Annotated in this window: 64 protein-coding genes and 1 riboswitch; of the genes, 52 read left to right on the top strand and 12 right to left on the bottom strand. The window is 43.2% G+C overall.

The annotated features are described in order from the left end of the window. Positions 1-398 precede the first annotated feature (398 nt). Together yidC and ABVF09_RS04130 are read right to left on the bottom strand one after the other, a co-directional pair. Positions 399-1208 (bottom strand): membrane protein insertase YidC, encoded by an 810-nt coding sequence (gene yidC / locus ABVF09_RS04135; RefSeq protein ID WP_371068680.1) that lies wholly within the window; start codon positions 1206-1208, stop codon positions 399-401. Beyond that, on the bottom strand, positions 1154-1531 hold the full coding sequence (locus tag ABVF09_RS04130; protein ID WP_026771212.1) for a hypothetical protein: 378 nt from the start codon (positions 1529-1531) through the stop codon (positions 1154-1156). The genes yidC and ABVF09_RS04130 overlap by 55 nt, the downstream gene beginning before the upstream one ends. Before the next feature lie 286 nt (positions 1532-1817). Between ABVF09_RS04130 and ABVF09_RS04125 the strand changes: the two genes are divergently transcribed. Further along, positions 1818-3086, top strand: coding sequence for a DNA polymerase IV (locus tag ABVF09_RS04125; RefSeq protein ID WP_026771213.1), 1269 nt, complete (start codon positions 1818-1820; stop codon positions 3084-3086). Positions 3087-3548: 462 nt separating this feature from the next. Here ABVF09_RS04125 and rnz read toward each other — a convergent pair whose 3' ends face one another. The 3 genes from rnz to ABVF09_RS04110 are packed head-to-tail and all read right to left on the bottom strand — an operon-like array spanning position 3549 to position 6278. Then, positions 3549-4472, bottom strand: coding sequence for a ribonuclease Z (gene rnz / locus ABVF09_RS04120; RefSeq protein ID WP_371068679.1), 924 nt, complete (start codon positions 4470-4472; stop codon positions 3549-3551). A 15-nt stretch (positions 4473-4487) separates the two neighbouring features. After that, positions 4488-5507: an NADPH dehydrogenase NamA gene (gene namA / locus ABVF09_RS04115; RefSeq protein WP_371068678.1), complete on the bottom strand. Its 1020-nt coding sequence runs from the start codon at positions 5505-5507 to the stop codon at positions 4488-4490. Between the two features lie 21 nt (positions 5508-5528). Then, positions 5529-6278, bottom strand: coding sequence for a glycerophosphodiester phosphodiesterase (locus ABVF09_RS04110; protein ID WP_371068677.1), 750 nt, complete (start codon positions 6276-6278; stop codon positions 5529-5531). 83 nt (positions 6279-6361) lie between these two features. On the opposite strand from ABVF09_RS04110, the gene ABVF09_RS04105 reads away from it, so the two are divergent. From ABVF09_RS04105 to ABVF09_RS04085, 5 genes are all read left to right on the top strand, one after another. Further along, the gene (locus ABVF09_RS04105; RefSeq protein ID WP_026771216.1) at positions 6362-7990 is read left to right on the top strand and encodes a M20/M25/M40 family metallo-hydrolase; all 1629 of its coding nucleotides are present in this window, start codon (positions 6362-6364) and stop codon (positions 7988-7990) included. 455 nt (positions 7991-8445) lie between these two features. Then, on the top strand, positions 8446-9408 hold the full coding sequence (locus ABVF09_RS04100; protein WP_371068676.1) for an MBL fold metallo-hydrolase: 963 nt from the start codon (positions 8446-8448) through the stop codon (positions 9406-9408). 5 nt (positions 9409-9413) lie between these two features. After that, complete coding sequence (locus ABVF09_RS04095) at positions 9414-10208, top strand: SDR family NAD(P)-dependent oxidoreductase (RefSeq protein WP_371068675.1); 795 nt, start codon at positions 9414-9416, stop codon at positions 10206-10208. A gap of 70 nt (positions 10209-10278) precedes the next feature. Further along, positions 10279-10611, top strand: a complete 333-nt coding sequence (locus ABVF09_RS04090) for an iron-sulfur cluster biosynthesis family protein (protein ID WP_026570051.1) — start codon at positions 10279-10281, stop codon at positions 10609-10611. Beyond that, positions 10611-10838 (top strand): YqkE family protein, encoded by a 228-nt coding sequence (locus tag ABVF09_RS04085; protein ID WP_026570052.1) that lies wholly within the window; start codon positions 10611-10613, stop codon positions 10836-10838. Before ABVF09_RS04090 ends, ABVF09_RS04085 begins: the two co-directional genes overlap by 1 nt. Positions 10839-10993: 155 nt before the next feature. Here ABVF09_RS04085 and ABVF09_RS04080 read toward each other — a convergent pair whose 3' ends face one another. Next, the gene (locus ABVF09_RS04080; protein WP_026570053.1) at positions 10994-11914 is read right to left on the bottom strand and encodes an aldo/keto reductase; all 921 of its coding nucleotides are present in this window, start codon (positions 11912-11914) and stop codon (positions 10994-10996) included. Positions 11915-12205: 291 nt separating this feature from the next. Here ABVF09_RS04080 and ABVF09_RS04075 point away from each other — a divergent pair, with 291 nt between their 5' ends. The 21 genes from ABVF09_RS04075 to ABVF09_RS03975 all read left to right on the top strand — a co-directional run bounded on the left by ABVF09_RS04075 (position 12206) and on the right by ABVF09_RS03975 (position 30636). After that, a complete protein-coding gene (locus ABVF09_RS04075) occupies positions 12206-12751 on the top strand; it encodes an NUDIX domain-containing protein (RefSeq protein WP_026771220.1) in 546 nt (181 codons plus the stop codon). 1 nt (position 12752) lies between these two features. Continuing rightward, positions 12753-13919 (top strand): endonuclease Q family protein, encoded by a 1167-nt coding sequence (locus tag ABVF09_RS04070; RefSeq protein WP_371068674.1) that lies wholly within the window; start codon positions 12753-12755, stop codon positions 13917-13919. 87 nt (positions 13920-14006) lie between these two features. Next, positions 14007-14645 (top strand): stage II sporulation protein M, encoded by a 639-nt coding sequence (gene spoIIM, locus ABVF09_RS04065; RefSeq protein WP_026570056.1) that lies wholly within the window; start codon positions 14007-14009, stop codon positions 14643-14645. 109 nt (positions 14646-14754) lie between these two features. Then, on the top strand, positions 14755-15219 hold the full coding sequence (gene fur / locus ABVF09_RS04060; RefSeq protein WP_026570057.1) for a ferric iron uptake transcriptional regulator: 465 nt from the start codon (positions 14755-14757) through the stop codon (positions 15217-15219). Between the two features lie 126 nt (positions 15220-15345). Further along, complete coding sequence (locus tag ABVF09_RS04055; protein ID WP_026570058.1) at positions 15346-15564, top strand: YqzK family protein; 219 nt, start codon at positions 15346-15348, stop codon at positions 15562-15564. Between the two features lie 8 nt (positions 15565-15572). Then, positions 15573-16460 carry a site-specific tyrosine recombinase XerD gene (xerD, locus tag ABVF09_RS04050; protein ID WP_026570059.1) on the top strand — a complete coding sequence of 296 codons (888 nt, stop codon included), beginning with the start codon at positions 15573-15575 and terminating at the stop codon, positions 16458-16460. A 175-nt stretch (positions 16461-16635) separates the two neighbouring features. Next, a complete protein-coding gene (deoB, locus tag ABVF09_RS04045) occupies positions 16636-17817 on the top strand; it encodes a phosphopentomutase (RefSeq protein ID WP_026570060.1) in 1182 nt (393 codons plus the stop codon). A gap of 12 nt (positions 17818-17829) precedes the next feature. Further along, the gene (locus tag ABVF09_RS04040) at positions 17830-18648 is read left to right on the top strand and encodes a purine-nucleoside phosphorylase (RefSeq protein WP_026771222.1); all 819 of its coding nucleotides are present in this window, start codon (positions 17830-17832) and stop codon (positions 18646-18648) included. A 23-nt stretch (positions 18649-18671) separates the two neighbouring features. Continuing rightward, a complete protein-coding gene (locus ABVF09_RS04035) occupies positions 18672-19973 on the top strand; it encodes a pyrimidine-nucleoside phosphorylase (RefSeq protein WP_026771223.1) in 1302 nt (433 codons plus the stop codon). Positions 19974-20338: 365 nt separating this feature from the next. Beyond that, positions 20339-21538, top strand: coding sequence for a D-alanyl-D-alanine carboxypeptidase family protein (locus tag ABVF09_RS04030; protein ID WP_371068673.1), 1200 nt, complete (start codon positions 20339-20341; stop codon positions 21536-21538). A gap of 105 nt (positions 21539-21643) precedes the next feature. Beyond that, positions 21644-21997 carry an anti-sigma F factor antagonist gene (gene spoIIAA / locus ABVF09_RS04025; protein ID WP_026570064.1) on the top strand — a complete coding sequence of 118 codons (354 nt, stop codon included), beginning with the start codon at positions 21644-21646 and terminating at the stop codon, positions 21995-21997. Continuing rightward, positions 21994-22434: an anti-sigma F factor gene (gene spoIIAB / locus ABVF09_RS04020; protein WP_026570065.1), complete on the top strand. Its 441-nt coding sequence runs from the start codon at positions 21994-21996 to the stop codon at positions 22432-22434. The genes spoIIAA and spoIIAB overlap by 4 nt, the downstream gene beginning before the upstream one ends. 10 nt (positions 22435-22444) lie before the next feature. Further along, positions 22445-23200, top strand: coding sequence for an RNA polymerase sporulation sigma factor SigF (gene sigF, locus ABVF09_RS04015; RefSeq protein ID WP_026570066.1), 756 nt, complete (start codon positions 22445-22447; stop codon positions 23198-23200). Between the two features lie 906 nt (positions 23201-24106). Beyond that, positions 24107-24733 carry a stage V sporulation protein AA gene (locus ABVF09_RS04010; protein WP_026771226.1) on the top strand — a complete coding sequence of 209 codons (627 nt, stop codon included), beginning with the start codon at positions 24107-24109 and terminating at the stop codon, positions 24731-24733. After that, entirely contained in the window at positions 24711-25130 is a 420-nt protein-coding gene (locus tag ABVF09_RS04005; protein ID WP_026570068.1) for a stage V sporulation protein AB, read from the top strand. Before ABVF09_RS04010 ends, ABVF09_RS04005 begins: the two co-directional genes overlap by 23 nt. A 28-nt stretch (positions 25131-25158) precedes the next feature. Then, positions 25159-25725: a stage V sporulation protein SpoVABEA gene (gene spoVAEA / locus ABVF09_RS04000; protein ID WP_026570069.1), complete on the top strand. Its 567-nt coding sequence runs from the start codon at positions 25159-25161 to the stop codon at positions 25723-25725. After that, positions 25722-27227, top strand: coding sequence for a spore germination protein (locus tag ABVF09_RS03995; protein WP_035426700.1), 1506 nt, complete (start codon positions 25722-25724; stop codon positions 27225-27227). Before spoVAEA ends, ABVF09_RS03995 begins: the two co-directional genes overlap by 4 nt. Positions 27228-27376: 149 nt before the next feature. Further along, positions 27377-28690 (top strand): diaminopimelate decarboxylase, encoded by a 1314-nt coding sequence (lysA, locus tag ABVF09_RS03990; protein WP_371068672.1) that lies wholly within the window; start codon positions 27377-27379, stop codon positions 28688-28690. A gap of 2 nt (positions 28691-28692) precedes the next feature. Next, positions 28693-29127 (top strand): peptidylprolyl isomerase, encoded by a 435-nt coding sequence (locus ABVF09_RS03985; RefSeq protein ID WP_026570072.1) that lies wholly within the window; start codon positions 28693-28695, stop codon positions 29125-29127. Positions 29128-29520: 393 nt separating this feature from the next. After that, on the top strand, positions 29521-29973 hold the full coding sequence (locus tag ABVF09_RS03980) for a site-2 protease family protein (protein WP_371068671.1): 453 nt from the start codon (positions 29521-29523) through the stop codon (positions 29971-29973). 309 nt (positions 29974-30282) lie between these two features. Then, complete coding sequence (locus ABVF09_RS03975) at positions 30283-30636, top strand: GNAT family N-acetyltransferase (RefSeq protein WP_026570073.1); 354 nt, start codon at positions 30283-30285, stop codon at positions 30634-30636. 184 nt (positions 30637-30820) lie between these two features. On the opposite strand, the gene ABVF09_RS03970 is transcribed toward ABVF09_RS03975, so the two are convergent. Further along, complete coding sequence (locus tag ABVF09_RS03970) at positions 30821-30904, bottom strand: YjcZ family sporulation protein (RefSeq protein WP_035426703.1); 84 nt, start codon at positions 30902-30904, stop codon at positions 30821-30823. Positions 30905-31059: 155 nt separating this feature from the next. Here ABVF09_RS03970 and ABVF09_RS03965 point away from each other — a divergent pair, with 155 nt between their 5' ends. From ABVF09_RS03965 to ABVF09_RS03885, 17 genes are all read left to right on the top strand, one after another. Further along, positions 31060-31791, top strand: a complete 732-nt coding sequence (locus ABVF09_RS03965; protein WP_026570074.1) for a segregation/condensation protein A — start codon at positions 31060-31062, stop codon at positions 31789-31791. A gap of 5 nt (positions 31792-31796) precedes the next feature. Then, positions 31797-32384, top strand: a complete 588-nt coding sequence (gene scpB, locus ABVF09_RS03960) for an SMC-Scp complex subunit ScpB (RefSeq protein WP_026570075.1) — start codon at positions 31797-31799, stop codon at positions 32382-32384. 64 nt (positions 32385-32448) lie between these two features. Beyond that, the gene (locus ABVF09_RS03955) at positions 32449-32931 is read left to right on the top strand and encodes a DUF3907 family protein (RefSeq protein WP_371068670.1); all 483 of its coding nucleotides are present in this window, start codon (positions 32449-32451) and stop codon (positions 32929-32931) included. A gap of 713 nt (positions 32932-33644) precedes the next feature. After that, entirely contained in the window at positions 33645-34529 is an 885-nt protein-coding gene (locus ABVF09_RS03950) for a superoxide dismutase (RefSeq protein ID WP_026771228.1), read from the top strand. Between the two features lie 208 nt (positions 34530-34737). Then, positions 34738-35796, top strand: coding sequence for a D-alanyl-D-alanine carboxypeptidase family protein (locus ABVF09_RS03945; RefSeq protein ID WP_153462834.1), 1059 nt, complete (start codon positions 34738-34740; stop codon positions 35794-35796). After that, positions 35797-36387 carry a nucleoside recognition domain-containing protein gene (locus ABVF09_RS03940; protein ID WP_026570079.1) on the top strand — a complete coding sequence of 197 codons (591 nt, stop codon included), beginning with the start codon at positions 35797-35799 and terminating at the stop codon, positions 36385-36387. After that, complete coding sequence (locus tag ABVF09_RS03935; RefSeq protein WP_026570080.1) at positions 36384-36917, top strand: spore maturation protein; 534 nt, start codon at positions 36384-36386, stop codon at positions 36915-36917. Before ABVF09_RS03940 ends, ABVF09_RS03935 begins: the two co-directional genes overlap by 4 nt. A gap of 86 nt (positions 36918-37003) precedes the next feature. After that, positions 37004-37744, top strand: a complete 741-nt coding sequence (locus ABVF09_RS03930) for a pseudouridine synthase (protein WP_026771229.1) — start codon at positions 37004-37006, stop codon at positions 37742-37744. Positions 37745-37795: 51 nt separating this feature from the next. Then, a complete protein-coding gene (resA, locus tag ABVF09_RS03925) occupies positions 37796-38368 on the top strand; it encodes a thiol-disulfide oxidoreductase ResA (RefSeq protein WP_035426704.1) in 573 nt (190 codons plus the stop codon). Between the two features lie 28 nt (positions 38369-38396). Continuing rightward, on the top strand, positions 38397-40031 hold the full coding sequence (gene resB / locus ABVF09_RS03920) for a cytochrome c biogenesis protein ResB (protein WP_026771230.1): 1635 nt from the start codon (positions 38397-38399) through the stop codon (positions 40029-40031). Positions 40032-40067: 36 nt separating this feature from the next. Next, positions 40068-41258 carry a c-type cytochrome biogenesis protein CcsB gene (ccsB, locus tag ABVF09_RS03915; RefSeq protein WP_371068668.1) on the top strand — a complete coding sequence of 397 codons (1191 nt, stop codon included), beginning with the start codon at positions 40068-40070 and terminating at the stop codon, positions 41256-41258. A gap of 44 nt (positions 41259-41302) precedes the next feature. After that, entirely contained in the window at positions 41303-42019 is a 717-nt protein-coding gene (locus tag ABVF09_RS03910; protein WP_026771232.1) for a response regulator transcription factor, read from the top strand. Then, positions 42019-43779, top strand: a complete 1761-nt coding sequence (locus ABVF09_RS03905; protein ID WP_081704503.1) for an ATP-binding protein — start codon at positions 42019-42021, stop codon at positions 43777-43779. The genes ABVF09_RS03910 and ABVF09_RS03905 overlap by 1 nt, the downstream gene beginning before the upstream one ends. An 85-nt stretch (positions 43780-43864) precedes the next feature. Next, a riboswitch (cobalamin riboswitch) is annotated at positions 43865-44066 on the top strand. A 160-nt stretch (positions 44067-44226) separates the two neighbouring features. Beyond that, positions 44227-44646: a DUF4430 domain-containing protein gene (locus ABVF09_RS03900; RefSeq protein WP_026771234.1), complete on the top strand. Its 420-nt coding sequence runs from the start codon at positions 44227-44229 to the stop codon at positions 44644-44646. 5 nt (positions 44647-44651) lie between these two features. Further along, on the top strand, positions 44652-45173 hold the full coding sequence (locus tag ABVF09_RS03895; protein WP_026570087.1) for an ECF transporter S component: 522 nt from the start codon (positions 44652-44654) through the stop codon (positions 45171-45173). A 133-nt stretch (positions 45174-45306) separates the two neighbouring features. After that, complete coding sequence (gene sigX / locus ABVF09_RS03890) at positions 45307-45843, top strand: RNA polymerase sigma factor SigX (RefSeq protein ID WP_026570088.1); 537 nt, start codon at positions 45307-45309, stop codon at positions 45841-45843. Continuing rightward, the gene (locus tag ABVF09_RS03885) at positions 45840-47036 is read left to right on the top strand and encodes a hypothetical protein (RefSeq protein ID WP_026771235.1); all 1197 of its coding nucleotides are present in this window, start codon (positions 45840-45842) and stop codon (positions 47034-47036) included. The genes sigX and ABVF09_RS03885 overlap by 4 nt, the downstream gene beginning before the upstream one ends. Positions 47037-47831: 795 nt before the next feature. Here ABVF09_RS03885 and ABVF09_RS03880 read toward each other — a convergent pair. Beyond that, a complete protein-coding gene (locus tag ABVF09_RS03880; RefSeq protein ID WP_026570090.1) occupies positions 47832-48326 on the bottom strand; it encodes an inorganic diphosphatase in 495 nt (164 codons plus the stop codon). A gap of 207 nt (positions 48327-48533) precedes the next feature. Here ABVF09_RS03880 and ABVF09_RS03875 point away from each other — a divergent pair, with 207 nt between their 5' ends. Next, a complete protein-coding gene (locus ABVF09_RS03875; protein WP_026570091.1) occupies positions 48534-48998 on the top strand; it encodes a helix-turn-helix transcriptional regulator in 465 nt (154 codons plus the stop codon). A 65-nt stretch (positions 48999-49063) separates the two neighbouring features. Here the strand turns inward: ABVF09_RS03875 and ABVF09_RS03870 are convergent, their stop codons facing one another. Further along, positions 49064-49312, bottom strand: coding sequence for a ferredoxin (locus ABVF09_RS03870; RefSeq protein ID WP_026570092.1), 249 nt, complete (start codon positions 49310-49312; stop codon positions 49064-49066). 119 nt (positions 49313-49431) lie between these two features. Between ABVF09_RS03870 and ABVF09_RS03865 the strand changes: the two genes are divergently transcribed. From ABVF09_RS03865 to ABVF09_RS03850, 4 genes are read left to right on the top strand one after another with little or no spacing between them, the layout of a single operon-like run. Beyond that, positions 49432-50493, top strand: coding sequence for a YpbB family protein (locus tag ABVF09_RS03865; protein WP_371068667.1), 1062 nt, complete (start codon positions 49432-49434; stop codon positions 50491-50493). Next, the gene (locus ABVF09_RS03860) at positions 50490-52040 is read left to right on the top strand and encodes a RecQ family ATP-dependent DNA helicase (protein ID WP_371068666.1); all 1551 of its coding nucleotides are present in this window, start codon (positions 50490-50492) and stop codon (positions 52038-52040) included. Before ABVF09_RS03865 ends, ABVF09_RS03860 begins: the two co-directional genes overlap by 4 nt. After that, positions 52018-52668 carry a CPBP family intramembrane glutamic endopeptidase gene (locus ABVF09_RS03855; RefSeq protein WP_153462758.1) on the top strand — a complete coding sequence of 217 codons (651 nt, stop codon included), beginning with the start codon at positions 52018-52020 and terminating at the stop codon, positions 52666-52668. The genes ABVF09_RS03860 and ABVF09_RS03855 overlap by 23 nt, the downstream gene beginning before the upstream one ends. After that, complete coding sequence (locus ABVF09_RS03850; RefSeq protein WP_152525509.1) at positions 52613-52963, top strand: hypothetical protein; 351 nt, start codon at positions 52613-52615, stop codon at positions 52961-52963. Before ABVF09_RS03855 ends, ABVF09_RS03850 begins: the two co-directional genes overlap by 56 nt. A gap of 65 nt (positions 52964-53028) precedes the next feature. On the opposite strand, the gene ABVF09_RS03845 is transcribed toward ABVF09_RS03850, so the two are convergent. The 3 genes from ABVF09_RS03845 to ABVF09_RS03835 all read right to left on the bottom strand — a co-directional run bounded on the left by ABVF09_RS03845 (position 53029) and on the right by ABVF09_RS03835 (position 54166). Then, entirely contained in the window at positions 53029-53598 is a 570-nt protein-coding gene (locus tag ABVF09_RS03845; protein WP_026570096.1) for a manganese catalase family protein, read from the bottom strand. Between the two features lie 84 nt (positions 53599-53682). Next, the gene (locus ABVF09_RS03840) at positions 53683-53946 is read right to left on the bottom strand and encodes a spore coat protein CotJB (protein ID WP_026570097.1); all 264 of its coding nucleotides are present in this window, start codon (positions 53944-53946) and stop codon (positions 53683-53685) included. Next, entirely contained in the window at positions 53939-54166 is a 228-nt protein-coding gene (locus ABVF09_RS03835; RefSeq protein WP_081704506.1) for a spore coat associated protein CotJA, read from the bottom strand. Before ABVF09_RS03835 ends, ABVF09_RS03840 begins: the two co-directional genes overlap by 8 nt. A gap of 164 nt (positions 54167-54330) precedes the next feature. Here ABVF09_RS03835 and ABVF09_RS03830 point away from each other — a divergent pair, with 164 nt between their 5' ends. The 3 genes from ABVF09_RS03830 (at position 54331) to ABVF09_RS03820 (ending at position 56476) form a co-directional block, all read left to right on the top strand. Next, on the top strand, positions 54331-54957 hold the full coding sequence (locus tag ABVF09_RS03830) for a CBS domain-containing protein (protein WP_235162465.1): 627 nt from the start codon (positions 54331-54333) through the stop codon (positions 54955-54957). A gap of 48 nt (positions 54958-55005) precedes the next feature. Next, on the top strand, positions 55006-55782 hold the full coding sequence (locus tag ABVF09_RS03825) for a metallophosphoesterase (RefSeq protein WP_371068665.1): 777 nt from the start codon (positions 55006-55008) through the stop codon (positions 55780-55782). A 103-nt stretch (positions 55783-55885) separates the two neighbouring features. Next, on the top strand, positions 55886-56476 hold the full coding sequence (locus ABVF09_RS03820) for a genetic competence negative regulator (protein ID WP_026570100.1): 591 nt from the start codon (positions 55886-55888) through the stop codon (positions 56474-56476). The last annotated feature ends 203 nt before the right edge of the window (positions 56477-56679 follow it).

Raw genomic sequence — 56679 nt, 5'->3', positions numbered from 1 at the left:
TATGCTATTCTCCAATTTCCAAAGAATAAAGGAACCCCATGCTGATTTTTCATCTTCGTCTCTGTTTAGATACCTATCAACCAATAGAAGGATACGGTCCATCTTGTCTTTATCATATCGACATCAGCCCACGAAAACGTAGCGAAGGCAAGATACGGAGACTCCTACGGGAACAGCACGAGCTGAAAATCCCGCAAGAAAGCGGTTGGTGCTTTCTGAGGAAGTTGAAGCCGTGCCCGTGGAACGCGTAGTATCTTGCCGTAGCGATTCGAAGCACGCATCAAACAACAGGATTAAAAGAGAATATACAACTAAAAACCGAGCGAATTTAATGGCAGTTAGAATTCGCTCGGTTTTTGCTTTGGCGGCCATGCTTTTGTCCTGGCCACTTTTCATGACTATTCCACTGTTTGCTCAGCGGTGGCAATCTTTTTTGGTTGTTTTGGTTGGTAAAGTCGTTTTGCCAAAAGCGTTTGGAAGATCAGGAACAAGCCGCCGACTGTCCAATACAACGGCAATGCTGCCGGCGCTGAAAAGGAGACGATTCCTATCATTATCGGTGATAATAACCCCATGATAGCCATTTGCTTTCGCTGCTGTGCGTCCATACCGATTTGCGTCACTTTGAATTGAACAAAGTATATCGCTGCAGCAATAAATGGCATGACTAAATCCGTATGCCCTAAGTTAAACCATAGAAAAGTATGTGAAGCTATTTCAGGTGTCGTTCTGATTGCATAATAAAAGCCTATCAAAATCGGAAACTGAATAATCAACGGTAAACAGCCGATGGCACCGAAAGGATTCATTCCGTGTTTTTGGTATAACTGCATCATTTCTTGTTGCTGTTTTGTTTTGGATTCTTGATCGCTCTTATTGTTATATTTTTCTTTTATCGCATCGAGTTCCGGCTTCATCACAGCCATTTTTTCGCGCATTTGATAGCTTCCCTTTTGTTGTTTCAGCATCAACGGCATTAATGCTAAACGGATAATCAAAGTGACGACGATAATCGAGGCCCCATAGTTATCGTTCAGTAACGAAGCTACATTCTTTAACAAATACGAAAAACTGTCGACAAAGTAATGGTGGAACCAGCTCGATGAACTTCCGTCCGAAGAACCTTGGCAGCCAGACAAAAGCAGCACAAGGGTTATAAGAATAAAACCGCTCTTTTTAAATTTGGTGAATACAGAATGTTTCTCCATTGTTGTCCTCCTCGTATGGTATATTTCTCTTTTAACAACGAGAAGGAATGGTTGTCTGTATCATCTTCAGGACCGTCTTTTCTTTTTATTTTTCTAGCTATCCAGGTAATTACTTCACCTGTCTCGGTTGACCTTCTTTCAACCGGGAGCAGTCTAAACCGGATTGCATGGTAATCTCTAGTGACCATTTCACTGCTTTTTGATAAAGTAGGAAAGGCCATCACCGAAAAACCGAATGCACAGTATATAGCCAGAATCATACTAACATAAAAATAAAACGGTGACGCCTCACTCAGCAGCTCATTCAACAACTCGATCAACACGTGTATTCACCTCCTTCTTGCAAACTACTTCTATTAAACTCCTCTGAAAGCGATTTGTCAAAGAACATTTCGTGACAAAATGGAGCCGGTAAGGAGAGCTCATAAATGATTCGCAATTTTTCTTTCCTCTATTATTTTGATTACTTCTGTTAACTTATACGAACCATCCTTTCAAAGGGTTTCAATAATTGACAATATTCCGCGGATGGGCTAGAGAAGTCTGCACCAGGCAAAATGTGCTATAATAAAAAGAGTAGAACAACCGTTCTGTTAGAGGGTGAAGGTTATGTCGAAATGGTATCCCAAAAAAGGACGTGTTATCTTTCACGTCGATATGAACAGTTTTTATGCGTCCGTTGAAATGGCTTATAATCCGGAATTGAAAGGAAAGGCCATTGCTATTGCCGGAAATCCGGAAGAACGGAAAGGGATCATCGTTACCAGCAGTTACGAAGCCAGAAAAAAAGGTGTTAAAACCACGATGCCCTTATGGGAAGCAAAAAAACTGTGTCCGGAGCTATTGGTGATGCGGCCGAATTTCGACCGTTACCGAACGGCTTCAAGGGAAATGTTTAATATTCTGTCAGACATCACTTCTTTTGTTCAACCTGTGTCGATAGATGAGGGCTATATGGATATTACCGACTGCCAGCATTTAGGTTCTCCTTTGGAAATCGCTGCATCAATTCAAAACCGAATAAAGAGTGAATTGGATTTGCCCTGCAGTATCGGAATAGCGCCGAATAAGTTCCTCGCCAAAATGGCTTCGGATATGAAAAAACCAATGGGAATAACAGTTTTGCGGAAAAGGGATTTAGCTGCAAAGCTATGGCCCATGGCTATAGAAGAAATGTATGGAATTGGAAGCAAAACGGCTGAAAAACTTTATAAAATGAATATTTTCACCATAAAGGATCTGGTAGAAGCTGATGCCTTGCAGCTAAAACGGATTTTGGGCATAAATGGAGAACGGTTGCAGAATCGTGCTAAAGGTATGGATACCAGTCCAGTTGATCCTGATGCGGTGCATGAGTTCAAGAGTATCGGGAGCTCAGAAACCCTGCCGGAGGACACAACGGATTATACAGAAATCAGGCAGTTGTTTTCCCGTTTGACGAGGAATGTAGTCAGAAGAATGCAGAGAAAGCAGGCTGTAGGGCGGGGGATTCAAATCATGGTCAAATACCACGATTACAAAACTATAACGAGAAGCCGAAAACTCCCGGATTATACAGATAATGAGAGTGAAATTTTGGCAGTAAGCATGGATTTATTTGAAAAACATTGGAATGAAGAGCCTGTTAGATTGTTGGGTATTACTGTGCAGGATGTGGCGGAGAAAAAAGATATTGCGCAACAGCTTGATTTATTTACGTATGAAAAAGAAGCGAGTAAAGAAAAACTTTACAAGACAATCGACGAGTTGACTGAAAAATACGGAAAAAACCCTTTCAAAAATCTGGGTGGAAAGGGACTGGATATTGAACCGCGGACCAGTTTCCAAAAAGATTTTTTGAATGATTATAGGGATAGGAACAGGACAAACGAAGAATAGGAAATGGTGGTCGAGGCCCTTTAAATAATATACCTTTAAAAACGGGGGAGAAACTTGTAGAAAAACCGATAGTCTCTCTACAAGTCGGGCTTGGCGATTTATTGATCAAGCGGTTTGATCGATGTTTTTCAAAATTTCCGGGTTTTTCAAGATTTCCTGAAAACATTCCTGGCAGGTAGTGCTGTACGACTGTTTTTCTTTCGATCCGGTTCGATGTATATGTTCTTTGAAGTGTTGACACATATTTCTTCTTCCTTTCTCAATAGTTGTTTATCCTTTTCGATAAATCGTTATTTCACTCCTTTATATACCCATATAAAGGTAGGCGAAACACTTTTTTATCAAGGGTAATGCTTTGTCAACTTGAAGGAAGGAGAGGGAATCAGGACGAAAACGCTCACATAATCAAAAAATAGGCACGTTAGGGAGGTTGATTATCATTCACGTTCCCTAACGTGCTTTTTATTTTTGTGGAATTTCTTCTTGATAAAAGTCTTGTGCCAGAGCAGTGTTTGGAAATATCTCTCTCGCTTCCTCTAGCAGTTGCTCCAGCATATCGGCTTGATAACGGGATGAAATATGGGTCATAACAAGTTTATCAACAGCAGCTGCTTTCGCAAGCCTGGCCGCCTGTCGGGTGGTGGAATGAAAATAGTCAAACGCTAAGGCTTCATCGTCCCCTTTGAAGGTCGCTTCATGGATTAACAAATCCGAACCTTGTGCAAAAGTTTTTAATTCTGGAAGGTACCTTGTGTCTCCGAGAATGGTGATGGTGCGTCCCGGTTTGTCGGGACCGATAAAATCATTTCGAAAGATTATTCTTCCATCCGCCAAGGTTATCTGTTCTTTTTCTTTGATTTGTCGATAGACGGGACCTGGCTCGATACCGGCAGCTTTTAGTTTTGCTGGCTGCAATTCCCCTGGACGTTTTTTTTCTGTAACACGGTATCCGAAACTGTCTATGCCATGGGCCAATTTTTTGGCTGTGACCTGAAACAATTCATTTTCAAATAGCAGCCCTTCGCTGACTTCTTCCACGACTAACGGATACGTAAGGGTCGTGCCGCTCACACGCAAGCTTGTTTCGATGAATTCCTTGAGCCCCTTCGGTCCGAAAATCGTCACGGGTGTTTCTCCGCTTTGAAAGGATCTGCTGCTTAACATGCCTGGCAGCCCATATATATGATCTCCATGTAAATGTGTAATAAATATTTTGTCTATCTTCCTGGGTTTGATCGGTGTATGCAGAATTTGATGCTGAGTTGCTTCCCCGCAGTCAAAAAGCCAGATGCTTTGCATCTCCTGCAACATGCGCAGAGCAATGGACGATACATTTCTTTCTTTCGAAGGCAGGCCTGCCCCTGTTCCTAAAAATATTACATCCATGATATTCCTCCCAACTTACCTCCAGCCGCGTTGATATTGTATTGGTGCTTCGATCGTATAGCCTAATTCATCGGCAGCAGCCTTAGGCCAGTATGGGTTTCTTAATAGTGCACGGGCAAGAAAAATCAAGTCTGCCCGATCGTTTTGCAAAATTTCTTCAGCCTGGATTCCCGTTGTAATCAATCCTACAGCACCTGTGGGAATATCCGCCTGATGCTTGATCGTGTCAGCGCCCGGAATTTGGTAGCCCGGATATGCAGTGATTTTGGCAGGTACGACTCCGCCTGAACTGCAGTCGATCAAATCGATTCCTTGCTTCTTCATCTGTTCTGCAAAATAAACAAAGTCTTCCATGGAGTTGCCGCCTTCTGCATATTCGTTAGCAGAAATTCGTACAAAAATCGGACCATCCCAGACCGTTTTTACCGCCTCAATGATTTCCTCCAAAATACGGTACCGATTTTCGCTATTTCCACCATATTGGTCGTTCCGGTTATTGGTCAAAGGGGATAAAAACTGATTGATCAAATAACCGTGTGCAGCGTGTAGTTCAATGATATCGAATCCGGCTTGTTTCGCTCTGCTTGCACCTTGTTTGAAGGCTTCCACTGTATCGGCGATATCTTGCATGCTCATTTCCACAGGGGTTTGATAGCTTTCATTGAAAGCAAGCGCACTGGCACTATAACTTTTTTCTTCGTCCTCAGCCTTTCTTCCGGCATGTGCCAGTTGAATGCTGCTTTTTCCGCCATGTGCATGGACCCTGTCGCTGATTTTTTTCAGCCCTTCGATATGGCCGTCCTCCCAGATACCCAAGTCTTTGGCGGAAATACGTCCAGCTTGTTGGACGGCAGTGGCTTCTACCATCACCAATCCCGCTTGTCCAGCGGCTCTGGATTCATAATGGGCAATATGGAAAGGCTGGACGGTTCCATCTTCTGGTTCACAAGAATACATGCACATCGGAGACATGACGATTCTGTTTTTTAAGGTGACTTCCTTGAATGTAATAGGGGTAAAAAGCTTGGTAGACATTATTTAAACCTCCCGATTGATTTAATTTTGTTGATTCATTTGCCCGAATAAGCGGCGCTGTTCGATTGCTTTATCGGGGAGATCTGTGAAAATAGCGTCAACTTTCAGTTGGTAACACTTTTTCATTGCTCCACTACGATTTATTGTATAAATACGGAGTTTCATATCATTCTCCCGGCACTGTTCGACCACCTTACTGTTCAGTAAACGGTATTTAATATGTAAGGCTTTCGCTCCAAGTCCTGCCGTATAATCGACCAGTCCATTTATTCTCTGAGATGTTAACAGAGCAGTTGCAATTTTACTATCGATTTGCTTGAACCGTTCGATGCTGACTGGATTGAAACTGGAAATCGTCGTTCGATTGACGAGTTTATATTTGCATAACAAGTCGTAGACTTTTTTTTCCATATGGTCATAGTCAATTACGTTGTTTTTCAATTCAATATTTAATTGAAGCTGCTTTGGCTGAGCCCAGATAAGGAATTCTTCCAACGAAATAATCGGGGTATTTTCGAATTTTTCTGATAACCACGAGCCAGCATCTAGCTTTTGCAGCTGTTCGAATGTATAATCTTGGACAAAGCCGACGGCGTTAGTCGTTCTCTTCACCGACTCATCATGAATCAGAACAGGGATGCCGTCCTTGGATAACTGGACATCTGTCTCGATGCCTTCCGCACCCATTTCATAGGCAAGCTGAAAAGCGGGCATGGTGTTCTCGGGAGCCAGTTTACTAGCGCCGCGATGGGCATACACTAGCGTTTTCACTCGTTTCACCTCATCCTGTAAGTATGGTTAAATTGTGTGTTATTTCTGTTGAAAAGTCAATGTAAAAGGAAGGAGCGGACTGTATGCAAGAATGGCAGACGAAGGAGCAATTGACAGAATTACTTTATTCATTAGTGCGGTATCCAAGTATCAGCGGCAGTGAAGATGAGCTGGCTTTGGCTGAGCATTTGTTTTATACACTGCGGCAGAAAGAGTACTTTAAAACCAATCCTGGTTTACTGAGCCTCCATCCATTGAAAGATGGACGGCAGTTACTGACCGCATTGGTCAAACAGAAGGAAGAAGCGGAAACGGTTATCTTGCTCAGTCATTTTGATGTTGTCGGAATCGAGGACTATGGATCCTTAAGGAATCTTGCCTTCCACCCACGGGAATTGACAGCAGAATTGACAAAACGTAAAGCAGACCTTCCAGAGCTTGTTCAAAAAGACTTGGATGAAGCCGGAGAATGGATTTTCGGCAGGGGAACCATGGATATGAAATCCGGTTTGGCGGTACATATGTCAATGGTCGAAAAAGCAATTGCGGGTGAATTTGATGGAAACATCCTTTTGCTTACGGTGCCGGATGAGGAAGTGAATTCTCTCGGAATGATAACAGCTCTGCCGGTGTTGAAAAGACTGCGGGATGAACACGGACTGCGCTATCGGGCATGTCTTAACGGAGAGCCGATGTTCAGTAAATATCCCGGCGACAAAAACCATTATATGTACACCGGTTCGATAGGCAAAGTGCTACCTGGGTTTTTATGTTTTGGAAAAGAAACCCATGTAGGTGAACCGTTTGCCGGACTGAACGCCAATTTGATGATTGGTTTCTTGTCTGAAGAGCTGGAATTGAATGAGGACTTTGTGGAAAAAGTGGGAGAGGAAGTTACGCCGCCTCCAGTCAGTTTAATGCAACGCGATTTAAAGAAAGAATATTCCGTCCAGACACCCGTTTCTGCTGTTTCGATGTATAACGTGCATTATCTAAAGCAATCCATTGAAACAATAAACGAAAAGTTGTTTCTTGCCGCCCGGAAGGCGGCTGCAGCTATCGAACGCCATTACGATGAAAAAGTTGAGAAATACGCCCGTATGACTGCAGACTTCGTCAAACCGGAGTTCAAGGTGAAGGTATTTCACTATGAGGAACTTTATAAACTTGCTGTTGAGCAGTTTGGCAAAGAAGAAGTGGAACGGAGACAAAATTTATTGATGAAAAAAAGGGATACCGGCGACAGAGACTTTTCAACGTTGTTGGTTCAGGAGCTGGCAGCGCTATGTAAAGATTACGCTCCGATGATCGTCTTGTTCTATAGTCCTCCGTTTTATCCAGCTGTTACCTCTCATCATGACGACTACATAGCCGCTACGGCGGGAACAGTGAGGGATTATGTCAGCCATCATTTTGGTATCCCGTTGAAAACAGTGGAATATTTTCCTGGCTTGTCTGACTTAAGTTATATCGGTCCGGTAGCTTCAGATAGCAGCTTGTCTCCGTTGACTGGAAACATGCCATTACAAAATAAAGGATTTGAACTACCCGAAGATGTAATGGAGCAAATTACGATGCCGATTATGAATGTCGGTCCGTTGGGTAAAGATCCGCATCAATGGACAGAGCGACTGGAATTGACCTACAGTTTCGGTTACCTTCCTGAAATCGTAAAGGTTGCAATCCAATCCCTGCTCCGGAGCAAAGGCTAAGTGACGGGAATCAAACATCAAACTGGTAATAGGAAATAGAGTATGAAAGAAGCCGAGAAACAACAAAAGAAGGTGAATTTTTTTCTTAGGTATATTTCTCATGCTTTTGTTGTCGGGGTGATTCACCGCATTCATCCAAAAGCGGGAACTGAAGATTTGCTTGGTGAAGCGGATGACTTTTTCCGGTCGAGCAGAATCCTGCGGCAAAGGAACACCTTCCAGAAGTATATAGGAGTGGCACTATGCAGCGAAAAATTTTCAAGATAGATGGAAATTTATTTTAAAATATACAACCGTAAGTCCGGACGGTGAATCATTCACCGTCCGGACTTTTGCTTTGACCGCCATCTTTCGGAATATGCCACTTATCATTTTGCAAAACGGATGACTTTCAAAGGAGAAAGGAGTAAAATGAACACTGAAATGAATGGCCATTCAGTTTGGGGGATTTTACTATGTCGAAAGCAATTATCCATCAAATCACCGTGCCGACTCCGTTTGCAGTCGGGGATGCTCACCTTTACCTGATCAAAGGGGATGCTTTGACGTTAATCGATGCCGGTACAAAGACAAAGCAAGCTTGGGAAGCTTTACTGGCTGGGTTGAAAAAGCATGGTTATTATCCAGACGATATTGAACAGCTCATTTTGACTCATCATCACCCAGATCATATCGGGTTTACAGATGAATTCCCCAGGTTAAAAGCCATATATGGACACCCTTTGAACGATGTCTGGCTTAAACGGGAGGAAGCATATTTCCAACGATATGAACAATTTTTTTATGACTTGTACAAAGAATCGGGAGTACCGGAATCCTACCAAGCATTTTTAAAAACGCTTCGTGCGCCTCTTCGCTTTGCGGGTAAAGGGGAACTGTCAGATTCCCTCCTCGAGGGAGACCGGCTTCCGGGCCATGAGGAGTACCGGGTAATCGAAACTCCTGGCCATGCCCAAAGTCATTTATCCTTTTACCAGGAAGAAACCGGGGCTTTTGTCGGAGGAGACCATTTACTTTCCCATATTTCCTCGAATCCTTTACTGGAACCGCCGGTTGAACAAGGTCGGGAGCGGCCGAAACCAATGCTGCAATATCGCAAAGCCCTGTTGCGCTGTAAAGAACTGGACATACATACCGTGTACCCTGGACATGGACCTATTTTTTCAGATGCCGCTGTTTTGATTGATAAACGGCTGGAGAAACAAGCATTACGGGCGGAACGGGTGAAAGACATTCTGCAAGAAGGGGCTAAAACGGCCTTCCAAGTATGTGAACAGCTATTCCCCAATCAAATCGAAAGGGAATTCGGGCTGACTATGTCAGAAACAATCGGCCAGCTTGACTATTTGGAAGATTGCCATAAAATCGAAAGAATAAAAGAAAACGACATCTTGAAGTTTCAAATAAAAAGTGAGTGATAGACGTGAATGATAGAATTGCTGAGAAAAAGTTACTCATTACCGGCGCGTCAAGTGGCTTAGGTGAACAAATTGCCTTTAAGATAGCTGAACAAGACGGCATTCCGATCCTGATTGCACGATCGGAAGCGAAATTAAGGAGGCTGTCTGAAGAATTGGGGGAAAAACATGGGATAACCATCCCTTTTTATCCGGCAGATTTGACGGAAATCGAGCAATTGGATGGATTGTTCGAAGACATAATGGTTCAGCACCAGCAGATTCATGGATTGGTCAATAATGCAGGGATTGGCGTTTTCGACTATTTGGCGGATGCCCGCTGGGAAGATATTGAAAACATGCTGCAGCTCAATGTGACAGCTTTGATTAAAACCGTCCACAAAATATTGCCGCACTTCCTGAATAATAATACCGGCCATATCGTAAATATTGCCTCGCAGGCTGGTAAACTTGCTACCCCGAAATCGTCGGTATACAGCGCGAGCAAGCACGCCGTTGTCGGTTTCTCCAACGCGTTGAGACTGGAAGTGGAAGGAAAGGGAATCTGGATTACAACTGTTAATCCTGGTCCGATCTCCACGCGTTTTTTCGATCATGCCGATCCTTCCGGACATTACCGGAAGTCGGTTGAAAGGTACATGTTGAACCCGGAAAGGGTAGCCGATCAGATTGTAAGCAACTTGTTTAAGAAAAAGAGAGAAATCAACCTGCCTCGGTGGATGGAATTCGGAAGCAGGCTCTACCATATTTCGCCGGGATGGATGGAGAAGCTGTTGAAGAAACAATTCAATAAAAAATAATTCGGTTGAAATGAATTGTTTTCAGGTGATTGTTATAATGGTTATGTATTATTAAAGGAGGTGTGCGCCCATGCATTTGACAATTACAGAGGCTGCACTGAACCGGTTGTATCAAGAGATGAATACTGATCGACAAACCTATCTGCAAATTTATTATGATACAGAGGGATGCTGTGGCGTGAATGGAGTGCCTACGATCCGCCTGCGTGAATCTAAACATGCGGACGACCTGAGCGTGACAAGTGAACAACTATCGGTCATCATCCACCCGCAGCAGGCGACTTTTTTTGAAAAAGAAATGACCTTGGATTTTAACCAGCAAACATTCCGTTTGACCAGCCCCCAAGGAATTTTGAACGGGTTCATTTCTCCAGGAGAACTTAAAAAGGATGTGGCAGTCTAATGGGCCGGAAGAGACTGAATGATGATGACCATTCACTAAAGGAACGATTGAATCCTGATTTAGTACACCAGTTATCGACTAAGAAACAACAATTGAAAAACGAGGAAAAGGCTAAGCAAGAACAGGAAAAACAGAGAAGGATCAAGGAGCGACAACGAAAAGAGGCGAATAAAAGCTTTGAAGAATTGTTGAATGACAGTGAACTTGACTGGCATCAATTTAAATAATTGGACAAAGTGACTTTCCAATAATCTCTGGTTCTCCACGTCCAACACGTACAGTAAGAATAGTACCGAAAACCAAAAAACCGAACGAGGATTCGATAGCCAAGCTTTCGAAATCGTTCGGTTTTCAGTGTTTTCATTTCTTTTGTCCGAGTCTTTTAGCGATGTTGCGCATATTGAACCGGTTTGCTGATGGATTTCAGGTTTTTAAGTTCTTCTCCAGTCAATGGTTCGGCATGCTGAATGGCCAAATTATCCCGAAGCTGCTGTGTACTGCTTGCGCCGAACACCGCTGATGCCACAGCGGGGTGTTGCAGGACATATTGGAGGGCGAGCGCCGTTTTTGTCCGGCCTGGTCCGGTGAAATCCTTTACGTTTTTTGTGATTTCTTGTAGTTCTTGAAGGCTATAATCCAAATATCCTTCTTTTCCTTTCGTTTCCACTTTGTCTTGCGCTTTGTCGCTGAGCATCCCTTTAGCAAGCGGCCCTCTCGCCAGCACGCTGATGTCGTGTGCGTGCAGAAAATCAAGTATTTGTTCTTCTGGCCGGCGGTCCAGCAAACTGTACTGCATCATTACACTGATGATCGAGGAGCGCTTTGCGTATTCCTTGATGACATTTGGGCGAATGGAAGAAATTCCATAATAACGGATCACTCCTTCCTGTTTTAGTTCCTCGAAAGCTTCGATGGTTTCATCGATTGGATCATCTATTGTCCCGCCATGCAGTTGATACAAATCGATATAGTCTGTCCCGAGTCTACGTAAACTTTCTTTTACACCTGTTTTGATGTAATCCTTGGAAGGATCCCAGAACCAGTCACCTTTTTGCTCATTGAAGTGGTTTCCGACTTTTGTAGCGAGGATAACTTGATCCCTTTTCCCTTTAATTGATTTTCCCACGATTTCTTCGTTCTTCCCCAAATCATATAAATCTGCCGTATCCAAGTAATTGATTCCTGAATCAAGGGCTTCGTCTATGATATATCTGGCTTTTTGTTCATCTGTGCCCAAGGACATACAGCCAAGGCCTATTTGGGAAACAAAGAGGTCTGAATTGCCGATTTGCCTTTTATCCATTACATCTCCTCCTGGTTCTGTTTAGTTTCTATTCTAAGAAAACGGACGGCTGAATGACAAATGAGAAGAATCGAGAGAGGAATCTATGTTAAACTATTTATGCTCTGAAATTTGATAGCACTGCTTTGTTGATTTTTCGTCTTTTCTTTACAACTGATATATCAAGGACCAATGCAGCCTTTCCTTTCCTTAGTTGGAAGAGTGCTGCCCATTCCGATAAAAAGTCTGCATACTGCTCCATACAGGGTTGAGTGGAATCCAGCATTGAAATAAGTTACTAGGAGGATAAGCATGGATAAATTTGAAGAACGAACAATAGCATCAGAGTCAATATTCAATGGAAAAGTGGTCAAGCTTCAAGTAGATGAAGTAGTTTTGCCCGACGGAAAAACATCTAAACGTGAAATAGTAAAACATCCAGGTGCGGTGGCAATTATCCCGGTGACAAAGGATAATAAAATCCTTTTTGTCGAGCAGTATCGGAAACCACTGGAAAAGACACTGGTAGAAATTCCTGCCGGCAAACTGGAACCAGGTGAAAAACCGGAAACCACTGCCAAAAGGGAACTGGAGGAGGAAACAGGTTTTACCACCAATGAATTGAGTTTTCTTACTTCTTTTTATACTTCTCCAGGTTTTGCTGATGAAATCATCCACTTATATGTTACCAATGACCTTATTCCGTTAGAAGAAAAGGTAGCAGGCGATGAAGATGAATTTGTCGAGATACTGGAACTGAGTCTTGAAGAAGCAGAGCAACTGGTCAAAGAGCAGCGGATCCATGATGTGAAAACGGCTTATGCCGTCCTGTATTTACGAAGCCTGGAGAGTAAATGAAATGGCGCTGTCTAGTTACTTTGCCGATTTGCACATCCATATCGGCCGTGACATGTTCAATAAACCGGTAAAGATAACGGGAGCGAAGTCGCTGACTTTGTCGAACATCTTGATAGAAGCGAGCAGGCATAAGGGTATGGATTTGGTTGGTGTCATAGACAGTCATGTCCCCGCTGTCCAATCGGAATTGAGAGAGTTGATTGCCGATCGCGGTGCACGACCCTTGGCAGATGGCGGTATTCAGTATGAGCGCACCACATTGATTCTTGGTTCGGAAGTGGAGGTTTATGATTCGCTTTGTCAAGGACCGATGCATGTTCTTTGTTTTTTCCCCGATTTGGAAAGCATGAAGGCATTCACTGAATGGTTGAAAGAGCGAGTGACCAATATCCATCTGAGTTCCCAACGATATTACGGAACTGCCAAGCAATTGCAGTACAAAGTGAAAGAACTAGCAGGCTTGTTCATACCCGCCCATGTCTTCACTCCGTTTAAAAGCTTATACGGAAAAGGAGTAAAACGGTCGCTGACAGAAGTGCTGGATCAGGATTTAATAGATGGGATTGAACTCGGGTTGAGTTCCGATACAAAAATGGCTGATCGAATTGAGGAACTGCATCCGTTTTCTTTTTTGACAAATTCGGACGCTCATTCGCTGGCTAAAATCGGCAGGGAATATCAAAAAATGCATCTGGAAAGTCCTTCTTTTCGAGAACTAAGCTGGGCGTTGCATCAAATCGGAGGAAGGAAAATAACTGCCAACTATGGGATGAACCCGCTACTCGGAAAATATCACGAATCAGTATGTTTGAATTGTACCGAGCCTGTTGAAGAGGGAACAATCTGCGAAAACTGTGGAAGCGACAAGTGGGTGAAAGGGGTAGCTGATCGAATCGGCGAACTGGCCGACGCTGATACCTATCCTTCCAGACCGCCGTACGTTCATCAAGTCCCATTGGAGTATTTGCCGAGTCTCGGCCCCAAAACGTTGGAGAAGTTACTTAGTGTTTTCGGAACAGAAATGAACATACTGCATCATGCTAGTAAACAAGCGTTAAAAGAAGTGGTGTCCGAAAAACTTGCAGAAGCCATCATTACCATGAGAGAAGGGAATCTGCAGGCTGAACCGGGCGGGGGAGGCAAGTACGGGAAAGTCAAGCTGCCATAATCGGTTCTATTTTTTGGTCTAATTGTCCATCGTCCCTCATAGAGTTGAAGTATAACCAAAACTATCAATTAGATGATGGGGGATATTATGTATAAAAACCGGAACCTGATCGCAAACCATATAAGAGAACATGCAGCCATTTATTTTTTCATGCTGATCCTGTTTTTGATCGGCATCATATTCGGCGCCGTTATCGTTAATAGTATGAATTTTGTACAAAGGGAGGATTTATTCTTTTATCTCGATCGGTTCTTTGGCCAAATGATCGATGGAACGGTAGCGGACAGTCAAGAAGTCCTTAAATCGAGTGTTTTTTACCACTTGAAATACTTGCTTCTGCTATTTATATTAGGTTTGTCAATCATTGGGCTTCCGGTGATTTGGATCATGTTGTTTGTGAAAGGGCTGGTAGTCGGATTTTCTGTTGGTTTTTTTGTCAATCAAATGGGATGGAAAGGACTTTTATTTGCCGCAGCTTCCATTGCACCGCAAAATTTGTTGATCATCCCTGTGTACTTGATAGCCGGGAGTCTTGCCATGATTTTTTCGTTGACATTGTTACGTAAGTTATTCACCCGGCGATCTCAGCAGCCGATTTTGCAACCTTTTGCGAAATACAGCATGTCTTTTGTAACGCTTCTTCTATTTATAGCCGTGGCTTCATTGGTGGAATCGTTTGTTTCAAAACCAGCCATGCAGTTGGTGATAGAATGGATTTATCAATAGTTAATATCAAATTATACTAATTACAAATAACAGATTATAATTATTATAATTTGACACTGGTTCCATGTCTGCTTATAATAAAGTTGGTATTATGAGGGAGGGATGGGACTTGGAACATCGAATCGACCGGATAAAAAAACAACTGCACGCACAGAGTTATAAATTGACCCCTCAACGGGAAGCCACCGTACGCGTTCTGTTGGAACGGGAGGAGGATCATCTCAGCGCAGAGGATGTCTACCTTCTTGTCAAAGAAAAAGCCCCTGAAATAGGCTTGGCTACTGTGTATCGCACATTAGAATTGTTATCAGAACTAAAAATAGTAGATAAAATAAATTTTGGAGACGGCGTTTCCAGATATGATTTAAGAAAAGAGGGCGCCGCCCATTTTCATCACCATCTTGTTTGCATGGAATGCGGCTCTGTGGAGGAAATCGAAGATGATTTATTGGAGGATGTTGAAAAAATCGTCCAAAACGACTGGGGTTTTCAGGTGAAAGATCATCGACTGACCTTCCATGGAGTGTGCAGGAATTGTCAGTTGGAAGCGGCTGAAAAAGCACAAACCTCTTAAATCCGCATGGAAATACTTTTGTCTGGGTGAAGAATCTGTTAATCTTAAATTGACGTATATTTTCCTGTTTTTTTGGCATATCTTTATTAATAGAAAACCTATTATTAAGATCAAGGGGATATGCCGATGAAACCCGCATTGCTGCTGATTAAAGATGCGTTGAAAATATTCATTATTTTTACAGCTTGCACACTCTTATTCTACTTCGGTTTAAGAGCGATGCATGCAGAGTATCAGGATTATCACCGTTATGATCCGCCGGAAGGAAGAGCGGTTAAAGTATTTAACCAGGATGACCAGGGGTGGGTGGAACGTTTGTCGATATTTTTTCGTTTAGGGGAGTAGAAGCAAAGATGAAAGATGAAATGAATGATTTCTTCCATTACCTTACAGTTGAAAGGGGTTTATCCGAAAATACCCTGCAATCTTATAAAAGAGATTTGAGGCAATATCAGTCATTCATCGCCGATAGCCAGAATGTGAAGGCATGGGAAACGGTTGATCGCCATCACATCATGCAATTCTTGTATTATCTGAAGGATAATGGCAAATCATCAGCGACGATAGCCCGTACTTTGTCCTCCATAAGGCTGTTCCATCAATTTATAGTCAGAGAGTATGGGATCAGCAAAGATGCAAGTTTACATATCGAAACACCGAAGAAAGAGCGAAAGCTTCCCAAAGTCCTGTCTTCCGAAGAGGTGGACAAGCTGTTGAATATACCGGAAAAAAACAATCTTGCCATCCGTAATAAAGCCATGCTGGAAATGCTGTATGCCACCGGTTTACGGGTTAGTGAGTTGATTTCATTGAAGGTTTCCGATCTTCATCTTACCATGGGTTTTGTCAGATGTTTTGGAAAGGGATCCAAGGAAAGAATTGTTCCTTTAGGCAATGTAGCAAGCGAGGCAGTGGAAAAATACATCGAATTTGCACGTGCTGAATTGTTGAATCGGAAAGCTACTGATGCTCTGTTTGTAAACCATCACGGCAACCAGTTGACTAGACAAGGTTTTTGGAAGGTATTGAAAGCGATTGCCAGAGAGGCCGGTATAAAAAAGGAAATCACTCCTCATACATTACGGCATTCTTTTGCAACCCATCTGCTGGAAAATGGAGCCGATTTACGATCAGTCCAGGAAATGTTGGGACATGCCGATATATCGACGACGCAAGTATATACGCATGTAACAAAAGCAAGATTGAAGGATATTTATCAGGCTTACCATCCGAGAGCCTGACATTTTGTTTTTTTGTGAAGAATCAGATGTAGTGTGCTGCAAGCTTGTCCGGAAAATATCTTCCCCTTAACGTTTTACTTAGTTGTCTGACATCCTACATCGTTTCGTTTGTGGCATAATTGGTGATATTTAAGGGAAAGTAATCTACATAATAATCTACATAGGAGGGATCGTTGTGAAGGAATTTAAGCGTGTTTTTTTAATTGTTATGGATTCTGTAGGGATCGGAGAAGCCCCTGATGCGGAAAAATTCAATGACGAAGGGGCAGATACGCTGGGGCATATCGCAGAGCATATGGATGGGCTCCACATGCCTCACATGGGTCAACTTGGTTTAAGCAATATCCGGGAAATAAAGGGTATATCCAAAGCAGCCCAACCAAAAGCGCACTATACAAAAATGCAGGAAGCTTCAAATGGAAAGGACACAATGACGGGACACTGGGAAATCATGGGGTTGAACATCCAACAGCCATTCCGTACCTTCCCAGAGGGTTTTCCTGATGAATTGCTTTCGGAGCTAGAAGAGAAAACTGGCCGGAAAATTATCGGCAACAAACCTGCTTCCGGTACCGAAATAATCAAAGAGCTCGGGAAAGAGCATATGGAAACGGGAGCGTTGATTGTTTATACTTCTGCAGACTCTGTCCTCCAGATTGCAGCCCATGAAGAAGTTGTCCCGATAGAGGAACAATATCGGATATGTGAAATTGCACGTGAATTGACACTAGATGAAAAATACATGGTGGGCCGGGTTATCGCCCGTCCGTTTGTAGGAGAGCCTGGAGCATTTGAACGAACTTCAAATCGACATGATTACGCGTTGAAACCTTTCGGAAGAACCGTGATGAATGAACTGGAAGATGGCGGACTGGACGTGATAGCATTAGGTAAAATCTCCGATATCTATGACGGGGAAGGCGTGACCGAAGCGGTTCGTACAGTTGACAATGACGACGGGATGACCAAGCTCCTGGACTCGATGGACAAAGATTTTCATGGACTCAGCTTTTTGAATTTGGTGGATTTTGATGCGAAATACGGTCACCGTAGAGATCCTCAAGGGTATGGAGAAGCGTTGGAAAGTTATGATGCCCGGTTGCCGGAAGTTTTTGAAAAACTGAAAAGCGACGATCTGCTGATCATCACTGCTGACCATGGAAATGACCCGGTTCATCACGGTACCGATCACACGAGAGAGTATGTCCCTTTACTTGTTTACCATACTGGAATTGAAAATGGAAGCGAACTCGAAATCAGAAAGACTTTTGCCGATATAGGAGCGACTGTTGCCGATAATTTTGGTATCAAACTTCCTCAGCACGGTCAAAGCTTCCTGAAGGAAATCAGTCAATAGGAGGGAGAAAAAATGAAGAGCAAAGAAATGAAGGAGTCAGCAGAATTTATCGAAGCGAGATTGCAAGAAAAACCGACGATCGGTCTGATTCTTGGATCTGGACTAGGAGTGCTTGCAGATGAAATAGAAAACCCTGTCGTTATTCCTTATAAGTCGGTGCCTCACTTTCCCGAATCAACCGTTTCAGGCCACAAGGGACAGCTGGTTGCTGGCCGTCTTGAGGGCAAACAAGTAATTGCTATGCAAGGACGTTTTCATTTTTATGAAGGATATCGGATGGATCAGGTGACGTTTCCTGTCCGTGTCATGAAGCTGTTGGGTGTGGAAAAATTGCTTGTCACCAATGCTGCCGGTGGAATTAATGAACAATTCGAGCCGGGCAATTTAATGCTGATCGAGGATCATATCAATAACATGGGAACAAACCCGTTGATAGGACCGAATGACGAAGAGATAGGACCCCGGTTTCCAGATATGTCCCAAGCTTATAATAGAGAATTGCTGGAACACGCCCGTAAATGTGCGGAAGATTTAAATTTGGCTATCCAGCAAGGAGTATATGTCGGCAATACAGGACCTACTTATGAAACAGGGGCAGAAGTGAGAATGCTGCGCACACTGGGAGGCGATGCTGTCGGAATGTCCACTGTGCCCGAAGTAATCGTAGCAGCACACATGGGAATCAAAGTGCTTGGTATTTCCTGTATATCCAATATGGCAGCCGGCATTCTGGATCAGCCATTGTCCCATCAGGAAGTGATCGAGACGACAGAACGCGTGCGTCAGGATTTCTTGAGTTTTGTTAAACAAATAGTCAACACGTTACCATGATAAATTAAAAAAGGTGATTACTAATGAGAATGGTCGATATAATACAGAAGAAACGGAATGGTCAGGAGTTAACGGATTCGGAAATACGTTTTTTTGTAGAAGAATATACCGCCGGCAGTATTCCGGACTATCAAGCAGCTGCTTTAATGATGGCAATTTATTTTAAAGGCATGAGTGCTGATGAAACAGCTGTTCTTACTGAAGCGATGGCAGCATCAGGAGACACTATCGATTTATCTGCGATTGAGGGACATATTGTGGACAAACATTCCACTGGAGGCGTCGGTGATAAAATAACCTTTATAACCGGACCGTTGGTTGCTTCTGTGGGAGTACCGGTGGCGAAAATGTCCGGAAGAGGACTGGGCCATACAGGTGGAACTTTGGATAAACTGGAATCGATTGCCGGTTTCCATATCGAGATGAGCAAAGAGGAATTCATCTCGAATGTCAACAAGCATAAGCTTTCTGTAGCAGGACAAACCGGCAATCTAGCCCCGGCAGACAAAAAGCTCTATGCATTGAGGGATGTAACAGGTACGGTGGACTCCATTCCTTTGATCGCTGGTTCGATCATGAGTAAAAAACTTGCCTCCGGAGCGGATAGTATCGTGTTGGATGTAAAAACAGGTTCCGGTGCTTTTATGAAAACATTGGACGAGTCAAAAGCTTTGGCACAAGAAATGGTGAACATCGGCAACAAACTTGGCCGGAATACGATTGCCGTCATAAGCGACATGAATCAGCCGCTTGGTTATGAAGTCGGTAATGCCAATGAAATCAAAGAAGCGGCAGAAGTGCTTCAAGGGAAAAAAGTGGAGGATTTACGAAATCTCGGTCTAGAATTGGCGGCACATATGACTGTTTTGGCGGGTGCTTTTTCATCTTATGAGGAAGCTTACCAGGCGCTTGAGCAGAAACTTGATAACGGAGAGGCTTTTCAAGCATTCCGTACATTCATCTCCGCCCAAGGTGGGGATTTATCGATGATCGATGATTTATCCCGCCTGCCGGCTGCCGAGCACCATGTCGAGGTTATATCGGACAAAGAAGGGTATGTTACGGAAATAGATGCCGAATCGATTGGTGTGGCTGCAATGTACTTAGGTGCAGGAAGGGCGACCAAAGACGATAAAATCAATCATGCAGTAGGAATAACCCTTAATAAAAAAATAGGTGATTCAATTGGAAAGGGAGAAACAATAGCCGTTCTGCATAGCGAGCATCCTGATCCGGAAGACTCTTTAACCAAAGTAAAAGAAGCGTACAAAATTTCGGAAGACCAGCCTGTTAAGCATCAGCTGATATATGAAGTAATCAAGTAAAAAGCAGCAAAAAAAAGCATAGAGCCATACAGAAAAATGCAAGCGACTGTTTCTAGGAGTAAGGCAAAAGTGCCCCCGTCCCTCTAACAACGCCTGCATGGCCACCATGGGGTGTTGGATCAGCTCAGGCAGGACTTGAAGTGGCGGTCTCTTGACACGCAGAAACCTTGCTTAAGACCTCTAGCAGGTAGATGCTGGAGCTGGACATCTCTGAATATATTTTCTTTCCTTCATAGTAAACCGAACGATTACCAATTCGTTCGGTTTTTTTCTATGGAGCCATGCTTTAGTTCCGGCGCATTTTTTTGTTATAAATTGTCCGACATATGGAAAAAATAACAATACTAACATTTGGAGGTATTGCTATGAAAAAAACAATCTTGTTACTAGCTTTTTTGTTGTTTTTCTCCGCCGTTTTGCCGGTCAATATGATGGCTGAGGAAAATAAAGCTAAACAAAATAAAGAACAGACAACAGAGGATCAGCTGAATCTCGCGGAGAATTCGCAATCAGCAATTTTGTTGGAGCGAGATACAGGAAAAATCTTATATGAAAAAGATGCTCATAAGCAATTGCCGCCGGCGAGCATGACGAAAATCATGACCATGATTCTTATAATGGAAGCTTTGGATGAAGGGAAAATCAAATTGGATGAAAAGGTGAGAGTGAGTGATTATGCAGCATCGATGGGCGGGTCGCAAATCTTTCTGGAAGCAGGAGAAGAAATGAAAGTACAGGATCTATTGATGGGAGTTGCCGTAGCTTCCGGCAATGATGCAAGTGTCGCACTTGCAGAAAGAATAGCCGGAAGCGAACAAGCGTTCGTCAAAATGATGAATGATAAAGCAAGACAGCTGGGGTTGGAAAATACACGCTTTCAAAATCCCACCGGACTTCCTGCTGATGGGCATTTCAGCACTGCTTATGATATGGGGGTCATGGCAAAGGAACTGTTGAAACATGAAGAGATAACAGAGTACACAAGCATTTATGATGGTTATCTTCGTGAAGGAACGGAAGATGAATTCTGGCTCGTCAATACAAATAAACTGGTCAAATTCTATCCGGGAGTTGATGGGTTGAAAACCGGTTATACATCTGAAGCGAAATATTGTTTGACTGCTACAGCTAAGAAGAATGATATGCGAGTCGTTGCAGTTGTTTTGGGTGCGGACACGACGAAAAACCGAAATAGCGATGTCACGCAAATGCTTGATTACGCTTTTAATCATTTTGATACGAAACAGCTGTTCAAGAGCAACCAACCGGTTTCAAAACTGAAATTATTAAAAGCGGCGAATGAGTCGATCGATGTTGTGACAGAAGAACCGATTTCGTTGATTTATAAAAAAGGAAAACCTTTGGAAAATATAGAGACAAAAGTGGTCATGCAGGAGGACATTGCACTTCCTTTGAAAAGGGGAGATACAGTGGGGAAAGTAGAAATTGTCCATGACGGAAAGGTATTGTCCGAAACTCCGCTGGTTGTGAAGGAAAACGTAGACCATGCCAGCTATTTGCAGTTATTCAAAAGGACATTCCACACCATGTTGAAAAAGCAATGATTTTTGCTTGTTTTACCGAACCGGCACTTCTTTTGTCACCTGGCAGGATTTAAATCGTTCCGTAAAGAAAAGATTCACTACAGAAACAGTAAGGAGGAATCAGTAGTGAGTCTAAACGCACAATTCACAACCAAAGAGAATGTTTTATTGGTTCGTCTCTCGGGTGAGCTTGACCACCATGCTTCGGATCGATTAAAAAAAGAGTGGCAGCAGGCAATCAGAGAAAATAATGCCAAACATGTAATATTGAATTTAGAAGATTTAAGTTTCATGGACAGCTCTGGATTGGGAGTTTTTTTGGGGAGGTACAAAGAAGTGATGCAATTGGGAGGAGAGATGGTCGTTTGTTCAATATCCCCTGCAGTGAAACGGTTGTTTGATATGTCCGGGCTATTTAAAATCATCCGTTTGGAAGAAAGTGAAGAATACGCTTTACTTCGACTGGGGGTGGCTTCATGAAAAATAGTATGCATTTGGAATTCACCAGTATCAGCGAAAATGAAGCATTTGCCCGTGTGACAGTGGCTTCTTTCATAGCGCAACTGGATCCCACAATGGACGAACTGACGGAGTTGAAAACCGTTGTTTCTGAAGCAGTCACCAATTCTATCATTCACGGATATGAAAACCGGCAGGACGAAAAGATCTATATCAGCTGCTCGATCGAGGATGATGAAATTGAATTAATCATCAGGGATGCAGGAATAGGCATTCCCGATATCGATGAAGCGGTACAGCCATTGTACACATCAAAACCGGAATTGGAACGCTCGGGTATGGGCTTTACCATCATGGAAAATTTTATGGATAAGGTTGAAGTTGTTTCGCATCCCGGAGAGGGCACCACGCTTAAGTTGTACAAACAACTAAAGAAGAGTAAAACCTTGTGCAATTAAGGGGATGCCTATGAAAATAGAGCTGAAAAAAACGCATAAAGAAGACCCGTTGACAAATGAACAGGTTAAAGAACTGATTCTGAAAAGTCAGGAAGGGGATCAACTATCAAGAGACCAACTTGTGGAGAGTAATGTCAGGCTGGTATGGTCTGTTGTACAGCGATTCATCAACCGTGGTTATGACCCAGATGATTTGTTCCAGATTGGTTGTATCGGCTTGCTGAAATCCATTGACAAGTTTGATTTGTCTTACGATGTACGCTTTAGCACATATGCAGTCCCTATGATCATTGGAGAAATCCAACGATTTATAAGGGATGATGGAAGTGTAAAGGTAAGCAGATCCCTGAAGGAAACAGGTAACAAGATACGAAAAGCAAAGGATGAATTGACCAAGGCGATGGGGCGGGGACCGACCGTTAGTGAAATCGCTGAAAAGTTGGAGATTTCTCCAGAGGAAGTTGTCCATGCTCAGGAGGCGTCCAAACTGCCTCATTCCATCCATGAAACGGTTTATGAGAATGATGGCGATCCGATAACACTTTTAGACCAGATTGCCGAAACTGATACAAGATGGTTTGATAAAATGGCATTACAGGACGCTATCCGGAATCTGGAAAAAAGGGAAAGACTGATTGTCTATCTCCGTTATTATAAGGATCAGACCCAATCAGAAGTGGCAGAACGGCTTGGGATTTCTCAAGTGCAAGTATCACGGCTTGAGAAACGGATCCTGCAATATATAAAAGACCAGATAGGCGTTTAGAAAAGCCCCTTGTTGTATGGTAAGTTCCATTGCCTATTCAAAAAGGGTGTTACCCACCGCTTCGGTAGCATACTTCGCTTTCCGCGGGCACGGCTTCAGCTAACTTGGTAAAGAAAACCGCTTTACCAAGTGGATCTTCAGCTCGTGCTGTTCCCGCAGGAGTCTGCGTATGCTCCCTGCGCTAAGGAGCAGGCTGATTAACGGAAGCGTAGACTTTTTCCTTGAGAACCATCAAGCCATCTTAAAAACGATTGTCAGGAAATAGTTGCTTTTTTTCATAAAAGACAGTTGGAGTTCCCGTCTTTTCTCCTGTTCTTGGACTTTCTGCCTGTTTTCCCAGCTATGTGAATTGATGATACGGCGCATAGAGTACCATGAATAAAAAAATTTCGAGGCGTTTCTAAACAGAAATGCTGTTCCTAGCGAAGAAAATACTCGGAGACTCCCGCGGGAGGAAAGGCCTCGGTGAGATCCCGCAGAGCGTCAGCTCGAGGAAGCTCATCAGCCGCCCGCGGAAAGCGCAGGGTATTTTCGCAGCGTCGAACTCCAACTCTACAAAAGTAAGAAGTCAGGAAGACGCATTCAAACTATGTCGTAGTTATATTTTTTATGCGTTTTCAGTTCATTAAATGAAATCAGCCGCCAGTTATACTGGGGGCTTTTACTTTGTCGAGTAATTAATGTTTAAGATATCCTCTGACATTTACCAACTCTCATCTGCTTTTTTTGTACTTCTGCTACCTCTTATTTCCACTTAAACTGTTGGTTTTAGTTATTTTTAATCCAAAGGAATCCAATTGATTTTTCCCTCTTTGTTACATCTTCCAGCGCTTTTATGCTGTTCATGCATGTTTAAGGAACCGGTTATCCATAATAAAAAGGAATCCGACAGTGGAGGTGGCTGATTTGGAAGGCATTGTATATCTGAGATTGAAAAAGAAATTGAATGTGACGGAACATACGACTGTCCTGCTTAAGGATATCGCTGTGCTGTCAGGAACAGCACAAGATAAGGAAAAAATAGGTGAAACCCATATTTATCAAGTGACCCCTGAAGATCAAAATGTATCGGTGATTGACGTTTTCACTGTTATAGATAAATTGACCGTGCTCTACCCTAATCTGGAATTTCAACATATAGGTGCTGCTCAAACGATATTAATGATTGAAAAAAAGCGGAAAAACGTTCCACTGTTACTTGTTACGTTAATTTGGTTGTTGCTATTTATAGGGTCGGCAATGGCGATCATGAATTTTCATTATGATGTCAGCATGCAGGAAGTGCAGCAGCATCTGCATTACTTATTGACAGGGGAGAAAAATGAATATCCGCTCTGGCTGCAAATCCCTTATTCATTCGGATTGGGCATCGGGATGATCCTTTTTTTCAACCACCTATTTAAAAAACGATTCAATGAGGAACCTAGCCCGTTGGAAGTAGAAATTTTTAAATACCAACAGGATTTGGACAGTTATGTCACTTACCATGAAAACGAGTTGAATAAAGAGCATGGTTCACATCATCCTCATTGAGATATTCATCGGTTTAGCCTCTGGACTAATTGTAGGAACCGGATTTGTCGCTTTTTTGACTGTACTGGGGATCATTCCCCGCCTCGTGCAATTAAGCAAAACGAAAGCCTTCGTAAAAACATATGAAGCAGGCGTGACGTTCGGCGCTTTATTCGGGACATATCTTTCCTTTGTCGGCGTATCGCTCCATTTATCTTTATTCATAACAATCGTATGGGGGGCTTTCCATGGGATATTCATAGGAATGCTGGCAGCTGCCTTGACGGAAGTTTTGAATGTTTTTCCTTTATTGGCGAAACGGATCGGTATGGAAAACCATCTTCTTTGGCTGCTGATGGCAATCGTTCTAGGAAAAATAGCCGGCTCGCTGTTTCAATGGATGATTTTCGTTAAGTAACCAAGAAGTGTGGAAAGGAATCGGTGCCATGGAACGACCGAAAAAAGTGATTATCATTACAGATGGTGACGAATATGCCAAAAAGACAATGGATTACTTAGCGCGGGAAATAGGCGGAACATGTCTGGCGCACTTATCGGATAATCCGACTCATGCTTCCGAAAGACAGGTGACAGAGGCGATCATGGCTGCTCCCGCAGAACCGGTATATGTCTTGATTGATGATGCAGGAGCCCCAGGACCGGGGGCGGGAGAGAAGATTTTACTAAAGCTTGCTGAAAATAAAAACATAAAAATAATAGGTGCCATTGCTGTAGCTGCCCATACAAAAAACGCCGAATGGACTAGGTTTACCTTGGCGATCGATCAGGATGGAGAGCTGACTTCCAATGGCATCAGCAAAGAAGGCATTCCGATTCCGGAAATCGGAAGGATAAACGGCGACACGATTTATTCTTTGGATCAAATGGATATACCTGTTGTCGTGGCCATTGGAGATATCGGAAAGATGCAAGGAAAAGACGATATCAAAAAGGGGTCGCCGATTACCAGAAAAGCGATTGAAATCATTTTGGAAAGAGGCGGTTATCAATGAATAAACAAAAGCAACCGAAGAAAAAGCCCACCATATCAAGCAATCTCAAAGATAACCAGCGATTTATGGAAGAAAAAGTCGGTGTTGGAACTTCTTTTGATGTAGGTTTTCGGCAGTTGACTATTTTAAAGAAAGAAATTCAGCTTTACTATTTGACGGGACTTTGTGAAACGCCGACAATTGTCGAGCTGTTAAAGAAATTGACGGATATAAATGAAACATATCCTGCTTCAGCAGGCAGAAATAAACATAAGCTGACTGAGATTATCGGCAGCCATCTGGTACATCAGCAAGTTACCAAAGTGGATACGATGGATGAAGCAGTCGATCAAATGCTCAGCGGATTAATTGTCATCTTTATGGAAGATGAATCAGAAGCTTTTATTGTGGACGTGCGGACCTATCCGGGCCGCTCACCGGAAGAACCGGATACGGAAAAAGTCGTGCGGGGTTCGCGGGATGGTTTTACAGAGAACATTATAGAAAACACTGCGTTGACGAGAAGGAGAATCAGAGATGAGCGACTCCGTCATGAGATGATAAAAGTAGGGGAACGTTCCAAAACGGATATTTGCATTTCCTATTTACAAGACGTAGCAGATCATGGCTTGGTGAAACTGATCAAAGACGAATTAAAACATATAGAAATTGACGGAATATCGATGGCGGATAAAACGATTGAAGAATTCCTTGTCAAACAAGGTTTCAATCCCTTCCCGCTTGTGCGATATACTGAGAGACCCGATGTCGCCTCTACACATCTGCTGGAAGGACACGTGCTGATCATGGTCGATACGTCGCCCAGTATGATCATCACTCCCACCACTTTTTTTCATCACGTTCAGCATGCAGAAGAATACAGACAATCCCCGGCAATAGGTACATTTGTCCGTTGGGTTCGGTTTTTGGGTATTTTCGCTTCCGTTTTCCTTCTACCATTCTGGCTTGTCCTGGTTATGGAACCAGATCACTTACCGGCTATGCTTCAGTTCATAGGACCGAATGAAGAAGGCAATGTCCCGGTTGTTTTACAATTGATCATAGCGGACATTGGAATTGAATTCTTGCGTATGGCCGCCATTCATACACCGACCCCGCTCTCGACAGCGATGGGATTGATTGCAGCAGTATTGATCGGACAGATTGCCATCGATGTGGGATTGTTTAGTGCGGAAGTCATTTTATACGTATCGATTTGTGCCATCGGCTCCTTTGCGACACCGAGTTATGAATTGAGCATCGCCAATAAGTTATCACGCATGTTATTGATCATCATCACTTCCATCTTTGGCGTGAAAGGAATGGTTATAGGTTTTACAATTTATATTTTGGCATTAAGCCTTACCAAATCGCTGAACACTCCTTATCTGTGGCCTTTCATCCCGTTTAATGCCAAAGCGATGAAGCAAATCATTTTCCGGGTATCCGTTCCATTAACAAAAGATCGTCCGAGTATTGTGCATCCCCGTAACAATTATAAGCAGCCAACAGGAAAACATTGAACCTTCGACAAGGTTATGGTAAATTAACTTTATCTATTTTTTTCAAAAAGGGTAGAAAATGAATTACTGGTCAGAAGGCAGAATGCATTGACTGATTAACTATATTTTCATTGAATTGTGGTTGAGCAATTTGCAGGGAGGTGCAGGGGATGAATCATCCTTTTCATACAAACGAACACGGCCATCTAGTGGTCGGTGGGGTGGATACGATTGATTTGGCAAAAAGGTATGGAACACCTCTATTTGTTTACGATGTATCATTGATACGAAAGAATGCGAGAGCGTTTGTAGATACATTTCAAAAAGCTGGAGTAAATGCCCAGGTTGCCTATGCAAGTAAGGCGTTCTCATCGATTGCAATGTTGCAGGTAGCTAAACAGGAAAATTTGAGCCTGGATGTTGTTTCGCAAGGTGAGTTGCACACTGCATTGCAAGCTGGCTTTCCTGTTGAGAAGATTCATTTGCACGGAAATAACAAAAGTTTTGACGAATTAGCGATGGCAGTCCACTACGGAATAGGCTGTATTGTACTGGACAACTTCTACGAAATCGAGTTGCTGTCAGATATCCTGGAGGAGCAAGGCAGGAAAATGGATGTTCTTTTACGTGTGACTCCAGGCATCGAAGCCCATACCCATGATTATATTTTAACCGGCAATGAAGATTCTAAATTTGGTTTCGATTTGGCAAACGGACAAGCAGAACAAGCTTTTCAAATGCTCCAAAAGACAGACTCCATCAATGTTATCGGCTTGCATTGCCATATCGGTTCTCAGATTTTTGAAACAGAAGGATTCATCATGGCAGTGCGACGCTTATTCGAAACGCTGGGTGAGTGGAAACAAACGTACGGTTATCGCGCAAAAGTGCTTAACCTGGGTGGAGGGTTTGGAATCCGTTACACAGCGGAAGATGAACCCCTTCCGTTAGATGGTTATGTAGACGCTCTTGTGGAAGAAGTGCAAAAACAAGTTGAATTTCATGGGATGGAATTCCCGGAAATCTGGATAGAACCAGGAAGAGCGATTGTCGGAAATACTGCAGTGACTCTTTACAGGACAGGCTCCATAAAAAATATTCCTGGTGTGAGGAAGTATGTATCTGTAGATGGTGGTATGACTGATAACCTGAGGCCGGCACTTTATCAAGCTAAATATGACGCTGTCATAGCGAACAAAGCAGATGCTGCATTGACTGAAAAGGTGTCCATTGCCGGAAAGTGCTGTGAATCGGGAGATATGCTGATTTGGGATATGGAAGTTCCTGAAATAGAGTATGGAGATATATTGGCAGTTTTCAGTACAGGGGCATATGGATATTCGATGTCCAATCATTATAACCGCTTCCCGAAAGCGGCAGTGGTGTTCGCTGAACAAGGAGAAGACCAATTGGTTATTCAGCGGGAATCCTATGAAGATTTAACTAAAAATGATTTGCCATATGGCATAAAGGAGAGGGTTTAATGATGAAACAGGCAACCATTCAATTTGAAAACGGGGAAGTAATCAAAATAGAAATGTTTGAGGAAGCTGCACCTAATACAGTTGCAAACTTTGAGAAACTGGCCAACAGTGGTTTCTACAATGGAGTGACCTTCCATCGGGTCATTCCGGGGTTCGTGGCTCAAGGCGGCGATCCGACTGGCACCGGAGCAGGCGGGCCCGGGTATACGATTAAATGTGAAACAGAGGGCAATCCCCATAAACATGTAGCAGGCTCTTTATCCATGGCTCATGCCGGAAAGGATACTGGTGGAAGTCAATTTTTCCTTGTTCATGAACCCCAACCGCATCTAGATGGCGTTCATACAGTCTTTGGACAAGTAACGGAAGGATTGGATACAGTATTGCGCATCCAGCAGGGAGACGTAATGAAAGAAGTGAAGGTAGAAACCGTTTAAAAAGGATTGAGCAAAAGCGGCTATTTCAAGAAATCATCAGCGGATATAAAACGCTGATGATTTTTTGTTTCTTGTATAGGAAATTATACATTTTAATTGTCTGTGGATAATGATTGGCTGAAACAGCCAAGACCAGTTCCTGCCTCCTCGAGGTCTTAAGCCCATCCTCTGTGTGGCAAAAAGCCACGCCGATACTGTTCTTAAGCTTGATGGTGGCCCAAACAATGCGGGTCATGCAGGTTGCCATAGACCGTGACGGCTTCAGCCTGTACTCCTTTACACTGGTGCTTGTGCTTTTGTCTTATCTTGTTGGGGTAAACCTTGAAGTTTCTGATCTGAACCAATAAAATGATTGGTGGACAAGTAAGTTTGGAAGGTGAAGGGCGGAACACCATGCAATGGCTTTTAATGTTTACCTATCTTGTTTTGCTAGCTGCTCCAGCCGGAGCGTTCGTCCATGAAACCGGGCATGTGATCGGATCTTGGATTTGCCGGGCGGATACTATGGAACTATCGCTTGGATCTGGAAAAAGAATGAAAGCAGTAAAGATAGGAAGTAAACTGACCGTTCATTTTCATTTACTGCTTATGGCTGGAGGACATGCTTCAAGTAAAAGAGCGCAACCGTATAGCGGCCGGGAAAAAGCCGTTATCTCCATGGCAGGTCCCGTTTTTAATTTGGCGGCTGGATGGTTGCTTTTGGAGTTCGTTTCGGAAGGCGACGGGTGGATTCGTCTTTTTGCGCTTTACAATATATGGATTGCCATGGTGAATTTCATTCCATTTAAGTGGAGAGGAAAGAAATCGGACGGATATTTTGTCATACGGTCGATGATTGATGAATAACAGGCTGGATAAGGATGAGTGATGTAAATGAGTGAGAAAAAAAGGAATTGGTTTCTATTTGTCATACTTTTGGTAATCGGTTTAATTTGGGGAGTTGTTTACTGGTTTTTTGTTGTACTGTGAGTTTATAGTTATTTGACAAATTGGCTGATATAGTCCATAAATATATTATAGTTCACCGAATAAAGGGTGATAATAAACATGAATAGCGATAAGCAGGAGAAAATGCTGTTTTGGCTGATGGTCATAGTCGGTTTCATTTTTCTTCTATCTATCATAAGTAAGTTAATTTCTAATTGAGGGGTAAATATGTTAATTCGCTATAAAAAAAGCTTTGAAAAAATTGCAATGGGATTACTTTCCTTTATGCCGGAAGAAAAAGAAGTAAGAAAACTGCAAAGTACCATTAAAGAATACGAGGAAAATCCTGACTGGCAGCTGTTTCTTTGGAAAGAAGAAGATATCCTCGGTGCTGTCGGTGTCCGTTTCGAAAATGAAATCAACGTTGTCATTCAACATATAACGGTTAATCCTTCCCATCGAAATATGGGCATTGGACGTAAAATGGTTCAGGCAGTCAGGGATACGTATGATCAGCAATACGCTGTTTGTGCCGATGATATGACAGAGCGTTTTCTTGAACGGTGTGAAGAGGAGCAATAAGTTGGACTCCGAGCTCATAGAAAGGCCAGCTCTTTATCGAGCTGGCTTTTCCTGTTTACAGAGTTGTCGTATAATAGGATGAGCAGAGGTAAAGTAGTGGCTATGTAACCGGCCTTGCATCAAACGAAGGCCGGTTTTTCCAGGTTTTTAAAGGATTGCTTATCGATCGCGGGCCATTTGGCTTTTACAGCCAGGCTGCACCTACAATGATTAGAAGAATGAACAATACTACGATCAAAGCGAATCCACCGCCGTAATATGCACCCATAGCTAATGCCTCCTTTAGTAGAAACGTTATTATTTAACTTACAATACTAACTTATGCGCTTTGCTTAATGCTGTATGGGCATATATGCCGTTAAGAGAAAATTTTTAGAGATATGGGGCTGACCAGTGGGTGGTTTTGGCAAGGGAGGGAAAGTGATGAGTATGAAATATGAAGTACATACGGAGGCATTTCAAGGTCCGTTAGATCTCTTGCTGCATTTGATCAATCAGTATGAAATAGATATTTATGACATTCCAGTAGCAGAAATCACTGAGCAGTACATGACGTATATACACACCATGCAACAGCTCGAACTCAATATTGCCAGTGAATACTTGGTGATGGCAGCCACTCTGATTGCAATAAAAAGTCAACTGCTGCTTCCAAATCAGACTATTGAGCCGGAGGACGAGGAGTATGAAGAGGATCCCCGTGAAGATCTGATGCGCAGACTGATCGAATATCGAAAATACAAAGAAGCAGCTGACCAGTTAAAAGAGAGAGAACTGGAAGCCAATAAAATCTATACGAGACCACCGGTGGAATTCGAGGAAGCACCAGCCCAAAAACAGGTTGTTCAGGGAGATGTTTCCATATATGATATGATAGCTGCCATGAATAAAATAATGGAGAGGAAAAAGTGGGAGAAACCTGTTTCGACAAAAATACAACGAACAGAAATACCCATCAAACAGCGGATGGACGAAGTAATGACACAGGTGAAGGAAAGACCTGACGGGATTGCATTTGATGAATTATTTCCCATCCCTTCTCGTTCCCACATTGTGGTTACGTTCATGGCTGTTCTTGAATTGATGAAAGGAAAACAAGTTTATTGCACACAAGAGAAGCATTTTGATGAATTAATGATTTATTATATGAGGTGAACCACGTGGAGTTATCAGAATTCAAAGCAGTAATGGAAGGACTCTTGTTCGCTTCTGGAGATGAGGGGATCAGCCAAAAGCAACTTTCACAAATACTTGGCTTGGATGCAGAAGCAGTCCGACATGTTCTCAATGAATTAAAATACGATTATGAACATGCAGAGCGAGGTATAACGATAATGGAGTCCAATGATGTCCTCCATTTAACGACAAAGCCAGAACATACAGCATATTATCAAAAACTGATGGACACTCCGCAAACTTCCAGGCTTTCCCAAGCAGCGCTGGAAACGTTGGCGATCATTGCATACCAGCAACCAATCACCAGGGCCGAAATCGAAGAAGTGAGAGGGGTCAAGAGTGATCGCCCTGTCCAAACGCTGATGTCGAGGGGGCTGATTGCGGAACAAGGCAGAAAAGAAGGAGTCGGGCGTCCTATTTTATATGGCACTTCTACGGAGTTTCTGACATATTTCGGACTCCGTTCACTTGATGAACTGCCTCCTCTCCCTGAAAATGTAGAACAAGCTGATGTAGAAGGAGAAGCTGATTTGTTTTTTAAAAATTTTCAGGACCAGTTGGAAGAGGAGTAAAATCAGAAAACGTATTTTATCCTTCGTATGGTCTGGACATTAGAACTTAACAGGAGGCTGAATAATGAGCAACGATTCCCTGCATGCTCATGTGAAAAAGGTAAGTGTTTTTCTTGATGATACCTTGAAGGAAATCAGCGGCTATCTCAACAATTGCAAGTTGGAAGATTTGATGAGTGAAGATGGAAGCAGAGCTTCGGGATATTATATGGAGCTGTTGAAGGCACTAAGAAGGCTGGAGGTTTTTTGCGATGAAGCAAAAGATACTGTAAATGGATTGCTCCGGGAAGAACCGATGCGCGAAACAGCAGCTGAAAGGTCATTATATGGCATTCACCATCAATGCATTCTCGGTTTCTTCTCGCCCAAGAATGATGTTTGGTACGAAAACAGCCGGGCCTCTTATTCTGGAAGGCGCAGCATCACCTTTCATCATCAACCGCCATATTCATTTTTGCGTTTGATGGAGCATTTGGAAATGTCGTTTCAGCAAATGCGCGAGGAATTAAGTTATTATGAAACAGCCTATCAAAAAAGAATGTCATAATTGGTGTTTTAAGGAAAATCATCAGCGAAATTGAAAATTGCTGATGATTTTTTCTTTTGCCTCTATTTTGATTGTGTGTTTTTTCAGTCGTGGATGAAGTTCGTCGAAATTCAACGAAGGGTAAATTGGAAGGCTCGTATTCACAGGAAGCGAAGTGAAAAGTTGAAAACATCCTTGCAAGCTGTCATAAAAAGAGCGGTACAAGGAGTCTTTCGAAAGAGTTGATGGCGTAAAAAATAACACCATCACACTTGGCGAGGCCACTGAAAAACTGATGGTCTTTGAAAAGTAGAATTTAAAAAAGCGCTCTGTATGGAATTTAATTTCCATACAGAGCGCTTTTTATCTGTACAAGAAAAAAGAGTGACTTTCTTTTAGAAATCAAAGAAAATCACTTCTTTTTCGTTTACCCTCTGTTGATTCCACGATGAGCGTTCGGTGGTGACGCCTGCGGGAACAGCGCGAACCAAAGATCCACTTGGTCAAGTGATCTTCTTGACCAAGTTAGCTGAGGCTGTGCCCGCGGCAAGCATTCACCGATAAGCGATCCGTGAGAATCAACAACAAACTTTAAAATCTCTTCTAGATTAGAAAGGACTTTTTCAGTGGCCTCCACTTGGCAGGGGGATTTTTTTCTAAGCGATACATCTTAGTGCCCTCTAGGGAATACACATAGGCGGGCTTCTGGCATAGAATATCTGGAGGTGATTTCAATGAACGAAAAAAAGAAAAACTACTTAGACTCTCTGAAAACGTGGGGCAAGCAAGTAGAAGAAAAGATGGAAGGAGCACAAATCGAAGGAAAGGATGCGGAAGAATGGAAGAAACAGCTGACCGACTGGAAATCGTTGCTGAACGGTTTATTGGATGAAAAGGATGAACCTACAGATGAAAAAATCGCGCTCGTGGAACAAAAAAGCGTTAAGCTTTTCGAGCTGATTAAGTATCTGATGGAGAAACCCCGTCAAAGCGAGAAGACAATTCTTCCGGGACAGCACGTCCTTCCCGATCTGCCATACGCATACGATGCGTTGGAACCGTATATTTCCGAGCAAATCATGAGACTGCATCACGATCGACACCACCAATCTTATGTTGATGGATTAAATAAAGCGGAAACAGAGCTTTATACAAAGAAGCCCGATGCTAAATTAATCAAACATTGGATGAGAGAGCAAGCATTCAATGGTTCTGGTCATTTCCTTCATTCCTTGTTTTGGGAAAATATGTCGCCACGTGGCGGTGGCAGGCCCACCGGCGAATTGATGAGTCAAATAGAAAAAGACTTCGGTTCGTTCGCAGCATTCAAATCACTTTTTTCCGCAGCTGCCGAATCGGTCGAAGGAGTAGGCTGGGCTGCACTCGTGTGGGAACCGCGCTCCGGCCGATTGGCGATCCAGACAATTGAAAAGCATCAAATGTTCAGTTTATGGGACGTCATACCGTTACTAGTCCTGGATGTATGGGAGCATGCTTATTATCTTCAATATGAGAATAAGCGTGCAGATTATGTGAAGAATTGGTGGAATATCGTAAATTGGCAATCTGTTTCCCAAAGACTGAAATTGGCAAAACAAGTGGAAGTTCCGCTTGTTTAAGTCTCAAAGCGGAGCTGGAAGTGAGAAATATATCTGTTTTTCATCCCAGTTCCGTTTTTTTCATATTTAAAAGGAACAGTCTTTTATATTAGAGAGGGAGTTTTATACATACGCCTGTCCTTCCTGCATATGATGGTACAAGAGAGTAGGCGGGGAGGTAAGGGGATTGAAGCGAATAGGCATACTCATTTGTTGTGTTGGTTTGATTATGGGAATTTTACCCGAAAGGACGGCTGCAGCTCCGGGAGTATCTGCCGCACATGCGGTTTTGATCGAACAGTCTACAGGAAGAGTGCTGTTTGAAAAGGATGCTCATGAACCGCAACGCATAGCAAGCATCACAAAGATAATGACAGCAATCATAGCGATAGAATCGGGGGAGTTGGAAGAAGAGGCTACGGCCAGCCACCGTGCTGTATATACGGAAGGATCCTCCATTTATTTGGAAGAAGGCGAAAAGATGAAGCTGAAGGATTTGGTATATGGCTTAATGCTTCGATCAGGGAATGATGCCGCAGTTGCCATTGCCGAAAAAGTAGGCGGGAGTCTCGAAGGTTTTGTCCACATGATGAACGAAAAGGCTGCTTGGCTCGGGATGAATGATACGACATTCGAAAATCCTCATGGGCTTGATTCTGAAAATCATCGTTCGAGTGCTTACGATATGGCTTTGTTGATGCGTTATGCTATGGATAATGATATTTTCCGGGAGATAACCGGATCTAAATCATATAAAGCAGAGACGAGGACGTATGCATGGGGGAATAAAAATAAACTGTTGACTCAGTACTACGAGTACTGTACAGGCGGGAAGACAGGTTATACAAAAAAAGCCGGAAGAACGCTTGTTTCAACAGCTGAAAAAAACGGCATGTCCCTTATCATGGTAACCATCAATGATCCAGACGATTGGCGAGACCATATTCGTTTATTTGATTGGGGATTCGAAAAATATCGGATGACAGATTTGCAAGACAGGGGAGCGGAACAATTTAATGTCCGCGGTTCAAACAAAAAGCTGAGTGGATTGTTTCCGGAAACACTGCGTTATCCGCTTACAGCAAAAGAGCAACAGCAAATCACCAGCTCCGTTTATTTTCTCGAAAATGCATCAGCAAGCTCTGAAAAAAAACAAGAGATCATCGGCAAGAAAGTATTCCGTGTCAACGGCTCCTATTTGACAGAAATGAGCATTTTGCATAGCAAGCAAACAGTCAGTCAACAAGGATTTTTACAGCTATTTCGAAAAATGACAGGAGTTTTCTAGGTGGTTAATTATATTTGGGCGGCAATGGCTGTGATTGGAATTGTTTATGCGATGTTCAACGGAACCATGGAAGAAGTCAATGAAGCGTTATTCGAGAGTGCTGATGACGCAGTCATGTTGTCTATTGGTTTGATAAGTGTCCTTGTATTCTGGCTGGGACTAATGAAAGTAGCTGAAGAAGCGGGACTTCTCAACATGCTGGCCAGACTTTTCAAGCCCTTTGTCACAAGATTATTCCCGGATATTCCCAAAGACCATCCGGCAATGGGGTACATTTTATCGAATTTCACCGCAAATTTATTCGGATTAGGCAATGCCGCAACCCCGATGGGAATAAAAGCGATGGAGCAAATGAAGCAGCTTAGCAAAACGGATGAAGCAAGCCGATCGATGATTACTTTTCTGGCAATCAACACCTCTAGTTTGACGCTGATCCCGGCCACGGTTATTGCCATCCGCATGAAGTATGATTCGGCTGCACCTACAGAGATAGTAGGGACAACGATAATCGCTACGTTGATTTCATCGGCAGCTGCCATCATGATAGACAGACTATTTTATTACAGAAGGGTGAGAAAGCAGAAAAGATGAGTTTCATTTCGACAATCAGCAGCTGGATGATTCCGCTCATCATATTAATTGTGCTGATATCCGCTTCCTGGAAGAGGCTTCCTTCTTACGAGCTGTTCGTGGAAGGGGGGAAGGAAGGGATTCAGATGGCCATGTCTTTGTTGCCCTTTTTGCTGGGGATGATGGTATCCATTGCGATATTGCGCGGTTCTGGAGCTTTGGACGCCTTTATTTCCATGATATCCCCGCTATTGCAAGCCTTTGGAGTACCGCCTGATATTGTCCCTTTGTCGATCATACGGCCGATCTCCGGCACGGCGGCGCTCGGAATGACCACAGAACTGATTGATACACACGGCCCGGATTCATTTATCGGACGACTGGCTTCCACCATGCAAGGTAGTACGGACACCACCTTGTATATTATTACGGTTTATTTCGGGGCTGTCGGAATCCGCCGGATGGGAGATGCTTTAAAAGTTGGACTGTTGGCAGACCTAATTGGTATAATAGCTTCAATCGTGATTGTAACGATTGTATTCGCAGGTTAAGCGTTGACTTTCTAGTTAACGCTCTTCTTATTGTCCAAAAGGGACCAGTAAAAGATTTAAAAAATACAAGAAAATTTGGTGATAAAATGGCTAATGAACAGGAAAGGCTGCAAAAGGTGATTGCACAAAGCGGAATCACTTCCCGGCGGAAAGCGGAAAAACTAATCGAAGAAGGGAAAGTGAAGGTTAACGGACAGGTGGTGACCACGCTGGGTACAAAAGTTTCTTCCGAGGACAAAGTCGAAGTGAACGGGATACCCCTGGAGAAAGAAGAACCCGTTTATTATCTTCTCTATAAACCGCGTGGGGTTATTTCCAGCGTACAAGATGATAAAAACCGAAAAGTCGTAACGGATTACCTGCCTGAGATCGACCAACGAGTGTTCCCGATAGGAAGACTCGACTACGATACTTCCGGTTTGCTGCTTTTGACCAATGACGGCGACTTTGCCAATCTTCTCATGCATCCGAAACATAAAATAGACAAGGTTTATGTTGCCAAGACAAAGGGGATACCTGATAAAGAAGCTTTACGGCAAATGAAAAAAGGGGTCGTGTCAGATGGTGAACGATTAAGGGCGTCATATGCAAAAATATTGTCGACGGATGCAAAGAAAAATACCGCGATCATAAAAATTGTTTTGCATGCGGGGAAAAACCGACACATTCGCCGAATGATGGAAGCCTTGCATTATCCGGTTGATAAATTAAAACGGGAGGAGTATGCTTTTTTGAATTTGCACGGTTTGAATGCAGGTGAATGCCGGGAGCTGACCCCGCATGAAGTAAAGAAGCTGCGTACGCTCGCAGAAGAAAATGTTAAATAATGTTCAAATATTGCGCTTGCTTTTAATGATATAATGGCGTAGGGAGTGAGCATGTTGAGTAAAGTAGAAGAAGCAAAAAAACAAAAACAAAGAAAGAAGAATCTGCGTCTTCTTTTCCGTTCGAGCATCCTGCTAGTTTTGCTGGCTGCGGTGGTATTTGCGTTGGTGTCTAATTTTACAAAGGATAAAACAGTGATTGGCGTGGGGACCGAGGCACCCAATTTTAAATTGGAACGCCTCAACGGAGAAGGCGGAGAAGTATCCCTAGATGATTTGAAAGGCAAAGGGGTCATGCTTAATTTCTGGGCCACTTACTGCGGACCATGTAAGGAAGAAATGCCGTATATGGAAAGCCTTTATCCTGAATACAAAGAAAAAGGTGTAGAAATCTTAGCTGTCAGTATGGATTCGAACGATTTAGTCGTGAACCGATTCGTCGATAAGTATGAGCTTAGCTTTCCGATTGTCCGAGATAATGGAGGACAAGTATTGGAATTATATGATGTCGGCGAGCTTCCTTCCACTTTGTTTATCAACGCAGATGGCGAAGTCGTGGAAAAAGTATCGGGCGAATTGACACTTGATCGGTTGGAGGGGTACTTGAAAAAAATCGAACCTCAATAACAACAGCGGAAAATTGTGAGGGATAGGAATGAAACGAATTACTTGTGAATCTTGCGGTCACGTCAATCCGGAAGGTACTGTGTTGTGTGAAGCTTGCGGAAAGCCGATTGAAAAAAATCAACACATCGATGGCAATAAACCCGGAAAACTATTGAACATGCGGTACGAGGGCAGCGCAAGAAGGTCGCAAACCTACAATAAGTCGGTGATCGATAAGATTTGGAATTTCTTTTCATCGGTGAAGGTAGGTGTGACGCTAATCGTCATAACCTTGATTGCTTCTGCGGTCGGAACGATTTTTCCTCAGGAAATGTACATACCGCCGAACGTGGATCCGGCACAGCATTATGCCGACCAGTATGGAATACTTGGCAAGATTTATTATCAACTTGGTTTGCATAACTTATACAGCTCCTGGTGGTATATGATCTTAATTGCGATGATCGGTACATCCATCATCATTGCCAGCATTGATCGTTATGTTCCACTACGGAGAGCGTTGAAAATGCAGAAGCCGAAGCGGCATAAAGCATTTTTGCAGAAACAGCGATTGTTCAGCGAGTCGGAGAATATATCCGCTGAGGATGTGGAGCATGTAAAAAACCGACTGAAAAAGCAACGGTACAAAATCACGGAACAAGACGGTCATATACTCGCTGAAAAAGGCCGTTTTTCCAGATGGGGACCGTACGTCAACCATATTGGTTTGATTGTATTTTTGTTGGGGGCGCTGATGCGGTTCATTCCGTTCATGTACATAGACGATTATGTTTGGGTACGGGAAGGGGAAACAGCCGTAGTACCAGATACTGACCAACAGTATTATGTGAAAAACAAAGATTTCATCATGGAAACATACGATGAAAACGATGAACGTTACCAGGAAGCCATTCAAAAACAAGGCGGTGCTGTACCTAGTAATTACCAGACAGATGCAGTCATTTATAAAGCTTCTGGAGAAGCTGTAACAGGAGAAGACCCAGAGTTAGAGAAGGTGAAGGAAGGCAGTATCCAAGTGAACAGACCGTTGAAGTTCGACGGATATGCTCTTTATCAATCGAGTTATCAGCTTGATGAGTTTGAATCCATGACATTTAAAATCCATGAAACTGACGATGAATCAGAAGAGGCGCTAGCCAGCTTCACGGTCAATTTGATGGATCCAGAATATGAGTATGAGCTTGATAACGGATTCCGGGTGGTCATTGACCAATACTTCCCTGAATATTACATGGATGATGGAACACCTGCATCCCAATCCAAGTATCCGCGAAATCCGGCCTTTGTTTTCTTCGTTTACCCTCCGGGGGAAGAGACACCTGAAGTAAGTTTTGCGGGGATCGGCAGAAATGTCGATGCATCAGGAGAAAACGACTATAAGGTAGGATTGCAGAATTTCGAAGTCCGAGACGTAACAGGACTGACACTGAAGCGAGATTACACCCTTCCTATCATCGCGCTTGGAGGTCTGATTTTCATGATTGGTGTCATCCAGGGTATGTACTGGCAGCACCGTAGAGTTTGGATCCATCCAAGCGATTCGGGAGTGATGCTTGCTGCCCATACAAACAAAAACTGGTATGGTATCAAGCGGGAAATCGAGAAAGCGATTGATGGAACCGGTGTTAATATGGTAGAGGATCAACAGGAAATCAAGCAATAACCCCGTTTGTTAACAAACGGCGGAAGGAGGAGAACGATGGGAGATTTGACTCAGGTAAGCAGTACGCTTCTATATATTGCGTTCGTATTATATTTAGTGGCGACGTTCGTTTTTGGTGGTACGATTCGCGACAAACGGACAGATAAAGGCAATGGAACGTTAGGGAAAGTCGCCATAACTATCACCATTATCGGTTTTTTGACCCAAGTAGGCTATTTTATCACCAGGTGGATTGCAAGTCAGCACGCACCGGTAAGTAATCTGTTTGAGTTCACGACCTTTTTCGGCATGATGCTCGTTTTTGCTTTTATCATTATCTATTTTATTTACCGATTGAATCTGCTTGGGCTATTCACGTTACCTGTCGCTTTATTGATCATCGCCTATGCAAGCATGTTTCCGCGGGAAATCTCTCCGCTTATTCCTTCGCTGAAGAGTCATTGGTTGTACATACATGTAACAACAGCGGCAACCGGGGAAGCGATTTTGGCGGTGAGCTTTGCAGCGGGACTGATTTATTTAATAAGGCAAGTCGACCAAACCCAGCGCAGTAATCGGACGACCTGGCTGGAAGTAGTCATGTATGCGGTCTTTTCCACATTGGGTTTTGTGATCATTTCTTCCTTGTTCAGTGCATTTGACTACAGTGCAGAGTTCCAATTTCCGGTCGAGGGAGAAGAGATGACTGTGGAATATCAGCTGCCTGCCATCACGGGCCCGAATGACGGAGAGTTGCTGTCAGAAGGGGTAATGCAGCCATGGTTCGAAGCACCTGGTTGGATGCATGGCGAAAATGCTGCAAGGAAATTTAATACATTGATCTGGTCGGTCCTGACTGGAGCAGTTTTATATTTATTGGCCAGATTGATTTTAAGAAAACGGATTGCGGCCGCTATTCAACCATTATTGAAACGGGCAAATCCGGACTTGGTGGATGAAATTTCTTATCGAGCAGTGGCAATCGGTTTTCCGGTATTTACACTGGGGGCTTTGATTTTTGCCATGATCTGGGCTCAACAGGCGTGGGATCGCTTCTGGGGCTGGGATCCCAAAGAGGTTTGGGCCTTGATCACATGGTTTTTCTATGCAGCTTTTCTGCATTTGCGCTTATCCCGCGGCTGGCATGGTGAAAAATCTGCTTGGCTGGCAGTAGGAGGGTTCGCGATTATCATGTTTAATCTGGTTGCTGTCAACTTGATTATCGCCGGACTTCACTCCTATGCATAATCGCGGTATGATAAAAGCTAGAATATAAATGAGGGGCGGATTGCATGGCCAGTAATGAAAAAATTTTAGTAGTAGAAGATGAAGAGAGAATTCGTCGGCTTATCCGGATGTATCTGGAAAGAGAAGATTACCTGGTGGAAGAAGCGGAAGATGGCGAATTCGGTCTGCAGCTGGCACTCGAAAATGACTATGACTTGATTTTGCTGGACATCATGCTTCCGGGAAAAGACGGAATCGAGGTTTGCAAAGATATAAGAGAGCAGAAGGATACCCCGATCATCATGCTCACTGCAAAAGGTGAGGAAGCAAACCGGGTCCAGGGTTTTGAAGTTGGGACAGATGATTATATTGTAAAACCATTCAGTCCTCGTGAGGTCGTATTACGGGTGAAGGCTTTATTGCGACGGTCTGCTTCCAAGACTTTTTCAGCCGAAGAGCATACGACCAGAGATTTGATCGAATTTCCTCATTTGCTCATCGACAACGATGCACACCGCGTCAAAGCGGATGGGAAAGAGGTAAGCTTAACCCCGAAAGAATATGAGCTGCTGTATTTTCTGGCCAGATCGCCAGACAAAGTTTTTGATCGGGAGCAGCTATTGAAAGAAGTTTGGAAGTACGAATTCTTTGGTGATTTACGCACTGTCGATACTCATGTGAAGCGGCTGCGGGAAAAATTAAACAAAATTTCAGCAGAGGCCGCGAAAATGATCGTTACCGTTTGGGGTGTCGGTTACAAGTTCGAGGTCGAGGGCGACTGATGTTCTGGCGAAGCGTGGTTTTCAAGCTATGGTTTACTATCCTTTTGCTTGTCTCCTTTGTTCTATTGATCCTGACTATCTTGTTACTGGAGTTTTTCCAGAACTATAACGCAGATCAAGCGGAGCAAAACTTGATGCAAACAGCAACGAAAGTCTCTGTCATGGTAGAACAATATGATGACAGGGGCTTGATTTATGAAACAACGGAACGCGTGAAAGACCCTTCGAGCAAAATTGCACTCGTTTTTGGTGAAGATGATTTTTGGCTTTCCGAAAATAATGAAGGCAGTCTGCCGGACATTTCCTATGACTGGCTTATGTCCGAAAAGGATTTATCGTCGGTTATCGATGATAATGAAGAGGTAAAGAAACAAGTGATTTTGCCGGGTACCGAAAATAAAGTGATCATAGTCGGCACGAAGCTGCCAAACCAAAAAGGCGCTGTTTTTGTCTATCAATCACTCAATGTATTGAAAGAGACATCCAGGCATACTACCCGGATTATTTGGCTTGCTGCAGGGGTTGCACTGATTCTTACAACCATTTTTGCTTTCTTTCTTTCTTCCCGGATCACCTCTCCTTTGATTAAAATGCGCGAAGGTGCTTTTGAGTTGGCTAAAGGGGAATTCAATACGAAAGTTCCTATCCTGACTCATGATGAAATTGGAGAACTTGCCATGGCATTCAACAGGATGGGGAGACAGCTCAAATTTCATATCAATGCTTTGAGGCAGGAAAAAGAACAAATATCGAGTATATTAAGCTCTATGGCGGATGGCGTCTTGACGCTCAACCGGAAAGGAAACATCATGGTTTCCAATCCCCCCGCCGAAAAGTTTCTCAAAGACTGGCATTATGAAAATGATTCTTCTGAAGAGGAAGTGAACTTGCCAACGGAATTAATGGATACGTTGGATACCGTTGTTGCTACTGAGAAGGAAGTCATGAAGGAAATCTCGATCCAGGGAAGAAACTGGGCGATGATCATGACGCCTTTATACGATCAGGCCTATGTCAGAGGAGCAGTAGCAGTTTTTCGTGACGTGACGGATGAGAGACGTCTGGACAAATTAAGGAAAGATTTTATTGCCAATGTGTCCCACGAACTGCGAACACCGATTTCCCTTTTACAAGGTTACAGTGAAGCAATTGTTGACAATATAGCGGAAAGCAAGGAAGAAAAAAATGAACTCGCAGGGATCATTCATGAAGAATCGCTGCGAATCGGCAGACTTGTAAATGAATTGCTTGATTTGGCGAGAATGGAATCCGGCCATATCCAATTGGAATTGGAGAGAGTGGATATGGCCCCGTTTTTAGGCCGGATCATCAAAAAGTTCAGCGGCATGGCACAAGAAAAAGCAGTTTCGTTATCACTTGAAAATAATCTTCACGTTAAACAGCTTACGTTCGATCCGGACAAAATTGAACAAGTTTTTACGAACCTAATCGACAATGCGATCAAGCATTCTTTTTCGGGTGGAAAAGTCAGAATTATTCTAGTTGAAGATGAAAAAGAAGTGGTCTGCTCAATCAAGGATGAGGGTGCTGGTATTCCAGCCGATGATTTGCCCTTTGTATTTGAACGGTTTTATAAAGCAGACAAATCCAGGAAGAGGGAGAACAGCAAGACGGGGACCGGTTTAGGCCTTGCGATTGCAAAAAACATCATGCAGGCGCACCAAGGCTCGTTGACAGTCCAAAGCAAAGTGGAAGAAGGAACGACCTTCACCTTCCGGCTTCCGAAAAACATCGAATAATCGTTGAACTTGAGGAATAATCTTGTTCCTTATGTAACATTGCAGCTTCCTAATTATAGGTAACTGTGATAGAATTATTGCTGGAAATTAAATAGAATACTGCGGTGCTTTCCAGGCGGGTTTTCCCGTCTGGCGGGCTGAAAAGGGAATCTGGTGAAACACCAGAGCTGTCCTCGCAACTGTAAGTGCGTACGAAATGGATGAACCACTGTGAGTTTTTATCATGGGAAGGTTCCAAAGTAGGAAGATGCACGAGCCAGTAGACCTGCCGCCGTTGCCTGTTTCAAACCTTCGGGGATTGAGTGTTTGAGGCTGCCGGTGAGTGGTTTGCCATCCATGTAAGCTGGTTTGTCTCTTTAGCTTATCTTCTCAGAAGATAAGCTTTTATTAGTATACATAACTAGCACTTGCCTGTCCCTGAAAATTATCATTGGGAGGTTGGAGTAAATGAAGAAGTTTTTATTTTCGTTATTCAGTTTGTTGTTTGCCGCTGGTATCGTGACCGGCTGTGCTGATCAGGAGCAGGATACGTCAAACAATGATACGGCGAAAACGGAACAATCCGGCGATTCTGAAAGCCAAGAGACGGTGATGGTCACCATTTCAGAGGATGAAGGAGACAACGTCATCGCTGAAAAAGAAGTGGAAATCGAAGAAGGAGCCATTTTGCTTGATGTGATGAAAGAAAACTTCGAAGTAGAGGAAGCGGATGGCTTTATAACTTCGATTGAGGGTGTGAGCCAAAACGAAGAGAAAGGGAAATACTGGATGTACACCGTCAATGGAGAAATGGCTGAAGTCGGGGCTAACGAGTACGAATTAAGCCCGGAAGATGAAGTCACGTTCGATTTGCACGCCATGGAATGATCTGAGTGAATACGTATAAGCTTACTTTGATTGCAGTTCTCGCAGCACTTGCAGTCGTGGGAAGGTACACCTTTCAGTTTCTTCCCAATGTGCAGCCGGTTACTGTTCTGATTATTATTTGCGGATTCTTTTTAGGACCTGTATCCGGGATTTTGCTTGCTGGACTGACAACTTATCTTTCCAATTTGTTTCTCGGTATGGGGCTTTGGACTGTTTGGCAGATAGTTGGCTGGGCATTAATCGGATTGATGAGCGGACTGATCGGGAAGTACTGGAGAGCCGTCCCCCTGCCGGTGATGGTTGTTTTTGCCGTCATTTGTGGTTACCTTTACGGATTGATTGTTTCCCTGGCAACCTTCTCAGTGGCGGGAAACTTTCTTTCTTATTACCTTTTAGGTTTACCGTTCGATACGTATCATGCAGTAGGAAACGGGATATTTATGGCAATTCTGTTCCCGGTGTTCTCCAGGGTTTTCAGACGATATCTACGTAATTCAGAATATGGAAAAATACCAGCTAGTAAATAGCTGGTATTTTTTTGGGCTTACCTCTAAAAGAAAGCAATGAATAACGTTATAATAGAAGCGATTGACAAAAAAGTTCATTCATTGTAACCTTTTTGCTTCGCACTCCGACAATATAGTGAACGGGGGATCTGGCATGAAAGCCGTTTTTCAGGATTTGTATAAAAAATATCACCAGGATTTATACCAATTTTTAATATATATGACAAAGGATAAAGAACAGGCAGAAGACCTCGTTCAGGAAGTGTATATTAAAGTATTGAAATCTTATCACACTTTCAAGGGTGAAAGCAGCGAAAAAACATGGCTTTTTTCCATAGCCAGGCACGTGGCAATCGACTACTTCCGAAAACAGTCGAATAAACGGAAGCGGATTCTGGATTTTTTTGACTGGGGGGAGCGGGGAGAGCAATTGGAAGACCAATCGATACTTCCTGAAGAAATTGCCGAGCAAAATGAAGAAGTGAGACAAATTTACCACTGTCTCGATAAATGCAGTTTGGATCAAAAAAGTGTCATTATTTTACGATATATACAGTCATTTTCTTTAAAGGAAACAGCAGAAACGCTTGGTTGGAGTATCAGCAAAGTGAAGACGACGCAACATCGGGCCATCAAGGCGTTGAGGCAGCTTCTGCAGCAGGAATATGGAGAGGAGGGAAATATCCAGTGAAAAGAGGATGGAATAATCAACGTGTAGAAGAAAACTTAAGAAAATTGCCTGCTATCAATGATAAGCGGCCGGAAGATCAATTGTATCAAAAGGTTGTGGAAGGCTTACAAGAAGAAACAGACAGAAAAAACAAAAGATCCTGGAAGTCATGGTTGATTCCCTCCTTAGCTACCTTGGCTGTCCTTGTATTGATTGCTGTAATAAGCCAAAGCGCCTTGCGTATGGATCATTTTTCTTCTCAGGAAGACAGTGCCGATACGTACTCTGATGAATCGTCTGTTAACAATGATCAATCGAAAGTGATGGAAGAGAAATCGCAATCCGGTTCCAGTCTTCCTGCTGATCAATCCGAGTCTGCAGATGAGGAAGCGAAGTTGACTATAGCAGAAGAACCAGTCAGCAAAGCCGTTTATACCGGTAATGAAAAGTCCACTGTATTAGATGTCTCCGTACCTATTGAAGGAACCGGCTATTTAGTTCCGCTGGCTTACCAAACGGAAAATACTAGCGAAAGTATCGAAAGCACATTAAATCGCTTGGATGATTTGCTTGACTCTGAAGTTGCCGGACTACCGGCGAACCTTTTGCAGGGCGTTACCTTTGAGGTTGACAAAAGCAACGGGACGGCGATTGTCCATTTTCCTGCTGAATATGCGTTTGAAGACAAAGCGTTTACCGGGAACGTGGGAACAGTATTATCCAGATTATTCTTGCCGTTAAATATCAATCAGGTCAAACTCCAGGAAAATGGAAAGCAAGGTATTCCAGTTGCGACAAAAGGGGAAGTTATCGAAAGTGTTCCATTAAAAGAGCCGGGCAACTATGTTTATAAGGTGTATCAACAGCAAGAAGACACTCCTGCCTTCTTAGCGGCTGTTCCAGTGGCGATTGATCATGACATTGAAGCGGCGTTCTATGAAATGCGAAAAGAAGAACCTGATTATGATTTGAAAGCTTCTATACCTGCAGATGTTGCGTTTCGGGTGCAAAAATACGATAAGCATGTTTCGGTGGATCTTTCGGGCCCTGTGGCAAATGATCAAAAGACGCTGGATATGCTGGAAGCAATGATGATGACTGCGAAGAGTTTCGGCTACACTAAAATTGAGTTCAATATGGCTGAAAACAGAATAGGCCCTTATGACAATCTGGAAGAGCCGATAGAAGTTCCCGACGGGATCAATGGGCAATAACCAGTTACTGCTTCTACCTTAATCATCTAGTTCGATGTATTCACATCATTCCTAAAATGATCAGGTTACTGTTACAGCCCTTACTCTATTGTCTTTATTCAACACTGTGCAGTAACTGTAATGGCAAGTTAAAGTTCCGTTGCCTTTACAAAAAGCGAGTGTTAAGCCCCGCTTCGGTAGCATACTACGCTTTCCGCGGGCACGGCTTAAGCCAACTTGGTAAAGAAAACCGCTTTACCAAGTGGATCTTCAGCTCGTGCTGTTCCCGCAGGAGTCTGCGTATGCTACCTGCGCTAAGAAGCATGCCGGCTATCGCCTAGAGACTTTTTCTTTGAGAACCTTTATCAGGAATGTGTACTTCTTTTCATATATAGACAGTTGGAGTTCCGTCTTTTCACCTGTTCTTGGACTTTCTGCTTGTTTTCCCAGCTGTGTCTTTTGATGAAACAGTGTATGTAGGTACCATGAATAAAATAGTCTGGTTTACGTGTTTTAAACAGAAAGCTGTTCCTAGCGAAGAAAATACCCGGAGACTCCCGCGGGAGGAAAGGCCTCGGTGAGATCCCGCAGAGCGTCAGCTCGAGGAAGCTACCAGCCGCCCGCGGAAAGCGCAGGGTATTTTCGCAGCGTGGAACTCCACCTCAACAAAAGTAGGAAGTAAGGAAGACGCATTCAAACTATGTCTCAGTTTATATCTTATATGGACGATGCATTAAAATGATATTTCTCGAATGTTATTTAAAAGAAGCTGCCCTTCGGTCAATTATGCCGATGGACAGCTTCTTTGTTTCATGTTTACTTTTGGTCTTTATACCTTGCAAGACAATCGTCAATAAGTTTATTGGCGGCCTCTACGCCTTCCCATTCACCGATTTCAGTCTTTTTGTTTTGCAGATCCTTGTAGGTTTTAAAGAAGTGGGAAATTTCGTCCAGTTTGTGGGACGGAACATCTTCCAGGCTGTACACATCTTTAAAACGAGGATCTTCAACAGGCACCGCCAGCAGTTTCTGATCTTCTTCACCGCTGTCAATCATATTTAAAAAGCCTATCACGCGGGATTCGATGACACAACCAGGGAACGTCGGGTTGGTCACGAGCACCAGTGCGTCCAGTGGATCACCGTCTAATGCTAATGTTTCATCAATATAACCGTATTCAGCAGGATAAAATTGAGGAGAAAAAAGCACTCTGTCCAGCTTGAATACCCCTTTTTCCTTATCGTATTCGTATTTGTTCTGATTACCGGTCGGAATTTCGACAAATACATCAATCACTTTATTATCTGCCATCGATATTGCCTCCTTATTTGCTTGGCAAGAGTGGTTAGAGCCTTCGCCTGCCAGCTTTATTCGTTAAAAACAAATATGTAATCCACTTTCGGTAACATATTATATCAATTTTTAATAAGGAAAGAAAGCAGAGAACATGTTAGAATGTAAAAGAAACGTATAAAATCCTTACATATGAAAAAATCAGCAACAGGACGGTAAAAAGAAATGAACAAAACAATACTCAGTAACCAAATTTCCAGTAAGATCAAGTTAATTAGAGTGGAAAGAAATTATACCCAAGATAAAATGGCTGCGATTTTGGGAATCTCCAAGAAAACCCTTGTGCAAATCGAAAAGGGGAGGACGGTTGCCAACTGGACTACAACCACAGCAATTTGTGCCCTGTTTCGTAACAGTGAAGTTATTCGCAACATGCTTGGCGGGGATGTTCTGGAAGTAATCGAAACAATCGCCCACACCTCCATAGAAGAGCCGCACGGCATACTTACAGAGGACAAGGTTTGGTGGAACAATCTCTCAGAGCGCAACGGCTATGTCCTTCAACAGAATGTTATCAGCCAACACTACCGTATTGTGGATCCAGACAAACAACGGTGGTATAGTTCGACAGATAAAGAGGCAGCGTTGGCCAAGTTCGGCCAAGTAAACGAGTTGGTGACCAGTGAATAGTCAACTTTGAAGTGAAAATGGAAAAACAAAAGAGATGGCCATGAAGGCATCTCTTTTTGGGGATGTTATTGAAATTTATCCGGATTTCCGTCGAATGGCTGTTCTGCTATCTTGATAGATTCAGTAGGACACCCTTCGAATGCATCTTCCAGGTCATCTTCAAGTTGTGCGGAAACAGGCGTGCTACCCCGATTGTTATCCAGGCGGGAAAAAGCGATTCCTTCCTCATCATAGTAAAATATATCAGGGGCTGCCGCTCCGCAAGCGCCACAAGCGATGCAGGTTTCCGGGTCGACTATTGTAAACTTCGCCATGATAGTGTCCTCCTTAGGCTTTGCACTTTGCAAACCCACAAAATCACTATTCTCTATTGTAAAACGGTTTCCAATTCTCTGCAAATGGTAAGTCAAAGTAAAGGGAAGGGAATATCGCCATGATTACGATTATCATACTAGACAGTCTATCAAAGTTAAAACAGGAGCGCACTAGTGCAGCGGTTTATCACTTGCTGGTCGGAAAGCGATCTTCGCAAACACTGCAGGACGCCCACATATATCACCTGACCGGCTACTTCGGTATTGCAAAAGGAATGGACAAGCATGCGTTTGATCAAAAAGTCGAAAACCTGGTGAGCAAGCATTACTTGGCTTATAGAGGCGATAAAGCGTTTGTGACAGAAAAGGGGATGTCTTTTCTTAAAAATAATGAAAATCACGGGTTTTTGCTTCATTATAATGGTCTAGTTTATGACAGGGCCGCAGACCTTTTCTATGAAAGGCTCTCCTTGTTTATTCAAACTGCGGCAAACATTAAACGCGGCAATCATCGCTTCATTCCTGTCAGCGATAATCAGGAAGTATTGCTTTGGATGAAAAAATATTACGCTGCAGCACGACACCGTCTTCAAGAGTTGCTGGATCAGTTGTATGGTGAAATGCTACCTTTCTTGAAAAGGCTGCCTGAACAGCACGCTGATATTTTTGTGAAAAGATTAAGCGGGTACTCCCATTTCGGAATGAGCAAGGTCCAATTAGCGGCATTCTATGATATGGATAAGTATGATTTTACCGTATTATATCAGTTGATTTTACACCGGATGCTAAATTATATCATTTATGATAGCACTCCCACTCCAACTCTCGCCACCTTTTCGAGCGGCTTGGTAAAAAAAGTGTTTCTGACGGATTCGGCAAGAAAAACGGACGACCTGCTCAAACAGGGAAGAAATGTCGAAGAAATATGCAAGATAAGAAGGCTGAAAGAAAGTACAGTACACGATCACCTGATTGAAATAGCGTATGCTCAGCCGGATTTCCCGTTAAATAACTATGTATCGCCTGATGCAGTCAGGGAAATAGGTGAACAAATCGAGCGACTGAAATCGAGGAAGCTAAAGCAGATCAAGCAGGCGTTGGATGACCGATACAGTTACTTGCAGATACGTTTGGTAATGGCAGTCTACCGGGCAGGCTGGCGAAAAGGGGTGGAACAATGACGGATAATTTGAATAAAGCGTTGGAAAAGTATTTCGGCCATCAATCTTTCCGGGAAGGGCAGCGGGAAATAATCGAAGACGTTTTGCAGGGAAAGGATGTGCTTGGCATTTTGCCGACTGGTTCTGGAAAATCGGTCTGTTATCAGCTTCCTGCCAGGCTTATGTCTGGAGCGGTACTTGTTATTTCTCCCTTGATCTCTTTGATGATGGATCAAGAAAAGCAATTGGCTGCTTCCGGATATAAAGATGTCATTGCATTCAACAGTTTTTTGAGTGTGCAAAAAAAACAGGATGCTTTTCGCAATTTAGCAGCTTATAAACTGATTTATGCCTCGCCGGAAATGCTGCAAAGGAAAGGGTTTGTCAAAAAGCTGTCCGAATTGCGGATATCCTTGTTTGTGGTGGACGAAGCACATTGCATATCTCAATGGGGGCATGAATTCCGTCCGGACTATTTAAAATTGCATCATATAATAGAAACATTGCAACACCCTCCTGTCCTCGCGTTGAGCGCTACAGCGACGCCGGAAGTACAGAAGGATATTTCTTTTCAGCTACGCAAGCCGGCTATGGCCAGACATATTTATCCGATGGACAGGGAAAACATTACATTTCAAGTCGATGAACTGGAAACCCCTTCAGAAAAAATCAAGCGGATTTCAAACGTCTTAAAAGCGCATCCAGTACCAACAATGATTTACTTTTCGAGCCGAAACTGGACGGAAAAGGCTGCTGCCGAGCTGTCTGCTGCATTGCCGGACATGAATGTGGCTTTTTACCATGGCGGAATGGAACAGTCTGACCGTATACTGATTCAGCAGCAATTTATGAATGATCAACTCGACGTAATATGTTGTACGAGTGCTTTTGGCATGGGAATCGACAAACAAAATATCAGGTTGGTGATCCATTTTCACTTGCCACCGCAAATCGAGTCGTTCATCCAGGAGGTGGGCAGAGCGGGAAGGGACGGTTTGTCGAGTGTCAGCCTTGTCTTGTTGTCACCGAATGATGATTTGCTTCCAAGAAAGCTGATCCAATCAGAGTTACCCGACAGGGAAGAAATCGCCCGGGTCATCCGTTATATGAAATCAAGGGTCCAGCAAGGGGTTTTTCGTTTACCAGAACAAGACATGCTTCTGGAAAGTTTGCAGATTAGTGAAACAAAATGGCGGTTCCTGCGCTATCATTTTGAAAATCATGGTATGATGGACAATGATCGGATAGTTTCTTCTTTTGATTGGGAAACCATACAGGAAAAAATCAGCCGAGTTGCTGCAGAAAGGACAAAATACAAGCTTGCCAAAGTCAATGAATTGCTATGGTGGGCTGTACAAACTGAATGCAGAAGGAAGGCATTGTTTGCTCCGTTCCAGGACACAACCAAGGAGCCATCCTATCATTGCTGTGATAGATGCGGTTTCAAGTTTTCTGAATGGGCGCCTGTCACAAAAGCTACAAGAAAATCCGAATCATATAATTGGAAACAGGCATTAAAACAGATAATGCTTCAAGGGGATAGTGATGAAGAGATTAAGTCAGGCTGAAGCTGTGCAACAGCTTTCCAGCAGCCAATTGAAGAAACAATTATACCTTTCACAGATGCTTTTTTTACTACTTGCTATCGGGTTGAGCTTATGGCTATTTCCTTCTCCTCACCAGTGGCTTGAATTAGCGGAGTGGAATGTCGGGGACATCGTTTTTTATGGTTTGGTTCCTGGTCTGATTATCGTGTTGATAGATTTTATGTTAATGAGGTTGCTGCCGGAGCAGGCGTTTGATGATGGCGGACTAAATGAGAAGCTGTTCGCCAACAGAAGTGTAAGTGAATTGTTTGTGATTGCTCTGGTTGTTGCCGTATCCGAGGAAGTTCTCTTCCGTGGCGTTCTGCAGACAGAATTGGGTTATTGGACCGCCAGTATCATTTTTGCACTTGTTCATGTCCGGTATTTAACGAAGCCTGTATTGCTGTTGTCCATCGTGATGATCAGCTTTTACTTTGGCTGGTTATACGAAGTAACCGGCAATCTATTGGCCACAATTACCGCTCATTTTGTTGTGGACTTTATACTGGGAATGTTGATTGGGAGAGCCAGCATCAGGAAAGGGGGTATGAAGGATGACAGAGGAGATCAACAAGGATCAAGCCAGGCAGCTTCGGAACATGGTAAATGAGTTGGACAAAGATAAGGAAATGAGCACAACCGACAATCTAGAACAGGAAGAAGTCAATGTATTGAATTTACCACCCCGCAAGGAAGTCCATCAAAACAAAAAAACAAAAGTGAAGTGGAAGGTAAGTCTGTCGTTGATCCGGTTGCTTGTTATTCTTTTTATCCTCATTATCGCTGTGATAGTGTCCTTGCAACTTTGGGGAGGCGACCAATTGTTCCATTTAGACGGCGGACAGGGTCTTGATAACATTTTGCCAGGCTGGGAGCAGGTAAATATAAAAACGAACGGAAATTGATGAAGAGCCGGGCAGGTGCCTGGCTCTTCAATTTTTATCAGTGTGGAATTGGAGAGGGAATAGAATCAGAAGTAAACTTTCTTCCCTCTTTCTTCTTTTAATATTTCAGCAGCTTCACGGAACCGCTGGGAATGGACGACTTCCCTCTCCCGCAGGTATTTCAATCCATCATTCAATTCCGGGTCGTCAGACATATTGATGATCCATTGATAGGTCGCTCTAGCCTTTTCTTCTGCGGCAATATCCTCATAAATATCGGCGATCGGATCGCCTTTGGCTTGTATGTAGGATGCAGTCCAGGGGGTGCCCGATGCATTTTCATAAAACAGGGCATTGTCGTGGTTGACGTAGTGGGCTCCTAAGCCGGCTTCTTTCATTTGTTCTGGTGTAGCATCTTTTGTCAATTTATACACCATGGTTGCAATCATTTCCAAATGAGCGAATTCTTCGGTCCCGATATCGGTGAGCAATCCGATTACTTTGTCGGGAATGGAATAGCGCTGGTTCAAATAGCGCAGTGCTGCTGCCAGTTCTCCATCCGCTCCCCCATACTGTTCGATCAGGAACTTTGCCAAGCGAGGATTGCACTCCCTGACCCGGACAGGGTACTGAAGTTTTTTTTCATAATACCACATGACCATCTTCCTTTCTTAGTTGTACAGATAGTGACTGATCAGAGGAAAAAGAAGGGCATTTTGTCTTCCGCTCTGCCCTTTGCTTCACACTTGCCAAGGCCAAGGGGCATCTTTCCAATTCCAAGGGTAGGCTGAGTAACTCATGCCGTATTGAAAGAGTGGTCCGTATTGATTTTCATATTGTTTTTTCAACTGCCGGCTTTGTTTGGCATGATGGTTGAATTGCCGGACAGCTTCCTCGTCCCAGGGATGGGTGTCCAGATACAAAGTCAATTCGCATAACACAAAATCTACCGCTTGAATTTCTTCCAAAAGGTCATAATAAGCGCTGGTCAGCGGTTCATTCACCTGTATCCCCCCTTTTATATGGCGATTCGTAAGGGCTGTATAAAGCCGGCCATAATGTGCCTCGGTACAATGCTTCTTTAGCGGTAGCATACTGCGGGAGACAAGGGGGCTGAAAACCGAGGTATAACTGTGGGGGTGTCTCATAACTTTTTATTCGGATAGGCGGACATGGATCGGTGGGGCTCACATAAGGTGTATAAAATTTCCGTTGGGTGAACATGACTTACTCCTTTCTAATGCACGAAAGTAATGATACAGTGTATGAATGGAACAGTTCGTCTCATTCTACTTGATTCATGTTAAGAAATATTTATGCAGGGAATGGAATAGCGAATGTAGAAATAAATATATAATATCTTCAAAAGGAGGCTGATTCTGTTGTTTGTGAAAAGTATTCTAAAACCAAGCCATCAATGTATCATCGCAAAAGAAAAGGATACACTAAAGGCTACCATAAATCAGTTGGAAACAAGGGATATTGAGGCAATGCCGGTCGTAGAAGACAATATCTTTAAAGGAATGATTTCGAAGCAGGACATATACAAGGCTTATTTCCAAAGCGGCCAGACCCGGGATGAATTTCTGAGCGCCACGCTTGTGGGAGATATTGCTTCACACGGTGATTTATATATCGATGAGCAAGCAGTTTTCGAAAATACGTTAACCACCTTTAAAGGATATCCAATTTTGGCGGTAGTCGGTCCGGAAAAACAATTTCTCGGTATCGTCACCCGGTTCGATATGATTGAACAATTCGAGAGTGCTTTTGGCATGAAAAAACCGGGCGTGAGAATTGCTTTCACATCGGAAGAATCCACTGGCCGTTTATCCCGTCTCGCGGATATCATCAAACAAAATCATGCCAATGTCATTTCGGTAACTACGTTTGATGAGACGGATAAATTGGCTAGAAGAATCGTCTTGAAAGTAGAAAAAAACGACAATATCGACAAACTTTCAACCAAGCTGGAAAAGTCAGGTTTCCGTGTATTGGATATTAAAGAAGTATGATCTATGTTGAAACTGTCCATAGTGAAACAGGAAAAAAGGAGAAACTGATTGGGTCTTATTATATTTGGAATAGTTTTCATTAGTGGTTTGTTTTTATCCGGCAGGATGGTTTACCTGGCACACCGTGATCATCTGCGGCGCCATCAAATACCCATTCCATCATCAGGGGAGAATGTAGAATCCATCCGGGTATTTTTCATTTCCGACATTCACCGTCGAACCATACAAATAGAGACTCTATCGTCGGTTGAAGAACATGTCGATCTGGTGGTCATCGGTGGAGATCTGGCAGAACGCAAGGTGCCTTTGAGTAGAATCAAAGAAAACCTTTACCGGCTCCAAAGACTCGAAGCACCGATATATTTTGTCTGGGGTAACAATGATTATGAATTGGACCGTCAGAAGCTGGAAGAGCTATTGGTAACAGCAGGGGTGACCTGCTTGAAAAATGAATCAAGAAAAGTGATACTGCCTGACGGCCAGAGGCTGTGGCTTCTCGGCTTCGATGATCCGGACAATAGCTCGCCTATTGTGGAACTCTTGGATACGCCTGATGAAGACATGCCGGTGCTGCTCTTCACACATCGCCCGAGTGCGTTTGAAGAAATGGGAGCGGGCATTGCCGATGATGTCGATTTCGTCTTTAGCGGGCATACCCATGGAGGTCAAATTCGCATTTTCGGACTCGGGCTTTACACACGCGGAGGGATTAAAACTATCCACGAAACACCGGTGCTGATCAGTGAAGGTTATGGGTACACCAGTTTGCCATTCAGGCTAGGAACAACTTCCGAATGCCATATCGTGACACTTAAAAGAGCTTAAACTGTTTTCTGCTGGCTGAATCTGTGTTACTGTCTAGGTACCAATAATCCGATTTCCTCATATAATATAGAATTAGATGAGGCATTCAAGGGGGGATGAGTGAATGCGTTTAGAACGACTATCGACCAACCAATTCAAGATCTTTTTAACTTTCGATGACTTGATTGAAAGAGGTTTGACAAAAGAAGACCTGTGGCATGATCTGCCGAGAGTCCATCAACTGTTTCACGATATGATGTATGAAGCCAGCGACGAGCTGGGAATTGAGTTGGAAGGAATGCTGCTTGTCCAGGTCCATCTTATGCAGGCACAAGGGATGCTGGTCATCGTGACCCAGAATAACCATTGGATAGATGATGAAGAAGAGGATGAAGAGTATGTAGAAATGAAGGTTACCTTGGATGAAAGCCGGGAACTGATTTTTGCATTTACTGATTTTGAAAATATCATCCAGGTTTGTGCACATTTTGCGGATTTGGGCATCAACGGGGGAACGGTTTATCATATGGATGGTTTTTATTACATGCAAGTTGCCGATGAGGAAGTCGACGGCCAAAACCGGGAGCATGTGATTGCCATTATGTCCGAGTTCTCTTCACCAAGCATCGTTACATCCCATAAATTGAAAGAGTACGGCAAACAAATATTTTCACAAAACGCCGCTGAACAAGTGAATAAGTATTTTTTACAATGATATAGCTGGAAGAAGGGGTTGGTCGATTTAATACCAGCTCCTTTTTTATGGTCTATATCAGAAGGTTCGTTTTTTTAGGCTCTACAATATTTGTTGGGGTTTTAGAAAAATTCCGCATAAAAAATACACACAAGCTCCTATCTCTACTACACTTGAATTGACTAAGAAACAAGCAAGCAGATAGGAGTTGTGTGTACATGCAT

This window comes from Sediminibacillus sp. JSM 1682029 (assembly GCF_041366435.1).
Classification (GTDB): domain Bacteria; phylum Bacillota; class Bacilli; order Bacillales; family Amphibacillaceae; genus Sediminibacillus; species Sediminibacillus terrae.
This window is presented reverse-complemented; position numbering and strand designations above follow the sequence as displayed.

Excerpts from the sequence above, each read along its gene's own strand:
- ABVF09_RS04040 (WP_026771222.1), top strand. The coding sequence starts at position 17,830 with ATGAAGAGCAAAGAAATGAAGGAGTCAGCAGAATTTATCGAAGCGAGA.
- ABVF09_RS03955 (WP_371068670.1), top strand. The coding sequence starts at position 32,449 with ATGAGCAACGATTCCCTGCATGCTCATGTGAAAAAGGTAAGTGTTTTT.
- ABVF09_RS03985 (WP_026570072.1), top strand. The coding sequence starts at position 28,693 with ATGAAACAGGCAACCATTCAATTTGAAAACGGGGAAGTAATCAAAATA.
- ABVF09_RS03970 (WP_035426703.1), bottom strand. The coding sequence starts at position 30,904 with ATGGGTGCATATTACGGCGGTGGATTCGCTTTGATCGTAGTATTGTTC.
- ABVF09_RS03820 (WP_026570100.1), top strand. The coding sequence starts at position 55,886 with ATGCGTTTAGAACGACTATCGACCAACCAATTCAAGATCTTTTTAACT.
- ABVF09_RS03980 (WP_371068671.1), top strand. The coding sequence starts at position 29,521 with ATGCAATGGCTTTTAATGTTTACCTATCTTGTTTTGCTAGCTGCTCCA.
- ABVF09_RS03975 (WP_026570073.1), top strand. The coding sequence starts at position 30,283 with ATGTTAATTCGCTATAAAAAAAGCTTTGAAAAAATTGCAATGGGATTA.
- sigF (WP_026570066.1), top strand. The coding sequence starts at position 22,445 with ATGAAAATAGAGCTGAAAAAAACGCATAAAGAAGACCCGTTGACAAAT.
- ABVF09_RS03855 (WP_153462758.1), top strand. The coding sequence starts at position 52,018 with ATGAAGAGATTAAGTCAGGCTGAAGCTGTGCAACAGCTTTCCAGCAGC.
- ABVF09_RS04055 (WP_026570058.1), top strand. The coding sequence starts at position 15,346 with ATGAAACCCGCATTGCTGCTGATTAAAGATGCGTTGAAAATATTCATT.
- ABVF09_RS03860 (WP_371068666.1), top strand. The coding sequence starts at position 50,490 with ATGACGGATAATTTGAATAAAGCGTTGGAAAAGTATTTCGGCCATCAA.
- ABVF09_RS03945 (WP_153462834.1), top strand. The coding sequence starts at position 34,738 with ATGGGAATTTTACCCGAAAGGACGGCTGCAGCTCCGGGAGTATCTGCC.
- ABVF09_RS03865 (WP_371068667.1), top strand. The coding sequence starts at position 49,432 with ATGATTACGATTATCATACTAGACAGTCTATCAAAGTTAAAACAGGAG.
- ABVF09_RS03935 (WP_026570080.1), top strand. The coding sequence starts at position 36,384 with ATGAGTTTCATTTCGACAATCAGCAGCTGGATGATTCCGCTCATCATA.
- spoVAEA (WP_026570069.1), top strand. The coding sequence starts at position 25,159 with ATGGAACGACCGAAAAAAGTGATTATCATTACAGATGGTGACGAATAT.
- ABVF09_RS03835 (WP_081704506.1), bottom strand. The coding sequence starts at position 54,166 with ATGTTCACCCAACGGAAATTTTATACACCTTATGTGAGCCCCACCGAT.
- ABVF09_RS04100 (WP_371068676.1), top strand. The coding sequence starts at position 8,446 with ATGTCGAAAGCAATTATCCATCAAATCACCGTGCCGACTCCGTTTGCA.
- ABVF09_RS03965 (WP_026570074.1), top strand. The coding sequence starts at position 31,060 with ATGAGTATGAAATATGAAGTACATACGGAGGCATTTCAAGGTCCGTTA.
- ABVF09_RS03875 (WP_026570091.1), top strand. The coding sequence starts at position 48,534 with ATGAACAAAACAATACTCAGTAACCAAATTTCCAGTAAGATCAAGTTA.
- ABVF09_RS04105 (WP_026771216.1), top strand. The coding sequence starts at position 6,362 with ATGCAAGAATGGCAGACGAAGGAGCAATTGACAGAATTACTTTATTCA.
- ABVF09_RS03950 (WP_026771228.1), top strand. The coding sequence starts at position 33,645 with ATGAACGAAAAAAAGAAAAACTACTTAGACTCTCTGAAAACGTGGGGC.
- ABVF09_RS03870 (WP_026570092.1), bottom strand. The coding sequence starts at position 49,312 with ATGGCGAAGTTTACAATAGTCGACCCGGAAACCTGCATCGCTTGTGGC.
- ABVF09_RS03930 (WP_026771229.1), top strand. The coding sequence starts at position 37,004 with ATGGCTAATGAACAGGAAAGGCTGCAAAAGGTGATTGCACAAAGCGGA.
- ABVF09_RS03900 (WP_026771234.1), top strand. The coding sequence starts at position 44,227 with ATGAAGAAGTTTTTATTTTCGTTATTCAGTTTGTTGTTTGCCGCTGGT.
- rnz (WP_371068679.1), bottom strand. The coding sequence starts at position 4,472 with ATGGATGTAATATTTTTAGGAACAGGGGCAGGCCTGCCTTCGAAAGAA.
- namA (WP_371068678.1), bottom strand. The coding sequence starts at position 5,507 with ATGTCTACCAAGCTTTTTACCCCTATTACATTCAAGGAAGTCACCTTA.
- ABVF09_RS03845 (WP_026570096.1), bottom strand. The coding sequence starts at position 53,598 with ATGTGGTATTATGAAAAAAAACTTCAGTACCCTGTCCGGGTCAGGGAG.
- lysA (WP_371068672.1), top strand. The coding sequence starts at position 27,377 with ATGAATCATCCTTTTCATACAAACGAACACGGCCATCTAGTGGTCGGT.
- ccsB (WP_371068668.1), top strand. The coding sequence starts at position 40,068 with ATGGGAGATTTGACTCAGGTAAGCAGTACGCTTCTATATATTGCGTTC.
- ABVF09_RS04070 (WP_371068674.1), top strand. The coding sequence starts at position 12,753 with ATGGCGCTGTCTAGTTACTTTGCCGATTTGCACATCCATATCGGCCGT.
- spoIIAB (WP_026570065.1), top strand. The coding sequence starts at position 21,994 with ATGAAAAATAGTATGCATTTGGAATTCACCAGTATCAGCGAAAATGAA.
- yidC (WP_371068680.1), bottom strand. The coding sequence starts at position 1,208 with ATGGAGAAACATTCTGTATTCACCAAATTTAAAAAGAGCGGTTTTATT.
- ABVF09_RS03850 (WP_152525509.1), top strand. The coding sequence starts at position 52,613 with ATGACAGAGGAGATCAACAAGGATCAAGCCAGGCAGCTTCGGAACATG.
- ABVF09_RS03905 (WP_081704503.1), top strand. The coding sequence starts at position 42,019 with ATGTTCTGGCGAAGCGTGGTTTTCAAGCTATGGTTTACTATCCTTTTG.
- ABVF09_RS04090 (WP_026570051.1), top strand. The coding sequence starts at position 10,279 with ATGCATTTGACAATTACAGAGGCTGCACTGAACCGGTTGTATCAAGAG.
- ABVF09_RS04035 (WP_026771223.1), top strand. The coding sequence starts at position 18,672 with ATGAGAATGGTCGATATAATACAGAAGAAACGGAATGGTCAGGAGTTA.
- ABVF09_RS04080 (WP_026570053.1), bottom strand. The coding sequence starts at position 11,914 with ATGGATAAAAGGCAAATCGGCAATTCAGACCTCTTTGTTTCCCAAATA.
- ABVF09_RS04125 (WP_026771213.1), top strand. The coding sequence starts at position 1,818 with ATGTCGAAATGGTATCCCAAAAAAGGACGTGTTATCTTTCACGTCGAT.
- ABVF09_RS03995 (WP_035426700.1), top strand. The coding sequence starts at position 25,722 with ATGAATAAACAAAAGCAACCGAAGAAAAAGCCCACCATATCAAGCAAT.
- spoIIM (WP_026570056.1), top strand. The coding sequence starts at position 14,007 with ATGTATAAAAACCGGAACCTGATCGCAAACCATATAAGAGAACATGCA.
- xerD (WP_026570059.1), top strand. The coding sequence starts at position 15,573 with ATGAAAGATGAAATGAATGATTTCTTCCATTACCTTACAGTTGAAAGG.
- resB (WP_026771230.1), top strand. The coding sequence starts at position 38,397 with ATGAAACGAATTACTTGTGAATCTTGCGGTCACGTCAATCCGGAAGGT.
- resA (WP_035426704.1), top strand. The coding sequence starts at position 37,796 with ATGTTGAGTAAAGTAGAAGAAGCAAAAAAACAAAAACAAAGAAAGAAG.
- ABVF09_RS03880 (WP_026570090.1), bottom strand. The coding sequence starts at position 48,326 with ATGGCAGATAATAAAGTGATTGATGTATTTGTCGAAATTCCGACCGGT.
- ABVF09_RS04075 (WP_026771220.1), top strand. The coding sequence starts at position 12,206 with ATGGATAAATTTGAAGAACGAACAATAGCATCAGAGTCAATATTCAAT.
- ABVF09_RS04030 (WP_371068673.1), top strand. The coding sequence starts at position 20,339 with ATGAAAAAAACAATCTTGTTACTAGCTTTTTTGTTGTTTTTCTCCGCC.
- ABVF09_RS03910 (WP_026771232.1), top strand. The coding sequence starts at position 41,303 with ATGGCCAGTAATGAAAAAATTTTAGTAGTAGAAGATGAAGAGAGAATT.
- sigX (WP_026570088.1), top strand. The coding sequence starts at position 45,307 with ATGAAAGCCGTTTTTCAGGATTTGTATAAAAAATATCACCAGGATTTA.
- ABVF09_RS04085 (WP_026570052.1), top strand. The coding sequence starts at position 10,611 with ATGGGCCGGAAGAGACTGAATGATGATGACCATTCACTAAAGGAACGA.
- ABVF09_RS04005 (WP_026570068.1), top strand. The coding sequence starts at position 24,711 with ATGGTTCACATCATCCTCATTGAGATATTCATCGGTTTAGCCTCTGGA.